This is a genomic window from Parasphingorhabdus halotolerans (assembly GCF_012516475.1).
GTDB classification, from domain to species: Bacteria; Pseudomonadota; Alphaproteobacteria; order Sphingomonadales; family Sphingomonadaceae; genus Parasphingorhabdus; species Parasphingorhabdus halotolerans.
In genome coordinates this window covers 2,686,791-2,744,461 of the sequence record NZ_CP051217.1, presented here as the reverse complement: position 1 = coordinate 2,744,461, position 57,671 = coordinate 2,686,791, and the positions used below count along the sequence as shown (strand labels likewise).

The window sequence follows — 57,671 nt, the reverse complement described above, 5'->3', positions numbered from 1 at the left end:
TCGCGCTGCGGGAATGGGATGGTGATATCATATTTCGCCAGTGCTGTTTCAATTTCCCAGCAATAGGTCGCATGGACCTTGGCTGGTCTCTTGGTCGCCTCGTCGGTTAGCCAAACGACCAGTTCAAAATCGAGACTGCTATCGCCGAAATTCACCAACCAGACATCGGGTTTGCGGTTTTTGAAGCCTTTTAGCGTGAACTCCACATTGTCCGCCGCCTCCAATATCGCCTTTTTGACAAGATCCTTGTCCGTTCCATAGGCGACTCCGACCGGCACATGGATGCGCCGCTTGGCTTCGCGCAACGTCCAGTTAATTACGCGCTTGTTGATAAACTCCGAATTCGGAATCAGCATATCAATATTGTCATTGGTTGTGATCAGTGTGCTGCGGACGTTGATTTCACGTACTTCTCCGGTGATGCCGCCCTCCAGATCAATAAAATCACCAACCTTGAGCGTCTTTTCGAGAATGATGATAATGCCAGCGACGAAGTTTGAGAAAATCGACTGGAGACCAAAGCCAATGCCAACGCCCAGAGCGCCAGTGAACACGGCAAAGGCGGTCAGGTCGATGCCGACCATGCTTAGAGCGAAGAAAATCGCAACACCAATCATCAATATCCGGATCAGCTGGCTGAACAGCCCGCGTACCGAAGGCGTCATCCGCTCGGACTTGTTCAAGCGCGCTTCGATAATCCGCGAAAGAAACGACGCGCCCCAGACCAGGCCGATAGCAATCAACAATATCTTGCCTATGTCGAGCAGCGACAGATCCTCGCCCAGCGGTATGGCGAGACTATCGATGAACGACACGAGCGGCGCAAATAACCGCAAAACTACGAGCATTGCCATCATCGAAGTGATCGTAATGATGGTCCAGCGCCAGAACATATCCTTGCTGGTCAATGCAAAGGCGCGAATGATCACGTTGGCGACCAGTATAGCTCCGACAATGCGCATAAAGTCAACCGGAATACCCCGGCCGGCGAAACCGGAAATGATCAGCCACAATATGCTGCCCGCGACCGCCGGATAAACCAGGCTCCTCGCTACTGCCTCATAGCGCCCGCCACGAAAAGATTCCGCAATGGCAGAGAAAAACTGCCCGGTAGACGCCCGTAATATCCGGGTGATGATAAGCGCCAGAACGAGCGAAACAACGATGCCGCCTAGTTGCAGCCAGATCGTGTTCGATTGCAGTTCGGCGGTGAGGAGATTGAAGAAGGCATTGAAAAAACTGCCCCATTGCGTGAACAGGCCACCAATTTCACCGAGCGAAGGAATATCCTGGACATCGGGAAGGCTAGCCGCGGCATGGATGGCAAGATCAATCATATATTAAATCCATTTCAGCCGTTTTAGGATGAGTATTTCCAAGACAATAACCACCGACATTATTCCGCATACGAGCCAAAAAGCCAACCCGCTATCCACGCCCGGCATGCCTCCCACGTTGATCCCCAGCAGACCAGTTAAAAAGCTGACTGGCAGAAATATGGCCGCGACTATCGAAAGCGCGTACATCGTCTGATTCATTGATTCAGCCATTTTATTGGCGAGTTCGTCAAGAACCACGACAGCCCGATCTCGAGCCGCATCGAGGTCTTCCAGATAGCGCATTGTCCGGTCTGCGGTTTCCCGAATTCCCATTTTATGGGTAGCGGTCAGCCAGTCCGGTGCATCATATTGCAAGTTTGCCAGTGCCTCGCGTTGTGGCGAAAGATAGCGGCGCAGCGCAACTGTATCCTGCCGCGATTCCGCCAATTGGGAGCGTAATTTTGTCGGCTGCTCGGTTTCAACCTGTTCTTCCAGCGCACCGAGCTTATCCTCCAGCTGAATGATTACATCATTGATTTTCAGCGAGAGTTTTTCGGACAATGACACAAACAAATCCGGCGCGGTGTGCGGCCCATGTCCACTGTCAATCAAATCGCCGAGTACATCACGCGGGGTCAGCAGTTTTTCATAGCGAACGGTGATGATACGATTGGGCTCAACCCACATCCGGATCGCGACCATGTCTTCGGGTTCAGCCCCTTCGTTGAGATTGACTCCGCGCAATATGACCAACAGCCCGTCTTCAACCCGCAGGCTGCGTGGACGCGATTCCTTGGCCAATAATGCGCTGACCACTGACGCGGGGATATTCGATTTTTCATTGAGCCAGGTTATCGCGCGCTCTGAAACGTTATCAAGATGCATCCACAACGGAGCGTCACCTGTGCTCCCGTCTTCAATCTCTTTCCACCCAACCAGCCCCGCGCCACCCTCGCCATCAAGCGCACAACCAAATAGCAGTCCATCCTCGGCTTCAACCTTATGGGCGGAAGGCTTTGGGTTAACTGCACTGGCCATTTGCTAGACTCCTTTGACTACTGAAATCACCTATTTACCATCGGGCGGTGGCTGATCGCTCATTTCTCCGGCTGCAATCGCGGTCGCATGATGCTGGCGCCAGCTTTGCGCTTCAATAAAAATCCGTCTCACTTGTGGAAACTGCTCTTTGATGGTTGTCTCAAAATCAGTGATACATTGTTCGACCTTGTCAGCAGTCAACTTATCGTCAAAATCCACGCTCGCGGCGAGCAATATATCGTCGGGGCCCATATGCATGGTGAGCACCTCATTAAGACCAGAGATCCGGGGATCTTCAGACACAATATTATGGATGCCCTTTATGACTGCTGGCGAAGCGGCCTCTCCAATCAGTAGACCTTTCGCCTCAAAGGCAAGCAGAACGGCAACAAAAGCCAGAACAACGCCGATGCAAATAGACGCAATGCCATCGAGGATCGGCATGTCGAAATATTGCGCACAGAATATCCCGATAAAGGCGATCATCAGGCCCATCATGGCGGCGCTGTCTTCGAACAAAATGGTAAAGACTGTTGGGTCCTTGGAATTACGAACAGCAGCATACCAGGACTGGTCGCCCTTGGTTCGCCGAAATTCCTTGAACGCAACCCACCAAGCCGCGCCTTCGAACACCATCGCCAGTGACAATACGCCGTAGCTCCATTCGGGCGATTTTACCGGCTGAGGGTCACTGATGCTGTGTAGACCTTCATAAATGGAAATGCCCGCACCCACTGCAAAAATCAGGATCGCCACAACGAATGTATAGAAATATAACTCCATCCCGTAACCAAAAGGATGTTTCTCATCAGGCTTGCGCGTCGCCCGGCTCATTCCAAATAGAAGTAACAACTGGTTTCCGCTATCGACGACCGAATGAACGCCTTCGCTGAACATTGCTGAACTGCCAGTGATGGAAGCAACTATAAATTTTGAGACAGCGATCAGGCTGTTTCCAGCAAGCGCTGCATAAACGACAGTTTTGGATCCTGATGCCATAAAAAAAGCGACCCCCTTGTCGCTCTCGAACACCATTCACGACAATGTCCATCGGGTCAAGGGACCGCCAATGGACTGATCTTTTCCAATGGTGGAATCTTGGAAACTCTGACGCTCCATTTCGACGTTGATTCCTGCATCGGGAATTTACAGAAGATATCTCAGGAGTCCTTACATATCTACAGTCATTATAACACTGAGACCGAAATTGAACCTTCAGATTGCGGTACTCCCTTTCACAGCGAGTCTCTAGTAACCTTACGCGCTCGCCGGTCTGCTTTTCGCCTCTGCTTTTTGAGCAAGATTGTTTTGCTTGCTTGATCAAGCATCAAATTGTCCGCCACATAAGCGCCGCGCTCGCCGATTGGGCGATCTTTGCCGATGGTGGAATCTTGAAAGGTCTGGCGTTCCATCTCGGCATTGATTTCTGCGCCAATCAACACGGCATAAGCCGATAGAAACAACCACATCAGAAAAATGACTACTGCTGCAAGTGATCCGTAAGTCGCGTTATAATCGCTGACGTTGGAGGCATAATAGCCAAATCCGATAGTGATCAGCAGCCACAGCAATGTTGATACCGCCGAACCGATTGTCAGCCAACGCCATTTGGCAGGTCGGCGATCGGGGCCGTATCGAAAGAATAAACCAAAAGCGACGCTGACCAGAAAACCAGCGGTCAGCCACGTAGCGAATTTTATCAGAGTGACTGTGATGTTTCCCAGGTAGTCTTGCAAAAATATGCTGACGTAGCTGAACACTGAAATGGATCCCAGACCGACAATAGCAACAAGCGCCATCCCCAATGTGATTTTCAGTGCCGTGAAGGTCGTGACCAGTATGTTGCGCGATTCCGGTTCCTCGTAGATGATATTAAGTGCCTTTATCATCGCGGTTGCAGCGCGCATCGCTCCGTAAGTGGACACAAGCAGCGCAAAGGCCAGGCCAAGTCCTTGCGCCGCCTTGCTCGTGGTCACGATATCTAACATTTGGTCACGCAATATTGTGAGCACAGCTTCGGGCAAGAATCCGTCGGCATTCTCAATGACATTGCCAACATTTGTGGGGTCAGCGATGAGCCCGTATAGCAGAACGACAACCGCGATGAGCGGAACAAAGGCCAGAAAGCCGAAAAATGCAACGCCCGCCGACAGCAGCGGCAGATTGTGGAAATCGTTCATCACATAAACGCGTTTGATGATCGCCCACCACGCTTTAGCAGGAAAATGCAATGGAGTGCGTGCTGTCGCACCTAGCGTTATGGCCTCATCGGGTAACGCCTCGATGAGCTCTTCTACATCAGCTGGATCTTGCTCTGGCCGCAGTTCACTCATTGAGCGGGTTGCTTCGACCGCTCGGCCTGCTTGCCTGCTTTTTCGGCCTCTCGCCCGGCGGCAAGCTGGTCATCAGCTTGTGCCTTGATTTCATCGGCTTCACTTTTCAGCTGTTCCAGATTTTCATCAAATTTCTCGTCAAACTTCTTTTCACAAGCAGACAGACCGAGAGCAGAGATCGCGACAAACACAGTGAGAGCGATCCGCATCAATAATCCTTCCGGTAGCGCACATTAACGTTCGAACCACCAAAGCTGCCCACGCTGCTGAGCACAGAGAGCGCCGGGGTCAAACTAATCTCCAGCTGCGTCGCCGTATAGCCGCGCGCATCGGTGACAATTTCAACATAGACATCATTCGATATATACTGACCCGCCGCGAGCGAAGTTCCGCGCCCGCTATCTTCGTCAGCGCCCAATATCCGCAGGCGGTCGATACCCACCGAGGACTGCAAGACACCGAGTGGATTGAGGCCGCCGCTGCCACCACGCAGGCTGTTAAGGGAAGTCGCCAATTGCACCGCCTGAATAGGCGACAATTCGCCCACCGAGTTGCCAAACAAAATACGCGCCATAATCTCGTCTTGCGGCAGGCTTGGCGTTGAGGAAAATGCTATCTGCGGATCTTCGGCGCTGCCGGTAATATTGACGTTTATGGCCACATCATCTGCTTCACCGTTGGCCACCAGACGCAATGTCGGATTAAAGGCTGAGCCGCCATTAAAGCGCAGGCGCCCTTCGGTGAGCTCGAACGACCGTCCGGCAAAACCCAGATTGCCCCGAACAAGATCAATGCCGCCAGTCAACACGGGGTTACCCGTTGTACCCCGTATTTTAATGTCAGCGGACCATTCAGATTCCAGCCCCATGCCGGTCACATAAATTTTGTTGTCGGCTACAAGGTCGATATCCAGTTTCCAGTTACCCGGTACACCACTAATAGGATCAGCGTCTCCGGTGATCTTTTTGCGGGCCAGTGCAGGTTTCCGGCGAACACCGGTTAAGGTGGCGACTTTGGTCGAGCCTTCACGGACAATCTTGTATCGCGTTTCGGGCAGGCGGATGCGGCCACTGATCGTCGCAGGTTGCGATGCGTTGTTCACTACCTGAATCTGCCCCGTGGCGGATGCCGCAAGATCGCTGCCTTTGGCAAGCTGTGCATTATTCAGATCAAGCGCGAGCTGGATCGGAAAACCCTTGTCGGAGCTAAGCGATACAAAACCATTTCCGCTAATTGTGCCTTCGCCAGCGTTGGCAGTCAGTTCGGTGACTTGCATGCGGTCATTGGTAAATTCGCCGCGAATTTTCATGTTAGTCAATCTGGTGCCATAAGCATTATTCTCGTAAACCAGATTATTAGCCCGTACGACGCCGGTCAGAACGGGTGTTTGCACCCGGCCAGAGAAGTCCGCCGCGACGCCTATAGCGCCCTTCAGATCCTGATCGGGCAGCGCAGCCAGTGAGAACAAAGTGCTCGCCGGGCCATTATATCGCAGCCCGCCAGATAAAGGCGCGGCCAGAACACGCGTAGTCCACGGACCAGCGCCGGGCGGCAGCGGCGTCAGGTTGACATGCATCCTCCCGATGGCTGCGCCACGCCGCCGGAAGATCGCGCGACCGTTGCCACCATTTGCCAGCAAGCGTCCAACAAAATGCAGATCAACTGGCTGCGATACCGAAGCCAAGCTGGTACGGGTGAAGTTATCGATCCGCAGTCTTGCATCTGCTCGCGGAAATGCATCGGTTGATGTTTGGGCGAAATCGAGACTACCAGTCGCCGTGCCGCCAAGCCCTAATCCGGGCATCATCGGGTTAACCAACGCCAGATTTACGTTCTTCAGGCGGCTCTGGATATTGAGGCCAGCACCGTAATCACCGGCCAGCTGAATGCTGCCTTGAGACAAATCAATGGTGGTTGACAGCAATGTATATTTGCTGCGTTCCGGAACGATGCGCGCCGGCTTGACCGTTTTGAAATTAACACCGTTGGCACGGCCATCTAGCGCAACCCGCCAAAGTTTGGGGTCAAGAATAGCGTTGGCAGCAAAGCGGAATGGCACGACATTGCGGCCCTCCGCCATGACCATTGCCGTGCCCTGACCGCCGCGATAGTCGATTTTTGCGCGGGCAGCGGCGATATCGAGTTCCTGCATTTGCAGCCCCGCCAATTGCACATCGGCAACAACCTGCGGCTGGTCATAAAGAATGATATCGGCATCAATAATAGCGCGCCGGATCGCCAACTGCGCTGGTCCGGGCAGAACAGAATTTTGCGCAGTAGCGTCGATGATGGCGCGTTGTTTTCCGCTGAATGCGCTGAGCATAACATTACCGTTTATCCCCGATCCATTGGCGGCCAATTGCCCGGCAAACGGCCCCGCCCCGGTTTGGCGGATGCGACCGGCAAATCCGACACCGGCGAAACTTGTTCCCCGATTGATATCGATCGTCAGCGGGCCACTGCTCGCCAATATATCTACATTGGCGTCAAATGGTCCGTAGTCGCTATTGCCGTCTGCCAGCACGGCATAGCCTTTGCGGCTGCCGCGTATCGTCGCCACAACATTGCTCAGTCCAACACCTAGACCCGGTCTAGCCGCCGCGATACGCGCAACCGGATTGGTCACCGTACCCGATACATTGACGCCTAGCGGGCCGTATTGGTCGGACATGCCCTTCGCAGCAAAATTAATCCCCCCGGAGGGTGTGTAACTGCCGCTGCCTTGTGTTAGCCGGAAAGACGGCGCCGCGACATTCAAACTGCGCACTCTTGCAATGCCGTCGGTGCCGTACGCAACATTGGCAACGATCAGCGAGTTCCCGCCAAGAAATTCACGCGCGCCATCGTTGAAAATCTGGCTCGAACGGGCGCGGATTGTACCGGTCAGCGCAAACTGTCCATCATTGCCGCTTTTCAGATTGATATCGCTATCGAGGTTGAAAATCCCGACGCTTTCTACGCGATAGCCGTTGATTTTGCCTTTCAAGCCGCCAGTATAGAGGCCTTCGTTCAGATCAGCGACAACCACGGCCGTCGCATCAATCCGGTCGGAGCGGATTTTCAAATTATCCGACAGCAGCCGGGCATTGGCATATGCAAAATCGCCGTCCAGCCTGACATTGGTCAGCAATTCTCCGGCCGCCGCGTTAAGACCTGCTATCCGCTGCGCCCTAGCATTCAGCGGAATACGCCACTGATCTTTGTTCAGTTCTGCACTGCCGCTGGCACGCAATCCGATGACGGTCGTTTCAGCAAAACCGATCCGCGCCGCATTGAGCGCGTAGCTGACATTGGGCGTCGCGAAATCGCCATTGAGAACAAGCGATCCCGTAATCCCGGCGCCGTTCAAGTTCTCGGCAATAACCGATGGCTTGAGCAAGCGGAATTCGACGTTGAGATCGCGCATACTGTTATTGCCAAGGTCAACCAGACCATCAGTAGCAAGCGTGAAATTATCGCTGCCAATCTGACCCTTGATATCAAACGCACGATCTTCGCCGCTGGCGGTGAAATCGATATTGGTGACCGGCTCAAGCATATCGCGGCTTGGCCCCGACAGGAAAAGTCCGGGCCGGGCATCGCCCGCTATTTTGAACGTTCCATCGCGAGCGTTCAGCGCAACAACAGCAAGCATCTCTGCGCCGCTTTTACCTTTCAGCGTCCCGTTCCAATTTTTCCAGTCGCCTTTACCCTTCAGTTCCAGCGCCATTGGCAACCCGGTCCCGGACAGTCCCGCGACAACGCCATTGGCAGGCGCATCGAGGTTGAACGCAATATCCAGTTCATTATCATCAGGAACAGCGTTGAGTTTGAACGCAAATTTGTCGCCACCCGCAACGCCGGGAGCAATCTTCGCACTTCCGGTGCCGTTAACGATAGCACGCCGATCCGCAATTTTTACATCAGCCAACAGAGTGACGAGATGACGCTCACCAGTAACAGCGGCAGCGATATCCAGTGCGCCAATTTCCAACTTGCCGATGTCGATATCCAGATCGGGCAGCAGCGGATCGTCGGTTTCCGGTACGTCTTTAAACTCGGGAAGGCGCAACAATTTCGCTTTTGGAATGATGAGGGAACGGATATCAACATGGCTGCTAATGAACGCGAACGGACGCCAGTCCATCGCTACTTTTTCGGAAGAAACGAAAACACCTTTGGGATCGCTAATCGTCAGATCGACAACTTGCATCTCGTCATAGATTGATCCTTCGATTTTGCCGATGCCGATCTGCATACCGTTTTCAAGTTCAAGCGCCTCGACTTGCTTTTCGATAAACCGGTGGCCGCTGTTTGTATCCAGCCAGATATAACCGCCTACGACAATCAACACGATCAACGCGAGCAAACCGCCCAAACCCATAAAGATTTTGCGCGGCCAACTGCTGCGCGTTCCGCTATCGGCCGTGGTTTCCGTATCGCTCATCAGAATGCCTGCCCGATAGAGATATAGACCGACACTCGCGACTCACCAGGCTGGCGGTTGATCGGTGTGGCGACATCCAGCCTTAGCGGACCAAAATTGGTGTAAAACCGCCCGCCGATGCCAACGCCAAATCGCATATTATCAAAACCTGGCGTCGAACTGGTATAGACCTGTCCGGCATCAACAAAGCCAACCACGCCATAATCGCCAAACCGGTAGCGCACTTCGGCTGCGGCCTCAACCAGGCTGCGGCCACCAATCGGACGGGGCAGAGTCGGGGAATCCGTTTCATCCGGGTCTGTCGGGTCGAATTTCGGATTTGGCTCCTGCACTTTCGGCCCTAGCTCCTGATAGCCGAAACCGCGCACCGAGCCGCCGCCTCCCGCATAAAACCGGCGTGATGGCGCAATTCGTTCGCGATTAGCGCCCGCAATCGAACCGACCCGTAGCCGTCCGGCAAGAACGATATTCTCGCCCGCACCATAATAGGCGGTTCCCTCAACTTGGCCACGACCATAAATTTGCGCGCCGCTGCCCAGAGACGCTTCGGGTGATAGCTTGGTGGACAGTCGGAACCCTTCGGTCGGATCAAGCAGGCTGTCGGTTGTGTCGAAAGTCACCTGACCGGGCAGTGCAGCGAGATAATAAGTTGTGCGGTCCCGCGTTCTAGTGAGTAGATTGAAATCCTGTTCATTAGTGCCCAGCACTTCAAAGCCAAAGCTATAGGTGAACCGCTTCTGCCAGATCGGGGTACTATCATAAGAAATCCGCCCGCCGATCCGCCCAGTAAACGCTTCATAAGCATCAAAATCGCTATGCAAGGCAGATAAGCCAAACTCCACCGTGCGATCGCGTCGGCCCGCGTTACTGCGACGAAAGGATAGCGATGCACCTTGTTCTTGCGTTCCGGCAACGGCGCTGGCAATCAAAGCCCCTTCGGGTGGGAAGAGATTGCGATGCGTCCAGCTGCCTTCCAAGCGAAAACCCTGCCCGGTTCCGTAGCCTGCGCTGCCCGCTAGCGTTCTTGCCGGCCCAGCCTCTTGCTCGACGTTGATCGTCGCATATTCGGTTCCATCTGGCCCCGCTTCATCGCTCTTCGTCGGTTTGACGGAGACAATGGAGAATAGACCGGTCGCAACCAGCGCCTTGCGTAGGTCATCGACTTTGCGGCTGTCATAAAGTTCACCTTTATCAAAGCGTGAAATTACATTGATATGTTCCGCATCGAAAGCGGTGGTTCCGGTCGTCACAATATCGCCAAAACTACTGCGTGGCCCAATATCGATCGGAAGTGTATAGTCGCCCGCCCCGGTTTCCGGATCGAGCAATATATCGCGCTGACCGATCTCGACAAAAGGATAGCCTTGCTCGGGCAACACCACAGCTAGGTTGGCTTCTGCCGCCAGCACCCGTTCAGCAACAATCGGTTCACCAATTTTGGGGACAAAATTCTTCGTGACCAGATCTTCTGGCACAACTGGCTCCGCCTCAAACATGATTGTTCCAAGACCATAGCGCTTTCCGGGCGTGACTTGCAAAACAACCGTCAGCCGCTCGCCGTCTGCAGAAGGAAGCTCTACATTGCCATTGACGCTGACATCAAAATAACCTTGCCCCGACAAAATATCGACCAACAACTGTTGATCTTCGCGCATCCGGGCGGAGACCATCGCGCCATTTGTGGCTTTGCCATCGCCATCTTCCAGCGCAGACAATTCCGCGAAACGACCCTTTATGTCATTGGCACTGATCGGACGGATATCGCTCTGGTCATCCAGGTTTTCCAAGCCGTCAATCCGATAGGAATAACGTAATCCGGCACCTTGCTCGCTGTCATCGGCCTCCGTAAATCGGCTCTCGTCGAACGGTTCGACGTCAAAAGTTTCCAGCGGCTCCAATGGATTATCGATCTCAGGATCATCGACCGGGGCATCAGCGATTAACTCAATCGGATCGCCGTCTTGCACCGCAGGAATTCCCGCAACACCGTTTTTGACATCCTTGGCCTGCGTCTCTGCTTCCAGGCGCTGTTGTTCATCTTTCCAATCCTGGACGGTGCCAAGCAACGCGTCGGGGTCTTCGTCAATAGGTGGGATAGTCTCATCAAACTCATTATCTGTGATAATTGGTTCGCGCGGGTCTGTGGGTTGAGATTCGTAGTCCGCGCCTTGCGCGTAGACTGGCGCCATTGCCGCGCTCGCGAAACAAGACGTTATTATAAACGCACAAAAGAACAATCGATTACTCATACTGCGGCGCGTGCTTAGCCTTTCTCCATTTCGATAGATGAAAATTTGTTCTGATCGAAAGAACATCCCAAATTGGTGGTTTCAAAATTATCGAAATCCACGAACAAACGCACCAAAAGTGACTTGGTTGCATCTCGCTAGCCTCAATGGGCCACTTTTCCCATATAATTCTCGATAAGGTAGGGTCTAACACCGAGCAACCGATCGAAAACTGCCATCATTTCATTTTTTACGATATACTGTTGGAGTATACATAATCATTTTGCTCACTGTTTTACCGGGTTATCAGGTACAAACTTGATCGGTTCATCAATCAAGGGGTGGACCGTTATCACGTTAAGCGTCTCTATGATCCTAATCGGTTGCCCTACTCCAATGGATGATACAACAGCATTTGGAGGGAGAGTTCTCTGATGCCGCTCGATGCCTTCGGTTTATCGGATGCAATGCTTTCATGCGACGCTAGAACAAAGGCGATGCCGCTTGCGGCAATCGGTATTGATCACAAAAATAATCAAGGACAGTAGATCAGAGACAGTTGTTCGGATTTTCTCGCAAAATGCCACACGTCCGTTCCGCTTCACTTGTAAAAACTCAGTTTCGATTACGAGTTATCCAGTATCGGACGAACGGCCAAGCCGACCTTAAATATTCCAAAGGTCAAGCAGCAACCTCAATTGACACTTTGTGTATTATATATATAATACAGTGGCTGATTTTTTTGGAGGCAATTATCGTCAGAAGATCCATCCTCATCCTGATATCTAGCCTGATGGTTTCAGCATGTGTTTCGCAAAAACGCACTAAAAACTATGGATTTTGAGGCCAACATTCAATCATGACCCGCCATGTCCGAACTGAGGCCGGAGAATGGTTGCCCGGTCACGCAGTTGGTCGAGATAGTCGGACCAATGCTGCATCATCTTGACGCGTTCATCCCAATATTGGCCGCGAGCATAGGCACGGCGCACTGAATTGCTTTCAGCATGTGCGAGTTGTCGTTCGATAGCGTGGGGATTCCAGATACCCATCTCGTTGAGAAGCGTTGCTGCCATTGCATAAAAACCATGTGCGGTCATTTCGTCCTTTCCATAACCCCAACGGCGCAACGCTGCGTTCAATGTGTTATCGGACATTGGCCGTCCCATAGAGCGCAGTGACGGGAAAAGATATGTTCTGAGACTGTCGTCATGCTCCAGCTCCCGAATTATCGAGAGAGCTTGCTTTGACAGCGGAACAACATGGGGACGCCGCATTTTCATCTTGTGGTCCGGAATTGTCCATACAGCTTTGCCAAAATCGAATTCCTTCCATTCTGAAAAGCGAAGCTCGCCCGGTCGAACAAATAAATGCGGGATCAGCCGCGGTGCGATACTGGTGAGCTTGTTTCCATCATATTCCATGATTGACCGCAGGAGTGCGCCCGCTACTTTCGCGGTGGTGATTGCTGCCCGGTGTTGAACTTTTGGAGAGATCAACGCACCACGTAAATCAGCACAAATATCTCGTTCAGCGCGAGCGGTTGCAATCGCGTAACGAAAAACCTGACTGCAAGCGCTGCTAATTCGGGATGCAGTGTCGTTGCGTTTACTTTTTTCGACCTTACTTTAAGACCAGTAATATTTCTTGAGCAGAAATCTTGGTGATGGGACGCCGCCCGATTGCCGGATAAGTGATTTCCAAAAGCCATTGTTTTCTGCTTTCCATGAAACCGGTAGTTTATGCGCCAGAAGCGTTTGTCGTTCGGTTGAACAAGCAGATACAGCCCGTCCCGGTCAGAACTTATAGGGTTTGTTTTTCGTCTTTGCGCGTTTTACCGATGCGGTAGTAAGACCGGATTTCTGCCCAGTTACAGTTGACATGATGGTATCACCTCCAATGGGGCTTTGGAGATACCATCAAATATACCATCAAAAGAATGGGCTTGGGATAGATGTCTCCGAATTGACCGGGACGGCATAACAGATTTTTATCAAGAAAAACAGATGCTTGATAGACGTTCTGGGATGTATTGGGAACAGGTTCTGGAGGCCCGAGCCGGAATCGAACCGGCGTGGACGGTTTTGCAAACCGCTGCGTGACCACTCCGCCATCGGGCCTAACCTATGGAAGATTGTGTGGAGAGGCCGCGAATTGCTAGTGTTTGCGGCTTTTGTCAAGCAAGAGTTCGCAACTATTTTGGTGCGCTCGCGATTATCGGTAATCGCTTGTTGTATCTGAACGGAATTTGAAACCCGGCAAGAGCACCCTCTCCGCAAAGGAAGAGGGCGCTTTGTGGTTTAGAACTGCACGCGCTTGGTAAAGCCGCCATCAATCACCAAATGCGCGCCGGTAGTATAGCTGGATGCTGGGCTGGCGAGGAAAACTACGCTACGTGCGACATCATCGGCATCTCCAAAATCGCCCAGCGCAAAACCCGCTTTGGTCATATTGTAAAAGTCCGGCATGCCTGCTTCGATCTGTGACCAGTTGCCGCCGGGGAATTTAATCGGGCCGGGTGAGACCATGTTGACGCGAATACCTTTGGGTCCAAGTGCTTGGCTAAGCTGGCTTCCATAAGTAATCAGCGCAGCCTTCATGGCATTGAACGCCTGCGGTGCGACGAATGTTTCAAAGGCGGCGGTGGATGACATGAAAATAACGCTGCCATCGTCGGATTTTTCCAGATGCGGCTCGAGCACGGCCATTGCATTAACTGCGCCCATAATATCGGTGTGGAATGTCATGTCCCAATCGCCAGTTCCGCCCGCGCCCGACGAGCTTACGTTGTGGATGAATATGTCACACCCGCCCAGTTCGCCTGCCGCTTTCTCAAGCCATTTGGGGTAGCCTTCAGCATCCGTCATATCAAAGGCTTCCGCAAATACCTTGCCGCCATGGGCTTCCAGTTCGCTTTTGGCCGCAGCTACTTGTTCAGCATTACGCGAGAAAAACGCGACATCAGCGCCTTCTTTGGCAAAATGCTCCAGCGCCGCACGGCCCAAGCCGCGACTCCCGCCGGTAAGAATGACTTTCTTGCCCTTTAATCCTAAATCCATTTTCTTCTCCTTTTATAGCTTTTTTTGAGGGGGTTAAAATTTCGCAATGGCGGGTTGGCAGACCCATTTGATGCCGCGCCGTAGCAGGTCGTAAATGATCGGCTGCTGCCAGCCGGAGCGGTCTACTTCCGGCCACCAGTCTAGTACCGGATCCATATCATAATGGCCCCGGCAATGGCCCATGGTCAGGTACAGCACCGCGCCTTTGCCCATTTTGCGGATATAAAAAACCGGATGCCGGCTTTTTTCGATATCGCTGTGCACAAAGCCGCTAATATCGTCCGTGCCATTATATTCAGTATCAAGCAGCACATCGAGCTCTGCGCGGGTTTCGACCAGATATTGCTCGTCCACGGTTTCAAAACTTTCTATGCCATTAACCAGTGGATGGTCGGGCTGCGCATTATCGACAGTGAACGGGATGATCGGCGGGTGAGAGAGAAAGCGACTACCCAAGGTATCAACAAATGTCGGCATATCATCGGGCGCATCAACCCGGCCGTCTTCCAGAAATTTGAGCACGCTGTTGGTGCCGTGCAACGCAAAATACTGGCCGCCGCCCTTGACCCAATCCTGAATATTGTTCTGCGCGGCTTCGCTGGGCATTAGGTCGCAGGTATAGCTTATCAGGATGTCCGCGTTTTTGATCGCTTCAAGATTCTCGTAATTCTCGTATATGCGTGTGCGAATGCGGTCATCTTCGGCGAGCAGCTTCAATATTTCCAGCCGGGCAAAATCAATGTCATGATATTTGCCAGCTGCGACCAGCACACATTTGATTGGTTTTTGGTCTGGTTGGCGTTCTGGAGCTTCGCTCATCTAATCTCTTCCAATCACAGGGTTAGTTTTTCCATCCCAATCGAGATGCATCTGACGCATCGCCGCAAAGCCATCAATCCCGGCTTGCGGGATTTGCAGATATTCGATGATCGTGCCGGGGCCGCCGCCATAGTCGGCGTAAAAAGCGCCGCCGACACCGCCGGGCAGGCTGACTTCCTGAATGACTTCGCCGCCAGCTTCTTCGGTCAAGGTGCGGGCATGGGCGAGATCATTGACGATCAGGCATAAATGTTGAACGCCTTGCATTCCTTTTTCGCGCCAGTCCCTGAACATCGATGGCGCGTCATTGTTTGGCCGGATCAGTTCCACCTGAACATCGCCCCAATAACCAATGGCCATGGAAAACTGGATATCGGATGTCTCGCCGCGATATTTGACATTTTCCACCGCGACCTTCTCGGTGTGGAAAAATGGGCCTGCGCCCATCTTCGTAGTCCAATACTCTAGCGCCGCGTCATAATCGTCGGGGACATAGCTGATCTGCATGATCGAGCCGAGCTTGGCCAGAGTGGCGGGTGTGTCGCTCATTCTTCGCCACGCCAGATTTCAGCGGACGGCCGCTCTTCCATCATCGCCGCAAAGCGCGCCAGATTATCGGTTCCTGCAGGCAACGACCAGCCAACTGTGCCGCCAAATTTAATGAAACAAAAGGCCACCAGGTCTGCCAGTGTCAACTTGCCGTTGCAGATATGGTCCTTGCTACCCAATTGCCCGTCCAACCATATCCAGTGCTTGTCTGACATGGAGGAAAGCTCCGCTGCGGCTTCGGTGCTCACAACATTCATGCGCGGTTCGAACATCGGCCGGCCCGCGCCGCCGCGAAAGCCCAGCGTCATTGGAACGGCAATCTCCTGATCGATCCGCCGCGCCCAGCGCCGTGTCTCCGCGCGTTCTTCCGGCGTTGACCCGATAAGAACCGGACCAGGTTTTATCTCCTCGAGATACTCACAAATGACCGTAGATTCGCTCAGCAGTGTCCCGTTATCAAGCTCCAGCGCAGGAGTGGTTTGCATGACATTTTTCTTTGCGTAATCGTCACTGCGGTTCTCACCTGTAATAATGTCAAAATGGATTCGCTCCACCTCAATGTCTTTTTCGACGAGGAACATGCGTACGAGACGCGGGTTTGGGCCGAGACTGGAATAGAGTTTCAAGGCTTTGCTCTCCTAAATTGGGCAGATTCGATGCCGCTTGATTTTTTTCAAAGATACACGGGTAGCAATGCGAACCAACCCTCTCAAAACCACTAGGCACGGCGCGTCCGTTTGCTGCCAGATTCATTAGTGGCATCAATGCTGTTTCTCGCTATTTTGGCCAAAATAGAACTCGCGTAGTTTTTCAGGAGAAGACAATGGTTGAAACGTTAACCGGACATAATCGGTCGAACGGTATTTCCTACAACGAGATATTGGAGAGCGACACTGTTCCTCCGCCAGCTATATTTCTTGAAGACTCGCCTATGGAACCGGGTGTTACAACCGTTGAAACACATAGATACTGGACAAAGGAAGAGCATGACCGCGAGGTTGAGCGACTTTGGAAACGGGTCTGGCAAATGGCCTGTCACAAGGACGATATTCCCAATGTCGGTGACACTCATGTTTATGACATCGCCGAACTTTCGTTCCTGATTGTTCGTGTTTCGGAAACCGAGATCAAGGCCTTTCCCAATAGCTGCATGCACCGCGGTCGCGCGATTTGCGACAATCATAAGCAGGGGCAAAAAGCGCTGCGCTGCCCGTTCCACGGCTGGTCATGGGAACTCGATGGCACGCTGAAGGAAGTGCCTTGCCAGTGGGACTTTCCCTCAGTCAGCAAGAAAACGCATTCGCTGCAGGATGTGCGTGTGGGTGAATGGGGAGGCTTTGTTTTCATCAACCCGGACCCGAACTGCGAGCCGCTCGAAGATTTTCTCGGTGATCTTGATCGCCATTTCCAAATCCCTTTTGAACGCCGCTTTGTTGCAGCACATCTCGTAAAACGTCTGCCGTGCAACTGGAAGATTGCGCAGGAAGCCTTTATGGAATCCTATCACGTGGTTGGCACGCACCCTGTCCTGATGCCTGCCTTTGGCGATGCGAATAGCAAATATGATGTGTGGCACAATGTATCACGGGCGATGTCTCCCGATGGTCCGCCCAGCCCGCACACAGACTTTGAAAACCCCAATCCGGAATCCTTTCCTGATGGCAAAGCATTCCAGAGTTTCATCCACCCGATCAGCAAACACACGTTCCGCCGCCTCGAAGAAAACCGGGTCGAGGTTTCCATGCCCAATGGGAAAAGCGGTATTTTTGATATGTATGCCAACTATATCGAAGGCGATCTGAAATCCGCTGACTTGCATATGTGCAACTGGGTTGGTGGCAAGATTGCGCCCGGCGAAGAAGATACACCAATAGCGTATAATGATGAACCGATGCGCGTGTTCCGCGACCGCGCGGCGAAGGCGCGCCGAGAAGAAATGCGGCCCGCCTGGGGGATATGGTTGATAATATCAGCGATGCTGATTTGAACGACGCGATTTTCTACAGTGTGTTTCCGAACATCAGCCCTTGGGCCGATTTCAATCCGATTTTTTACCGTTTCATGCCGGACGGCAATAATCCGGAACAATGTTTTCATGAAGTGCGGTTCATGGTTGCCTTGCCAGAGGGAGCTGAACGCCCCGCGCCTGCCAAATGCACGTTTCTCGATCTGGAAGACGATTATACGGAGGCCACGGAATTTGGCAGCTATCTGACCAAGATATTCAATCAGGATTATCTCAATCACAAAGCGATGCAAAAGGGAGCCAAAAGCCAGCCTAATGGTATTGCGACATTTGCTCAGTATCAGGAAAGCAAGTTGCGTCATTTCCATGAGACGCTGAACAAGTGGCTGGATAGCGAAGAGCCGCCGAAAAGCCCTAAGCGGAAAAAAGCCAAACTAGCGGCTTAAACGTTGGAAAATATTCCGGACGACTTTGAACGCGCGAGATTTTCCAGCCCGTTTCTCGATATGGCTGGCCCTTATTATGTCCGGCAGGATGATGATTGCATCGTTGTTGGCGCTCGGATTCATGAAGGGCAGATCAATCATATCAAAGTCGCGCATGGCGGGGTTCTGGGTACTCTGGCCGATGTCGCGTTAAGTTTGCAAGTGCACGAGGCGGAGCGGCCGCGTTTGCCGGTGGCGACGATGAGCCTCAACACCAACTATCTGGCGGCGGCTAAACTATATGATTGGGTTGAGGCCTATACGACAATCGACAGGATGAGCAAACGCACCGCCTATTGCAGCGGACGGATACTATGTGGTGAAAAAGTGCTGATGACGATGAGCGCGGTGTTCGCGATATTGCGGAAATAATTAGTCGGTCGCGCCCAAATATCCCAGTTGCCCTGCCTTGAAAATCGTCTGACCACGATTGACGCTGTTCAGCTTGGTCCCGGCCCGATTAACGTGATAGCGGATCGTCGCATGGCTGAGCGACAGAATCATGCTGATTTCTTTGTCGGTCTTGCCAATCGCCGCCCAGTGCAAACATTCCGCTTCCCGTTTGGAGAGAATGCAATTGGCAGGCATCCGATGCTTTTCGCGCATCGCAAGCACATAGCCGGTGATAAATCGAGCAGTCACGATACCGAGAAAATCGGAATAAAGCCGATAGGGTTCGCTCAAATCGGTGACACTATAATCTATCGGAGAGAAACTGACCGCCGCTATTTGCCCAAACGGCAGGTGCACCGGAATTAAAATGCCACAGAGCGCGCCGGTCGTCTGGTTGTAATATTCCTTGAGGTCAATCTCATCGAGATATTCGTTTTTCCAATGTCCGTGAAATCCCTCCGTATTGCACCACATCGGTTCGCTTTCGTAACGACAGGCACGGGGTAGCGGAGAGCTTAATGCAAGGCGGGTATCTTCCCACCAACGCTCGCCTTCTGCGACCCAGCCGAAGACTTCCTTGTTCAAAATCTCGCCATCCGCATCAACCATATGGGCTTTTGACGAGATGTCAGCGCTGGCGGCTATGCGCAGATTGTAAGATTGCGCGATCTCATGAATAGCTTCAGCAGCGGGACGAATTTCCGCAGGGCTGGTAATCGTAACACTGTCCAAGTTTTTCCGAAAACGCTCACGCCCGACACGCGGAATATTATCGACAAAATTTTCAGCCATCCGACAGCAATCCTCGCGCGACCTGTTATTCTTATAGGCTGCTTGTTGCGCTGTTTGGTTTTGCAGTCAACCAAACATTGCTAACAATAGTGATAGGCTCAAAGGGTGTCGTGCCGGTAGATTATTCGATCGTACCAATGAGTTCTCCAACCGGATATTCCTCACCGTCAGCGGCGATTATGATCTTGAGTTTGCCGGTTGCTGGCGATTCAACCTCCTGGGTCGATTTCTCGTTCTCCAGGGCGTAAATTTCCTGACCAGCCGTAACATCGGCACCATCCTCAACCAGCCATTCGGCGAGGATGCCAGCCTCCATGCTGAAACCCAGTTTCGGTATACGAATCTCAGTAGCCATATGTTTTCTTCTATCCTAAAATCTTGTGCACTTCGCGCTCGACATCATCCTGACTGAACATCCAGGCCTTCTCGATTGTTGGAGAGAATGGCACCGGCGCATAGCCTGATCCGACGCGGCCAACAGGTGCTTTGAGGTCGGAGAAAAGCTCTTCATGGATGCGCGAAGAGATTTCCGCGCCAACGCCGAAGTTTCTTACCGCTTCATGGACCACGACTGCGGCCTTGGTTTTCGCGACGCTTTTCAACACGGTTTCCTCGTCAAATGGCGCGATGGTGCGCAAATCCACAATCTCACAGGAAATACCGTCTTCCGCCAATTTATCTGCCGCTCCATGGCATCTGCTGATACTGCTACCATAGCCAATCAGGGTGATATCAGTTCCTTCGCGAGGGACAGATGCCTTCCCGAGAGGAACCGAATGATCCGGCGCTGGGGCCGGGCCTTTGACAAAATAACCCGGCGTATTCTCGATAAAGATCACCGGGTTGGGATCCATGATCGAAGAATATAGCAGGCCATAAGCATCTGCCGGATTGGATGCGGCAACGACCTTCAGACCGGGCACATGCGCGAGCCATGCCTCGAGCATGTCACTATGTTGGCCACCAAGGCCGGTGCCCGCACCGGTCGTCGTGCGGATTGTCAACGGAACTGTTGTTTGACCGCCGGACATGAACCTCAGCTTGGCCGCGTGGTTGACAATTTGGTCCATGGCCACGGTGATGAAATTCATCAGCATGATTTCGGCAACCGGTTTATAGCCAACCATGGCGGATCCAACCGCCGCCCCGACAATGGCTTGCTCGGAAATTGGCGTCGAGCGTACACGGTCGGTACCGAATCTTTCCGAAAGACCTAATGTCACTTTAAATACACCGCCGCCCTGCTCGTCAGCGATATCCTCACCCATGATGATGACCTTGGGGTCATCTTCCATGGCTTTGGCCATGGCCATGTTACAGGCCTGTGCAAACATAATTTCTGCGGGTTTCTTATCGTCGCTCATGCTGCAATCTCCACATCCAGAACATCGATGCGATATTCCTCACCGGGAGGATAGGGGGCATCAAGTGCGAACTGCGATGCTTCTTCGATGATCCCTGCGTTTTTGGCTTCAATCGCTGCGATATCGGCTTCGCTAACCTGTAGGTCGAGCAATTGCTGGCGCAGGATTGGCATGGGATCGTCCTTCTTAGCCTGCTCCATTTCTTCTTTAGGAATATAGTGGCTGGTGTCGCCGAGCAGATGGCCGTGGAAGCGGAAGGTCATCGCCTCGATCAGGGTCGGGCCGTGGCCGGCGCGGGCATGTTCGACCGCTTCTTTGGCCGCGGCGTACATTGCGCTGGCATCATTTCCGTTTACTTGCACTGAGCGCATTCCGAGGCCGTCTCCGCGCTGCTTGATCGAGTCAGAACTAGTCGCGAAGGCCATAGGTGTATGTTCGGAATAAAGATTATTCTGGCACAGGAATATGACTGGCAATTTCCAGACTTGCGCCATGTTCAGTCCTTCATGAAAGGCACCAATATTGGAAGCCCCATCGCCAAAGCAGCAGACGGTGACCTTCCCATCCTTATCGAGCTGGCTGCCTAGTGCAAGGCCATTGGCAATCGGGATGCCGGAACCCACGATACCGGTTGTTACCATCACGCCGGTTTCTGGGTGGGTGATATGCATCGGCCCACCCTTGCCTTTGCAGGTTCCCGCCATCTTGCCGGCAAATTCTGCCCAAAGGTCTTTGGACGGAATACCCTTGGCCAGCTGGTCATGGAGACCGCGGTAGATTGTCACCAGATAATCATCCTGATTAACCGCTGCCATCATCGCCGAGGACACAACTTCCTGTCCGCGAACAGGATAATAGACGATCTGCAATTGCCCGGCACCAATCATCTGACGGAATTTAATATCCGACTGCATGATAAGATCTGCGCGGGTGAAAATATCGATCAGGACGTCTTTGTCTGCCATCTGTGTATTTGCCAAAGCTTCGCTCCTTTATGTGATCATCCTCTATGGGATGTTAGCTGTCCAAACTTCATAGCGCAGCCAAGGCCACTCGCCACTATTGTTATAGGGAGTGAGCGATCATTGGACTGCTCTCAAATCCAGTTCTTTCGCCTGCGGGACGGTCTCCCAGAAATCGGGATCATGGCCGTAGAAGATTTTGGCCCCTGCCCGCCTGAGCGCGGAGAGTTTTTGCAATGAACCCCGGTAATGATCAGCGTTGTACACCGCTTCTGGCAACCGCATTTCATCGAGCGAGCGGCGGAAATTGCAACAGTCGCCTGCCAGCACGGCCTCCCCCGTTGCTGTGCGCACACGCGCCGACTGGTGGCCCGGTGTATGCCCGGGCGTGGGGAACAGGATAACGCTGCCATCACCAAATAGATCATGCTCTCCGATGATCCGCTTGACTGGCTGACCGGTATCAAAATCCTCTTTGGCATAGGCGCCATCTTCGCCCGAGAAGCCAAAGTCCCATTCCTCGCTTTGTACAATCACCGTCGCGTTGGGGAGCATATGATTGCCGCCTGCATGATCAAGATGGAGGTGGGAATTGATGATCCAGTCGATTTTATCCGGATCAACATCAAGCGCGCGCAGACGTTGGGCAATGGAATGTTCGTCAGGCATTTCGACAATCTTGCCGAGCCCTTTTTCCATCCCGATGAAACGATCGCTAAAACCCGTATCAAAAAGCGCGAGGCCTCTAGGATGATCGATCAGAAAAACGCAGGCTGGCACTCTGGTCTTGCCTTCTTCCCCGCTGATAAAATAGCTGGTCGGCAGGGTTATATAGCCGCACGTAAGGGCATAGATCAGCGGCCCGCCGGTTTGACTATTCTGCACCCTCCGCCTCCCTTGTTTTTTCTATTTTCTGGCCTTCCATTTTCTAGTCGCTTATTTTTTGGCCGTTTACTTTCTGGATCGTCGCCGTCACCGAATAGATCGTTTGTAGCCCTGCTCGCGCGCCGCCACCGATTGCATAGACGTCACCATCGGCTCCAAAATCGGCAATCGCAAAACCATGGCGGGGGAATTTAAGCGGTGCGCCGGAAGACCATTGCTGGGATTGCAGGTCCAGTATTTCATGGCTGGCGATCAAACCGTTACCGCTAATCGACTCGCCGCCAATAATGTGAAGCTTGCCATTGCGAACAAACGAGCTGTGCCCGCCGCGGCCGGTTTTCATTTTTGGCAACACCCTCCATTGGTCGCTCGCAAAATCATAAGCCTCGATGATATCAATCTCGGTGCCGAGCGCTTTGCTTCGACCGCCGCTGACATAGAGAATATTGTCGGCGACTGCGATAGCGTGGGAATGACGGGCCGTTGGCATGAGCGCTTTCTCTGCCCATTGGCCGGTACCAATATCATAGGACCATAAGGTGGAAAGGTCGGTTGTGCCTCTCTGGCCACCAACAAGGTATAGCTTTTCATCCCGATAGACCATGGCATGTTGTCCAATCGGATGCGGTAGTTTTGCAATGGCTTCCCATTCAGCCGATCCGTCTTCCAGCGCAAAGAGAGTACCATTCGGATCTTGCTCAAAAGGCAAAGCGATATAGCCGCCTGAGGCGAAAACCGTCTTTCCGTCCGACGCCATGGCGACATGATGCAGCGGCCTGGGAAGGTCCGGACAACTATGCAATTCGCCATCGGAAATATCATAATATTCGCAACTATCGAGCACGCGAAACAGGCCGATGCCCCCTGCGACGAACGCTTTGTTACCCGCTGTAGTTCCGTGGATTTCGGATCTCGGATAGTCCATACCATCGTCCCACCCCATAAGGGCGCGACCCAGAAAGAGGCCGCCCACGGCAAGCACCAATATCCCGATGATGGTCGCAAACAACCTTTTCATATTCCGACTATGACACGGACCGGCAATGTTTGCATCCCCCCACAAGCTATCAAAGCTGGCAGTACGTCCTGCAACCCAAAACGGTCTAACACCCCTGCAATCATTCCAAGGGAGCAAATTTATGACTGACAACCGGCAGTGGCTGATTAACGGGCGCCCAAGAGGACGCGGACTTGTAGACGATGATTTCAAGAAAGTTGTGACGCAGGTGCCGGAATGTGCTGATGGGCATGTGCTGGTAAAAAACGAGTTTCTCGGGTTTGATCCTGCCCTCAAGGGTTGGATGGAAAATATCGGTGGCTATGTCGCACCAACTGAAATCGGCGAGATCATGCGCGGGAGCGGTATCGGCGAAGTTATCGAGTCGCGCCATGAAGGCTTTGCCAAAGGCGACAAGGTGATGGGCATGCTGCGCTGGCAGGATTATGCGCATATACATGGTCGTGAAATTGAAAAAATTGAGAATGACGACATGCTGACCGCCAATTTGAGCGCGCTTGGCACCACAGGTGTCACCGCCTATTTCGGCCTGCTTAAACATGGTCGCCCGCAGCCGGGCGATACGCTGGTCGTCTCCGGCGCGGCTGGGGCGACCGGTTCGATGGTCGGGCAAATCGGAAAGATCGCCGGATGCCGGACTATTGGCATCGCGGGCGGCAAGGAAAAATGCGAGTGGCTAGTCAACGAAGTCGGCTATGATCATGCAATTGACTATAAAAACGAAGATGTTCGCGCGGGTTTGAAAGAGCTTTGCGATCAGTCGATCAATGTATTTTTCGATAATGTCGGCGGCAAGATATTGAACGATGCGCTGGCCCATATTGCGATGAATGCCCGGATCGCGATTTGCGGCGGTATCTCGCGTTACGAAACAGGCAATCTGCCCGCTGGTCCTGAAAACTATTTCAACCTGATTTTCAAGCGCGCTTCAATGTCGGGCTTCATTGTCAGCGACTATGCCAGTGAGTTTCCCGAAGCTCGCAAGCGCCTTCGTCAATGGATCAGCGAAGGAAAAATAACCTACAAAGAGGATATTCAGCAAGGTTTTGACAATATTCCAAATACACTCAAACGCCTGTTTAGCGGACAAAACTTCGGTAAACAAATGTTGAAACTCGACTAGGCTGCCATCCGGCGGGCTAACAAAACGCGCTAACTAATTGCGCAGTGCCAGCCGCCGCCCGTCTGCAATATGACGGTCTAATTACGAGAGGTAGCCAATGAGCGATCTGGAACAATTTCGCAGTGAAGCAAGGGCGTGGATGGAAGAAAACTGTCCGCCGGAAATGCGCGACGGCGACATGACAGCGGAGAAACAATGCTGGGGTGGCCGCAAGTGGCAGTTCCAGTCCGATGCGCAAAAGCTTTGGTTTGAGCGCGCTTTGGCAAAAGGCTATACGGTGCCAACATGGCCCAAAGAATATGGCGGCGCTGGCCTGTCGACTGACGAAGCTAAAATCCTGGAAGAAGAGCGCCAGCGAATTAATGCGCGCAAGCCGCTCAGCAATTTCGGTATCTCGATGCTTGGCCCTGCGTTATTGGCGTATGGCACCCATGAACAGAAGGACATGCATCTCAACCGCATAGCCAATGGCGAAATCCGCTGGTGTCAGGGCTATTCCGAACCCGGTGCCGGTTCCGATCTCGCCTCGCTCAAATCCAAATGTGAAGAAGTCGTCATCGATGGGGTTGATCATTGGCTGCTCAATGGTCAGAAGATCTGGACGTCGAACGCGGATATATCCGACTGGATTTTCTGCCTTTTCCGCACGGATTTTGACGCGCCCAAGCATAAAGGCATAACCTTCATTCTGCTGGATATGGCGAGCGAAGGTATCACGGTTAAACCGATCATCCTGATCTCAGGTCATTCCCCGTTTTGCGAGACTTTTTTTGATAATGTCAAAGTGCCGAAAGAATATGGCCCGGGCAATCCGGCGGTAGTCGGCGAAGTCAATCGCGGCTGGGATGTGGCGAAGGCACTGCTGGTCCATGAACGCGGGATGCTTGGAACTGCCTCGCCTCTGCGCGGCACGACAGGCCCCGATAATCTTGGTGAATTTGCAGCTGGTGAAATTGGTTTGGATGAGGCGGGACGACTTGCCGACCCGTCTCTTCGTGAGCGTATCGTGCGGGCCGAGATTGACGATTGGGCCTATACGCTGACGGTCGAACGGATGAACGATGAGGCCAATGCGGGTAACGGTCTGGGCGCGAAATCATCAATGCTCAAATATGCTGCGTCCGAGCTCACCAAAAAGGGCACCGAGCTCAGAATGGATATTGGTGGTACCAAAGCGGCAACCGTCGGGAAGGACGGCATCGAATATGGCAGCCTTGCCAACATGTGGCTGTACAACCGCGCCTATTCGATATTGGGGGGCACAACCGAAGTGCAATTGAACATTATTTCCAAGCGGGTCTTGGAACTGCCTGACGCTTGACGGCTCGTCGCGAAGAAAGCTGAATATGTCGCTGATACTCACCGAAGAACAGAAAATGTTGCAGGATGCCGCCGCCGGGTTCCTTAGCGAAAACGCGCCTGTATCCGCTTTCCGCAAGGTGCGCGACAGTAAAACGCCGGATGGTTTCTGCCGTGAGCTCTGGGCGGACATGGCAGAAATGGGCTGGGCCGGGATCATTGTCGAGGAAGAATTTGGCGGTAGTGAATTTGGCTATGTTGGCGCCGGGGTTTTGGCCGAACAAATGGGCCGCCATTTGACAGCTTCGCCGTTTTTCTCAACATCTGTTTTAGGGGCAACGGCGATTCAGAAATATGGAACATTAGCGCAGAAAGAAAAAAACCTTGGTACAATTTGTAATGGCAGCAAACTGTTCGCGCTCGCGGTCGATGAAGGGCCGCGTCACAATCCCAATCATATAGAATTTACGGCCAGAACATCAGGAAACGGTTATGTTCTCTCCGGCTCCAAAACATTTGTTGCAGACGGCCATGTTGCAGACAAGCTGATCATTGCTGCGCGGACATCGGGTGATGCGGATGACATAGCGGGCATCACTTTGTTTCTGGTAGATGCCAATGCTGCGGAAATTTCCCGCGAACATACGCCAATGGTAGACAGTCGCAACGCTGCCAATATCACGGTCGATGGCCTCGAAGTTACCGGAGATGATATCATGGGCGAAGTTGGTGGCGGCTTTGAAGCTCTGGAAGGCATATTGCGCGCAGGCCGCGCTGTCTTGGGCGCGGAAATATCTGGTAGCTCCCAACAGGTTTTTGAGATGACGACAGACTATCTGAAAGAGCGCGAACAATTTGGCCGGAAAATCGGCTCGTTTCAGGGACTGCAGCACCGCGCGGCGCATCTGGCAACCGAAATTGAAATGACGAAATCGGCTGTGCTGAAGTCGTTGCAATTGCTTGATGACGATTTTGAAAGTGCGGGGGCTACTTGCTCAATGGCCAAAGCGAAGTCGGGTATGACCGGGCAACTCGCGACGAAGGAAGCCATCCAGATGCACGGCGGGATTGGCGTCACCGATGAATATGATGTCGGACTCTACTTCAAGCGCGTCCATATGGCGCAGCAGATGTTTGGTGATGCAGGATTTCATGCTGACCGCTTGGCAAAACGGTCCGGCTATTGAAAACAGCCTAGCTGTCGGTAACGGTCATATTGGCTGGCCCGAAATGCGCTGTCATCTTTCGCACCTTGCCCGCTTGGTCGAATTCAAAAATATCGATAACGTGAAGCCGCGTCACCGGCCCCTCGACCGACTTGATTTCGGCTTTGAACGGGAAAGCCGCAGTCGCCGTACTAAGGCATATTTCGCCGGTCAGTTCAACCTTCGCGCCGCCAGCAAAAGCGTTGGTATAAAATTCAAGAATCTGGTCCGCTCTCTTTGGCTCAGTGCCAGCCGGATCTTCCACCTCGGCATCATCGGCGTAAAGATCGAGCACAGCCTGCATGTCCCCGCGTTGATCGCGGCAAGATAATGGCGCACCGCACCGGCCATATGTTCAGGGGTTGGCATGACATCACCTCATTCGTTCAAGCGACAAGAATAGGGCACAACTGAGCAAAAGAGCGTCTGGCACAATTGATAGGATAAGGGAGCACAATAATGACAGGGCGATTGGAAGGAAAAACCGCGATCATCACCGGCGGGGCATCTGGCATAGGTGCTGCAATGGTAAAACGTTTTATCGAAGAAGGTGCCCAGGTGTTGTCAACCGATATCCAGCAAGAGCTTGGGGAGAAAGTCGCAGCCGAAGCGGGCGCGCTTTTTCTGAAACAGGATGTCTCCGATGAAACAGGTTGGAAGAAGGTCATGGCCCGCGCGAAATCGCAATTCGGGCGGCTCGATGTGCTCATCAACAACGCCGGGATTGTCATCGGGAAAAATATCGAGGATGTCGATCTCACAAGCTGGCAACATCTGCTGGGCATCAACCTCACCGGCGTGATGCTGGGTTGCCAAAACGCTATAAAAATAATGAAGGAAAATCCCGGTGGTTCATCGGGGTCCATCATCAATATTGCATCAACGTCCGCCTTCACCGCGCTACCCAGCGATGTCACTTACACGACATCCAAAAGTGGTGTGCGCCTGTTGACCCGCTCGGTTGCCGTGCATTGCGCGCATGCCGGATATAATATCCGCTGCAATAACATTGTGCCGGGTGCAACGCAAACCGCAATAATCGACGCGGCTGCAGAGATTGTGCCCAATATGGTGGAAATGGCCGCCGCCATGTCGCCGATGAACAGGATCGGCCAAGGCTCGGAAATGGCCGGTGCGGCAGTCTATCTGGCCAGCGATGATGCAGGGTTTGTTACGGGCATCGATCTACTGGTTGATGGCGGGATGCTGGCCGTTCATCCGGGATATTGAACCAGACAGCCTAGCCGTTTTGGCAGTTATTCGGCTGCCGGTTTGTGCCTAATGATATCGCTGGAAAAGGGAGAGATGGTGTGAGTCCACAGCCAATAGCCGAAAACCTGTTTACTGAAGACATGAGCGCGCTGATCGGTGCGCGCAACACAGATACCGGACAGATATTTTTCCCGCTTCCGCTCAATCAGGCCGATAATATTGAACCCTTCCCTCTGGCGTCGCGCGGGACGGTCTGGACCTATACCGTCCAACGCTTTCCACCTAAATCGCCTTATTTGGGGCCGACGGATATCGAAACATTCAAACCTTATATTGTCGCTTATGTCGAATTGCCCGGGCAGACGATGGTGGAATCGCGGCTAACCGGCGTTGAACCGGAAGATGTCAAAATCGGCATGGAAGTAGAGCTAGCCGTTATACCGCTTGATCCCGATGCCCCGGTTGCCGAGCAAAAACTTATTCACGCATTCAAGCCCGTTTAGGAGAAAACCATGTCAGACGTATGCATCGTAGGAGCGGGCATCCATCCCTTTGGCCGGACAGAAGGCCGGGATGGCATGGCGCAGGGTGTCTTTGCGGTAAAACAGGCTTTGGCCGACACTGGCATAAAATGGGAAGATGTCGAATTTGCCTTTGGCGGTTCTGCGGCTTCGGGCGCGGCTGATAATATGGTCTCGCACCTGGGCCTGACGGGTATCCAGTTTATCAATGTTTCCAATGGCTGCGCAACTGGCGGTTCCGCGCTCAATGCAGCAGCGAGTGCGATCAAGTCAGGCGAATATGAGCTTGGCATGGCAGTTGGTTTCGACAAGCATCCCCGCGGCGCGTTCAATGCTGACCCTGCAAGCTACGGCCTGCCCCACTGGTATGGAGAGGCCGGCTATATGCTCACCACACAGTTCTTCGGTGCGAAGATCATGCGCTACTTGCACGAACATGGTTTGAGCCGCGAAACGCTGGGCCGGGTATCGGAAAAGGCATTTCGCAATGGCGCGAAAACCGACCATGCTTGGCGGCGCAGCGAGGTTGATCTCGAAACAATCATGGCCGCGCCAATGATATCTGATCCACTCAATAAATATATGTTCTGCTCGCCCGCCGAGGGCGCGGTGGCACTTATTTTGGCGAGCGAGAAAAAGGCGAAGGAACTCGGCGGGCCGATGATCCGCCTTAAAACATCGGTTATGCGCACCCGGCCCCCAGGATCGTTTGAAGTTTTTGCCGCTTCCATTGATGTTGAACGCGGTGGCACGCCAACTGAAATTGCCGCCAAGGCTGCTTTCGAGCAAGCCGGTGTTGGTCCGGAAGATATTGATGTGGCGCAACTGCAAGATACCGAGTCAGGTGCGGAAATCATGCATATGGCCGAGAATGGCTTTTGTCCGCCGGGCGATCAGGAAAAGTGGCTGATCGAAGGCCGCACCGAAATTCACGGCGAGCTGCCGGTAAATACGGATGGCGGTTGCCTGGCTTGCGGAGAACCGATCGGCGCATCAGGACTGCGGCAGGTTTACGAGAATGTCGTGCAACTGCGAGGAACCGCTGGCGAGCGTCAGGTGCCCGGCGATCCGAAGACAGCCTATACGCAGGTTTACGGCGCGCCCGGTGTGGCGGCGGTGACGATATTGCAGCGGTGATAGCAAGACATTCTCGTCATCCTGACCTTGTTTCAGCATTCCTAAAGTGCTTACAGGGCTATTGAATATCCTGAAACACATTCAGGATGACGAACAAGTTTTTAGGAACACATTTTGAACAACCAAGTCACACCCGAAGCGATTGCTATGGCCGATAAAGTGGAAAGCTTCGTCCGCAGTAAAATTTTTACTTACGAAAAAGACCCGCGTTGCGAGGACCACGGGCCAACCGATGATCTCGTTCAGGAAATGCGTGCGCTCGCTAGAGAAGCTGGTGTTCTGACACCGCATATCAAGGATGATAGCAGCCACTTCTCGCATTTGGATACGGCGCTCATCCTGCGCAAGTCCGGCCTTTCTCCACTTGGGCCATTAGCGGTCAACACATTCGCGCCGGATGAGGGCAATATGTATCTGCTCGGCAAGTGCGCCTCACCCGAACAGAAAAAGCGTTTCCTCGATCAACTCGTCGAAGGGACATCGCGGTCTGCTTTTTTTATGACCGAACCGGCAGATGAAAATGGCGCGGGCAGCGATCCGTCCATGATGCTGACCACCGCAAAACCGGATGGTAATCATTGGGTCATCAATGGCCGAAAAACTTTCATCACTGGTGCAAAGGGCGCCAAGGTCGGCATAATCATGGCCAAATCTGATGACGGCGCGACTATGTTTCTGGTTGATCTCCCCGATCCGGCGATAAAAATCGAGCGGGTACTTGATACCATCGATAGCTCGATGCCGGGCAGTCATTCCGTGGTGAATATAGATAACCTGCGCGTGCCAGCAGACCAGATGCTGGGCGAGAGCGGTGAAGGCTTTAAATACGCCCAGGTGCGGTTGGCACCGGCCCGGCTCACCCACTGCATGCGCTGGCTCGGCTGCTGTGATCGCGCCCAGGAAATCGCAAGCGACTATGCCTGCAAGCGTCAGGCTTTTGGCAAGCCGCTGGTCGACCATGAAGGCGTCGGTTTCATGCTGGCGGAAAACCAGATTGACCTCAAGCAGGCCGAAATGATGATCGACTGGTGCGCCAGCGTTCTTGATACCGGCGATCTGGGCACAACTGAAAGCTCCATGGCGAAGGTCGCTGTGTCCGAAGCATTGTTCCGGATCGCCGATAATTGTGTGCAGGTCATGGGCGGAACCGGCCTCAGCAAAGATACAGTTGTAGAACAGGTCTTCCGCGAGGTGCGCGCGTTCCGAGTTTATGACGGACCCACCGAGGTGCATAAATGGTCACTGGCGAAAAAGATCAAGAAGGCCCACAAGATTGCAAATGAAGGATAGATCATGACCACCAACCGCAAATTCACCCTCGCCAAACGTCCCGATGGCGAGCCCAAACCGGATGATTTCAAGTTGGTCGAAGAAACCTTACCCGAATTGCAGGACGGCCAGTTTCTTGTCCGCAATCATTATATCTCCCTCGACCCGGCACAGCGCGGATGGATGGATGACCGGCCAAGTTATATGCCGCCCATCCCATTGGGCGATGCTGTTCGCGCAAGCGCGATGGGGCGCGTTCAGGCTTCCAAAAATCCAGATTTCCCGGAAGGCCAATGGGTGATGGGGCTGGGCGCGATAGAAGAATATTCCGTCGGACAGTCAGGCGGGTTTACCTTCCCCGTCGATGTCTCCGTTGCGCCATCGCCAACCAATTTCCTGTCGGTCTTGGGAGCGGTTGGCATGACGGCCTATTTTGGCTTGCTTGACGATGGCAAGCCCCAAGAAGGGGAGACCGTGCTGGTGTCCGGAGCAGCCGGTGCAGTAGGCTCGCTCGTCGGGCAAATCGCCAAGATCAAGGGATGCCGGACGGTTGGTATCGCGGGCGGCGCAGACAAATGCGCCCGGCTTGTCAGCGATTATGGCTATGACGCAGCCATTGACTATCGCGGCAAAGACGTAGCGGCTTTGGAAGCTGCCGTCCGCGAAGCAGCGCCAAACGGTGTTGATATTATCTTTGAAAATGTCGGCGGAAATATTCTTGACGCGGGGCTCAACAATCTCAACGAAAAGGCACGTATCATCATCTGCGGCCTGATTAGCGAATATAACAGCAAAGAGCCGGTTGGCGCGCGCAATATCTGGCAATTGATTGTCAAACAAGCGACGATGAAGGGGTTCCTTGTCCGCGATTATCCACCCCGCTTTGCCGAAGGCGCTGCGGCGATGGGCCAATGGGTCGCGGAAGGAAAAATCAAGTTTGACGAGGATATCGATGTGGGGATTGAAAATGCCTATGATGCCTTCATGAAACTCTTCTCGGGCAGCAATCAGGGCAAGATGATTTTGGATGTATCACCCGCTGACTAGGACATCACGACAAGGGAGGTTTTGATATGTCAGGTACCAATGAAAAGCTTGTTCTGGATTTCATCGATGCTTGGAACCGGCTGGATTATGATGCGATCTATGGCGCGATGTCAGAGGATATTTTCTATCATAATATCCCGATGGAACCGTGCAACGGAATGGCCGAGGTCAAAGCTTTTTTTGATCAAGGTGGTTTCAATTTTGACGGTGCGCAATGGGACGTCCATCATATCGCAGCGACCGGCCATGTGGTGTTAACCGAACGCACCGACAAATTCCGTATCGGCGAAAAATGGATAGCCATCCGCGTGATGGGCACGTTTGAAATTGAAAATGGCAAGATCACCAAATGGCGTGACTATTTCGATCTGGCCGAGTTTCAGGGGCAAATGGCAGAGGTTATGGGAGCCAGTGCAGCTTAGCTACATCTGCGGCTGATAGAGAGTGCCGTTATCCACAGGATATTCGCCTGCGGTCATAAACCGGCTTTCATCGCTCGCTAGATAGACACAGAGATTGGCGACATCATCGGGATGGCCCAATCCGCCGAGCGGGATCATCCCTGTTTCCGGCGTTTCATCACCCCCCGCGCCCACTGCTTCTTGCCGCACCATCGGCGTGTCGATGCCGGCAGGATGCAGACTGTTGCAGCGGATTGGGTAATTCTGCTCCTTGCAGTGCATCGCGACTGATTTGGTCATGGAGCGCACACCGCCCTTGGCAGCTGCATAAGCAACAAAGGGTGAATAGCCTTGCAGCGCTGCCATTGAGCTCAAATTAATAATCGAACAGAGCTGGTCGCTTGATTTCATCGACCTGACCGCTTCCCGGCACCCCAGAAACACACCCTCCAGCATCACACTATTTTGTCTCCGGAACTGTTCCAGCGTACAATCTTCTATGGTCGCGGGCAAAACCAGACCAGCGTTATTGATCAAAATATGCGGGCGTCCGAAATGGCTTTCAGTTTCCGCAAAAACGGCTTTCCAGCGCGCTTCTTCTACAACGTCTTGCACAAGGCCGACGGCATTTTCACCAATCATCCCAGCGGTCACCGTAGCGGTTTCACCATCAAGATCGGTCGCGACAACCCGCGCGCCTTCCTGGGCAAATGCGATGCTGATCGCCCTCCCCAACCCGGATCCTGCGCCCGTTACAATCGCGATTTTCCCGTTTAACCTACCCATAGCCCATCTCCCTTTGCCCGATACTAGGCAGGCTTTTTCTCGAAGAAAACAACGCTTAATATCGTTAGGCCCAAGTCCAATAAGTTTAGGTCCAGCACCCTTCAACCGAACCTTATCACAATCGTTAGGCGGGCGATTTCTCGTCACTACGATGGCAGATTTCCGACGTTTTCCGTAACGGAAACCTGCATTTGTTGCGCGAATATCACAGTTTTGGGAAGTTGCTATCAATTTGGCTAGCTGAGCATAGCCGAAACGCTGCTTAGTGTGAGATCAACAGAACGGGCAAGAAACCGTCAGATTTTTTAGGATAAACGCCGGACCATCAAGCCGGTGTGATTTGGGAGAGAGCAATGACCACAGAAACACAAAACCACAAATCCGTATTCGGCAAAGAGGCTGTTCGCGGATTGATGATGGGCTCCGCCGCAACATTGGCATTTGCCGGTTTTTCGGCCCCCGCAATGGCGCAGGAGGCTGATGAAGAAGCCAATAGCACTATCATCACCGTGATTGCTCGCAAACAGACCGAGTCATTGCAGGAAGTGCCTGTTACCGTGACGGCGATTGCCGGCGACACGCTGGACAAATTTCAGGTTGATCAGATTGCCGATGTGGTGAGCCGTGTGCCTTCTCTCAATGTGCAGGTTGGCGGTTCCGGGTCTGGTGGCCAGATCAGCCTTCGTGGCGTAGGATCTTCCAATATTTCAGCCGCTTTCGACTCTGCTGTCGCCTTTGATTTTGACGGTGTGCAAGTGAGCACCATGCGTATTGTGCAAGCCGGCTTTTTTGACGTTGCCCAGATTGATGTTCTCAAGGGTCCGCAATCACTCTTCTTCGGAAAAAGTGCTTCGGCAGGCGTGGTTGCCATTCGTTCAGCCAATCCAACTTCCACTTGGGAAGTCGGCGGCAAGGCATCATATGAGTTTGAGGAAAAAGGCTACAATATCGGTGGTTATATCTCCGGTCCCATCAGTGATACGCTCGGGATTCGTGTGGCTGCACAATATACGGATATTAGCGAATTTGCCAAAATCCAGCCGGGCATCCCGGCGCTTATTAGAAATCGGGGCACAAAGGACTTTGTCGGTCGCGTCACCCTGCAATGGGATCCGTCGGACCGGTTCAATGCCAACCTGAAATTGAATTATGTCCGCAACGAGAATGATGGGGCTATAGGACAAGCGGACCTGAATTGCGGTCCGAACGGCAGAGCCGACGAGATAGTTTTGCTCGGCGGAGCAATCGCGATTCCGTCAGGAGCAAATTGTAACGACAAAGACCAGTTATATCCTACTTCCGATCCATCTCCGACCGCAGTTGTAAAATTCCCCGATGGCAGTGCCGGCGCAAACGGGCGCTATCCTGGGCATCCGTTTGGTGAAACTGAAATCATATTTGGTCGATTGAAATGGGACCTTGATCTGTCAGACAGCCTGACGCTCAGTTCTGTATCTGGATATCTCAACCTCGACGCAGTAGATTTTGACAGCTACAGCTATCAGGGCGTCGGTCCGGCATTTAATCCTGGCGGTGTACCTGTTGGGCTGATCGCTCCGGCGCTTGCTGCAGTGAATGGCGTTGGTTCGCCGCAAGGTTTTGGGTCAAGTGATCCGCGCAACCGTACCGAGCAGTTCACGCAGGAACTTCGTATTGCTAGTGATTATGAAGGGATGTTCAATTTCATGCTCGGTGCATTCTACGAATCGCGCGAAATTGATTTCGATACTTCCCAGCAGGCAGTCAACATCTCGATTATCGCACCTGATCCGATAACGGGCAATACCTATGACTACTTCAAAAAGCACAATACCAAGACCGAAGCGCTGTCCTTCTTCGGTAGCGTAACGCTGGACTTGACCGAACAGCTTGAATTGTCTGGTGGCTTGCGCTGGACCGACGAAACCAAGGTCAATACGATTACGGTGCCCTATGTCCACGCTTTCTTGGGCCCTGGACCAGCATTTATCGGCAGTGGCTTTTTCTCCGGTCCGATCAATTTTTCGGATTCTAACTTCTCGCCAGAAGTCTCACTGAGATATCAGGCAACGGATGACATCAATGTTTATGCTGCTTTCAAAACAGGCTTTAAATCGGGTGGCATTGACAATAGTGCATTGCCATCCAATTCCTTGAGCGCTGCGGCTCTCAGCGGAGATTTTGGTTCGCTGATATTTAAATCCGAATCTAGCAAGGGCGGTGAAATCGGAATAAAATCGCAATTTGCTGATCGTAGCGTGACGCTTAATGGTTCTGTGTTCTACTATCTATTTGACGATCTGCAGGTGCAGAATTTCAACGCGACAACCATTCAGTTTGTGACTTTGAATGCCGGCCAATTGGAAAGTAAGGGATTTGATATAGATTGGGCATGGAGCACCCCTATCGAAGGCCTCAATTTCTCGGGCGCGTTGGCTTATACCGACACTAAATATAGCAAGGCGTTTATCACCGGCCCCGGTCCCGACGGGATTGCCGGTAATGCAGATGATGTGGATTTGAACGGCCGTCAGGCAGCTCGTGCTCCGAAATTTGCAACGAATGTCGCTTTTGACTGGGCTATCCCAATGGGCGATGCCCTTGAATTCGGACTCAATGGCAACCTCCAATACAGCGGTTCGTATTTCACCAATGACGATACGCTCACGGATTTGCGTCAGGACAGCTATGTCACCATTGACGGTGCGATTTCCGTTGGCCATCCGGATGGCAAATGGAAGCTGTCCCTGATTGGTACCAACCTGACCGATAAAATCATTACCAGCACCAGCGGCGGACGTCCGTTCCTTGCAGGACCAGGACTTGGTCTCCCAGTTGGTGACGATTTGATTGTTACGCAAAACCGTGGCCGGCAGGTGTTCGTCGAAGCCAAATTCAAGTTCTGATCAACCCTCCCGTTGATCTAGGTGAGGCCGGACAGCTGGGGCTGCTCCGGCCTTTTCTTGGCCGGCTTCTGATAGCCATAATGACAGTGGCGGACGCTGGTTCTGTTTCACTAAAGTGGCACCAATAATCTAATAAAGGAGCAGGCAAAATGGGACGTCTTGAAGGTAAAAAATCAGTCATATTGGGCGCCGCCGGGCAGGGAAATATGGGGCAGGTTATCGCCAAACGTTTCCGCGATGAGGGTGCTGATGTTCTGGTTGCCGGACGCAAAGAAGATGAGCTGAAGCGTTTCGCCACAGAAATCAGTGGCCATTATGCGCTCTGTGATCTGACGGTGGAAGCAGATATCCAAGCGCTGGCGGAAAGTGCAAAGAGCCAGATGGGCGGCGTTGATATTGCGATCAATGCAACCGGTGTGGGCTTTCTGAAACCGTTTCTGGAAAACACCCGTGAAGAGTTGGAAATGATGGCGGCATTGCAACTCACCGGGCCGTTCCAGTTCTATCAGGCCATGATCAAGGCGATGAGTGACAACAAACCCAGTGGCGGCTCTTTGATCCAGATCAGCTCTGCCACCGCGACAATCATGCTCAACGACCATGCCGCCTATATGGGTACAAAGGCAGCCACAGATCATATCATCCGCTGCGTGGCCCATGAATTTGGCGAGCACGGTATACGTGCAAACAGCATATCGCCAGGCCTCACCAGGACGCCAATGACTGCCGGTGTCGATCAGGTGCCGGGATTGGTCGAATCCTTTGAAGCGCGCTATCCGCTGGGGCGGATTGGCACGAGCGAGGATATTGCCGCTGCGGCCGTATTCCTTGCCAGCGACGAATGCTATATGACTGGCGAAAACCTGCAAGTGAATGGCGGACTATGCCTGCGCGGCAACCCGACCCGCAAGGATCAGGAGCTGATGATGGGGGCGATTGCCGCTGCGTCCTAAATGCCGGTTGGCCTTGGTTGAAATTTGCGCCATGAAGATGTGAGTTTATTCCAAGGACAGGACAGCACTTGCTCGATATCTTAAGCCAGTTTCAGGGCCTGATCGGCATAATCTTCATCTTGGCTTGCGCTTGGTTGCTCTCTGAAAACCGCAGAGATCTGCCAAGCTGGAAATGGATTGCGGGCGCAATTGCAGCTCAATTCATTCTGGCTTTGGTCATTGTCCGCGTGCCATTTATCTGGGATATTATTGGCCTTGCTAACAATGGTGTACAGGCGATTGAACGGGCAACACTCGCCGGATCAAGCTATATGTTCGGTTATCTCGGCGGCGCGGATTTGCCGTTTGCGGTGAAAGAGAGTGCGCAACCGCCGCTGATTATCGCCTTTCAGATTTTGCCGTTGGTGATCGTTTTTTCTGCGTTGGCGGCGCTGCTTTGGCACTGGCGTGTGTTGCAAATGATTGTCAAAGGCCTCTCATGGGCCTTGCAAAAGACACTGGGTGTCAGCGGTGTTGTCGGACTGAGCGGCGGTGCAAATATCTTTCTTGGCGTGGTCGAGTCGCCGCTGGTGGTGCGTGCCTATTTCGAGCGGATGAGTCGGGCAGAGCTGTTCGCTATCATGGTGCTGGCAATGTCGACGATATCGGGCGCGATACTGGTGCTTTATGCAACGACGCTGGAAAAGACCGTGCCCAATGCCGTCGGCCATATGATCTCCGCCTCGCTGATTTCGCTGCCCGCCGCGATATTGATTGCGCGGCTTATGGTTCCGGGTCTGTCCGACACAAAAACTGATCAAGATGAGCCAGGGCTAAAATATGAAGGCAGTTTCGACGCGATTATCAAAGGCACGATGGACGGCGTGCAATTGTTCCTCGCTGTGATTGCGGTGATTATCGTAATCTTTGCCCTAGTCGCGCTGGTCGATCAGATACTGGCTGCGCTGCCGTTGGTTGCCGGAGACGAACTAACACTTAAACGCCTATTCGGCTGGATATTCGCGCCGCTGATGTGGATGATCGGGGTGCCGTGGGAAGAAGCGGGAGCGGCCGGTTCCTTGATGGGCACGAAGGCGATCCTCAACGAATATGTCGCCTATCTGGAGCTTGTGGCACTTCCCGCTGATACGTTTGGCACCAAGGGGCAGCTGATTGTAACCTATGCGCTGTGCGGTTTTGCCAATCTGGCGAGCGTCGGCTTGATCATTTCCACCATTGGAACCCTATCGCCCGACCGCCGAGCGGAAGTCGCCGGTCTCGGGATGAAGAGCTGGTTTGCCGGAAATTGCGCGACGATGATGACCGGTGCGGTGATCGGGGTCGTGACATGGGTGTAAGGCCGCTCCGCCATGTTTGATGCCAAGCTGCGTCCCTATATCGACCCACCACTCAATGCTGCGGGCAGAATTCTGTCGCGCATGGGATTTTCAGCCAATGGCGTAACGTTACTGGGCCTAGGATTTGGCTTGTTGACGGCTTATTTCGTTAGCAATCAGTCATACGGATGGGCACTGGCATTTATCGCTCTCAGCCGGATATTCGATGGCCTCGATGGTGCTGTGGCCCGCGCCACGCAGAAAACCGCTTTTGGCGGCTATCTCGACATAGTTTGCGATTTCATCTTCTATGTCTCGATCCCCCTTGCCTTTGGCCTTGCCGATCCAGCCAACTTGCTCGCTGCACTTGTCCTTGTTGCTGCGTTCACCATCACCGGGATCAGCTTTCTCGCTTTTGCCGTCACGGCAGCGGAGCAAGGCGCGCAAACCAGAGCGCATGGGGAGAAGAGTTTCTTTTACAGCACCGGAATTGCCGAGGGCGCGGAGACGATCGGATTCTTCCTGATCATATGCCTTTTCCCCGCGCATTTCATCACGCTGGCCTATATCTTTGCAGTGCTATGCGGGATCACTGTTCTCCAGCGCAGCCTGCTCGCGTGGAAAAGCTTTAAGACCTAACTTCGCGCCCAGCGGAAATAGCGCTCGAGCAGTTTCAGCGCCCATTCCGGCTTGTGCTTCTTGCGCCAATCCCCCGCAGCAAATTTATTCGCTTCAGCCATGGTGGGATAGGTGTGGATCGTGCCCATGATTTTGCCAAGGCCAAGCCCGTGTTTCATTGCCAGCGTAAACTCCGTCAGCAATTCTCCGGCATTTTGACCGACGATTGTCACACCCAAAATCTTGTCCTTGCCAGGCGGCGTGAGCACTTTAACGAAACCCTGCGTCGCGCTTTCGGCAATTGCACGGTCCAGATCATCAAGATGATATTTGGTCACTTCATAGGTCACGCCCTCATTCCGGGCTTGTTGTTCGTTGAGACCGACATGGGCGATTTCCGGATCGAGAAAAGTCGTCCATGGCAAAAACTCGTAACTCGGCTTGAACTTTTTGAAGCGGCCGAACAGCGCGTTGACGGTTGCAAACCATGCTTGATGCGACGCATTGTGAGTCAGTTGATAAGGCCCCGCGACATCGCCCGCCGCATAGATATGCGGGAAGGTCGCTTGCAGATGCTTGTCGGTTTCCAACGTGCGGCCAAATTTAATGCCCAGTTCTTCCAGGCCGAAGCCTTCCAGTCGCGCGGCACGCCCGACCGCGATCAGCAGGTCATCAAATGGCAGGCTGACCTCCTTGCCATCTTGCTCCACGATCAGCATTTTCGTGCCGCTTTGCATTTCAGTGCGTAGCGCTTTGTGATTGCAGCGCAAATCAACACCAGAGTTTGTCAGCGATTGTGCTGCGACCTCTGATACGTCCGTATCTTCGATATTCATAACACGGTCGACCATTTCGACCAATGTGACTTGGCTACCGAGACGCGCGAAACTTTGCGACAGTTCACAGCCAATAGGGCCGCCGCCCAATACGATGAGCTTTTCGGGCACCGCATCGCGCTTGGCCATCTCCTCCCACAGTGTATCGCTGGTCAGATAACCGGTTTCCTCCAGCCCGGGCAAAGGCGGAACAAAGGGGCGCGCGCCGGTGGCAAGTACGATCGCCTTGCCCGTTAGCGTCTGCGTCTCGCCATCATTGCGCGCAATCTCCACCGTCCATGGATCCCTAAGCCGCGCATAACCCTGCATGACATCGACGCCCAGCCCTTCAAACCGTTCCACGCTGTCGTGCGGCTCAATAGTTTTGATGATGTCCTCAATCCGCTTGATGACCGCTTTGAAATCAAATTGCGGTGTGACCGGAGTCAAGCCGTAGCGGTCAGCATGCTGCATTTGCTCAGCAATCTTGGCGCTTTTGATCAGCGCTTTGGAAGGCACACAGCCATAATTCAGACAATCCCCGCCCATCTTCCCTGCTTCGATCAATGTCACTTTCGCGTTGATCGTTGCGCCGATCAGTGATGATACCAGTCCTGCTGATCCAGCCCCGATCACGATCAGATTGCGGTCGAATTTTTTCGGCTTTTGCCAGCGCTTAGTCATTACTCGCAACCTTCCCGTCTTTCTTAAACAGTTTGAGCGCGGCTTTGGCAATCCAGGGGAATAGCGCCAATAGCAGGAAAGATCCGAGTACCGGCAAGGTGAACACACCGCCAACCGACTCAACCTTGGATAATTGTGTGCCCGCGTTCACAAAAACAATTGTGCCAGCCAACATGCCGATCTGGCTAGCAACGAAATAGACCAGCACTCTTATTTTGGTCAGACCCATCAGCATATTGACAAGGAAAAACGGAAAAGCTGGCACCAGACGCAGGGAAATCAGATAAAATGCCCCGTCTCGTTCGATGCCCTCGTTAATCTTTGTGAGCCGCTGCCCAAACTTGCCCTCGACCCAGTCACGCAGCAGATAGCGGCTGGTAAGAAAGGCGATAGTTGCGCCAATGGTGGAAGCGAAGGACACAATGATCGTGCCAACCAAAAGGCCAAAGAGGGCCCCTGCCGCCAGCGTCATGATCGCCGCACCAGGGATGGAAAGCGCCGTTACGACCACATAGAAAAGGAAAAACAACGCGATAATCAGAAACGGTTCCGCCTGATAGCGCGCATCAAATGCCGCTTGCTGGGCCTTCAGGTTTTCGATTGTCAGCTGATCGTTCAAATCAAAGTAGAAAAAAGCAAAAAAGGCAGCGGCGATCAAGGCCACAATGACAAGTTTTTTCATATATTCCCGTCCCGTTACATGAATTTCATACTATTACACTGTTCGCGAGGGAGCGATAGTCGGTTAAAGGTTTGCGTGACTCTGTCGCACCGTCATCACGATATGGGTCATCACAGAATCGAATGCCGGATAGAAACTTCGAATAAAATCTGCCAAGACATAGATATTGTATCGGAAGAGAAAAATGACGGACCATTCCCCAGACAATAAAACTATCCGCATTGGTGGAGCCAGCGGATATTGGGGTGAAAGCGCGATGGCGACGCCCCAACTTCTGGGTGCCGATGTCGACTATCTGGTTTATGATTATCTGGCAGAAATCACCATGTCGATCATGGCGCGGGCGCATGCAAAAAACCCGGAAGCCGGTTACGCAACGGATTTTATCAGCGCGGTATTGCAGCCTCATGCCAAGGACATTGCTGCCAAAGGGGTGAAGCTGATCGCGAACGCAGGTGGGGTCAATCCGGTCTCTTGCGGCGCGGCGGCGCGAGCCATTATCAAGGAGCAAGGGCTTGACCTCAAAGTCGCAGTCATAACGGGTGACAATCTGCTTCCCGAGATAGATCGGATCGCCAGCCAAGCACCAACCGAAATGTTTACTGGTGCGCTCTTCCCGGAGAAAGACAAGATCGCCAGCATTAACGCCTATTTAGGGGCGTATCCGATTGCCAAAGCGCTTAGCGAAGGCGCGGATATCGTGATCACCGGCCGCGTCGTGGACAGCGCAGTGACACTGGGTGCCTGCATCCATGAGTTTGGCTGGGGAACCGGCGAGTTTGATCTCCTCGCCAGCGGCAGTCTTGCAGGGCATATCCTGGAGTGCGGACCACAGGCGACAGGCGGTAACTTTACCGACTGGGAAGACGCAGGCGACATTTCCAATATTGGCTACCCGATAGGAGAGGTTTCCGCAGACGGTTCGGTTGTTGTTACCAAACCAGCAGGGACCGGCGGCGTTGTAAACGTCGGCACCGTTTCCGAGCAGATGCTCTATGAGATTGGCGATCCGCAAGCCTATATGCTACCCGATGTTGTCTGCGATTTTTCCGGCGTGCAGATCACCCAGCTGGACGCGGACAAGGTCCAAGTATCACCGGCGAAAGGCTCTCCCGCGCCGGATAGCTACAAAACCTGCCTGACCTTTTCGGACGGATTTCGGGGCGGCACCTATTTGAGTTTTTACGGGTTCGAAGCCGACCGAAAAGCGCAAAAATATAGCGATGCGGCTTTCGAACGGGCCAACGCGGTTCTGCGGCGACATAATCTTGGCGAATATACAGAAACCAGCGTCGAACTGATGGGCGGGGAAAGCCAATATGGTGATTTTGCGTCCGATCATGAGCCTCGCGAGGTGGTCTGCAAAATTGCAGCAAAACATCCTGAGGCAGCGGCGCTCGAAATATTGCTCAAGGAACTCACCGGGCTGGGACTTGCGACCCCGCCGGGACTGAGCGGGTTTTCCGGTGCGCGTGCGAAACCTTCGCCGGTGGTGCGGTTATTCTCGTATCTGACACCCAAAGGCAGTTTGTCCGCAACAATCGATGTCGATGGTAAAATCCTTAGATATGATGATGCGCCGGGAGTCCTGTTTGATTCTTCAAGTCTAACGCGTCCGAGCGTTCCGGAAGCGCCAATAACATCTGATGAAATGGTCGAAGTCCCTTTGATTAAACTGGCGTGGGCGCGCTCGGGTGATAAAGGCAATAAGGCGAATATCGGTGTTATCGCACGGCATTCCGATTATCTCCCCTATATTTGGGCCTCGCTCAGCGAGAAATCCGTCGCTGCAAGATTTAGCCACTTTATCGAGGGTGAGACGAGCCAAGCGCGCATCGAAAAATACTATCTGTCCGGTTCCCATGCGGTGAATTTTCTGATCGATGCGGTGCTTGGCGGTGGCGGCGTCGCGAGCATCAGAAATGATGCGCAAGGCAAGGGATATGGGCAAATATTGCTGGCCCATCCAGTAGCCATTCCGAAAAACGTAGCCGAGACTTTGATTTGAGAGGAAAGATTAAGCATGCAAGAAGCGACAGATTTTAGAGACGAGAGTGATACGATAGCCCAGCTATTGGCCTCCGCAGATGAGCCCCTGTTTGCGACCGTTACACAATTCAAGAAATGGACGATTGAAGATGTCATTGGCCATCTGTATGTCTGGAATGTTGCGGCTTTGACAACACTGGAAAACCCGGATGGTTTCAAGACATTCATTCGGGATTTCATGGGCCAGTTTCAAAAAGGGCTTGGCCATATTGAGGCACAGCGCATCTGGCTGGACGAGAATGCAGATGGCGTGCGGGGCAAAGCTCTGTTTGATACCTATTGTGAATATTATCCCAAACTGGCTTCCGCCTATGACGCCGCCGACCCGGAAGCGCGTGTCGCATGGGCAGGCCCTGATATGAGCACACAGTCCAAGATCATCGCGCGGCAAATGGAAACATGGTCCCACGGTCAGGAGATTTTCGACATATTGGGTCAGGATCGCGAAGAGGGCGACCGGGTGCGCAATATCGCCCATCTGGGCGTGACCACTTATGGTTGGACTTTTCGCAATCGCAAGGAAGAGCCGCCGGCTCCCAAGCCTTTTGTTCAACTCACTGCGCCGTCCGGCACAACCTGGGAATGGAATGATCCCAGGATGATAATGTAGTCAAAGGCAGTGCTGTGGAGTTTTCCCAGATTGTAACGCAGACGCGCAATGTCAAAGATACCGCTATCCAAACGATAGGAGATACCGCCAGGCGCTGGATGGACATTGCGCAATGTTTCGCAGGCGGGCCTGAAACGCCGCCAGCCGCTGGCGTTCGCCGCAAGCTTTCATCGACTTCAGTCTAGCACATCAGTTAACCGCCCGGTCCTTGCCCTCCCAATAGGGTGCGCGCAAATCCTTGCGGAGGATTTTACCTGACGGATTGCGCGGCAATGCGTCTATAAAGTCGACCGATTTCGGGCATTTATAGCCCGCAATATGATCACGCGCATGGGCGATAACCTCCGCTTCGGTCAGCTGCTGCCCGGCCTTGACTACCACGCAGGCCTTCACCGCCTCGCCCCATTTCTCATCGGGTATGCCGACCACGGCAACATCGGCGACTTTGGGATTGGTGTAGATCGCGTTCTCAACCTCGGCCGGATAGATATTCTCGCCGCCGGAAATGATCATATCCTTCAACCGATCATGAATATAGAGATAGCCGTCTTCATCAAGATAACCGGCGTCTCCCGTCCGTAACCAGCCGTCAGCATCGATTGTCTCGGCAGTTGCATCGGGCCGATTCCAATAGCCTTTCATATTTTTTGCAGATCGCGTGGCGATTTCACCAACTGAATGTGGCGGCAATTCTTCCAGACTATCCGGATCAATGATTTTGATTTCAACACCGGGCAACGGCGTGCCGACCGAGCGCATTTTCTCGTTGCCATTTACGTCGTGATCTTCAGGATTGAGAGTCGTAATTGTGCCACTGGTTTCGGTCATCCCGTACATCTGGACAAAGCCGCAACCAAGCACATCCATCGCCTGCTTCATCAGTTCGAGCGGGATTGGCGATGCGCCATAGGTAATATACTTGAGTTTGGAAAAATCCACCTCGCTGGCGCGGGGATGGTTCAGCATAATCTGGATCGCGGCAGGCACCATGAATATCTTCGAGATATTATATTGCTCGATCAGTTCCAGCGCCTGGGTTGGATCATATTCCGGCAACACAATCGCGCTGCCGCCGGTATATAATACAACGAGCCCGGTGCCAGTGCCACTAATATGGAAGCACGGCATGGCGAGCAATGTGATCTCACCTTCCACCGGTTTTTGCCAATCCATAAGATCCTCTTCCGCAATGCCAGCGGAGCGCGAGGAAAAGATTGATCCGTTGGTCATGATCGCGCCTTTGGGGTGACCGGTCGTCCCCGAGGTATAAAGTTGCAGCGCGTCATCATCGGCGGCGCATTCCACCATCGGATCAATCGGTTCAAAACCATCCCGCCAAGCAGGATAAGAGGCGAAATCACCCTCCGCTTTCTCCGCGCCAAAGATCATCTCGACATGTTGCAACGCAGGCTTTATTTTACGGACAAGTTCATCAAAACCCGGCCCGATAAACATGATTTTCGCGCCGCAGTCGTTGAGAATATAGGCCACTTCCGGCGGGGCCAGCCGCCAGTTGACCGGCACCATCACCGCGCCCAGCTTGGCTGCTCCAACCAATATTTCAAAATAGAGATGCGAGTTTTTCCCCATATAGGAAATCCGGTCACCCTTGCCAACGCCTTTGGAGGCCAGCGCTTGCGCCGCGCGGTTGCTGTCCCGGTCCAACCGAGCATAGGTCATCTCGTCACCTTCGAACGTGAAGACCACGGCATCGGGTTGTTCCTGTGCTTGAAACCGCACAACATCACTTATGGAAATAATATCCTCTTCTCGCATTCTGATTCCTTTTTTCCCGGACTTGCTTCCTTGCGCCGGTTTGTTTCTCCGATGTGCAGTCTAGAGCCGCCGCTGATCAACGCGACCTAGCATATTCATTAGCTTTCAGTCCGCTTCTGCTCCAATTGCATAGGTGAAATACGAGCGCAGCCTTGTAAACAAAAGCGATGCGCGAATTGGCACTTCACCAGATTACGATGATGGACGGCGGCCCCGAAGGACTGGTGCGCTTTGCAGCTGAGATGAGATTGCGCCGTGTGTGTCTGTTTACCGCATCTCCGCGACATGCAGGCGGATCGAACATGTTTCCAGTCGTCGACGCCGATAATGCAGGTTCTTTCAAAAAATTTCTGCGGGACCACCACGTCTCGATCATCAATGCCGAATATTTCCCGATCATGCCGGATTGCGATGTCTCTGAATATACTGGTGCGCTGGAACTGGCTGCGGATTTGGGAGCGACGCGTGCGGTCACCCATATTCATGAAACCAGCATCATTCGGGCGGAAGACCAGCTCGCCAAGCTATGCGCCCTCGCGACTTCGCTTGGAATGGAAGTCGGCCTGGAGTTTACCGGCTTTGCCAAAGGGTGCGATAGCCTCATCGCCGCGAAGGCCTGGCACGACCGCATGGGCCAAGCTAATCTGAAAATCGCGATTGATGCGCTGCATCTGTTTCGCACCGGCGGTGCCTTGGAACAGATGGAGGCTTTGGACCCTGAAATGATTGGCTATGCCCAAATCTGCGATGGCCCTGACTTTCGGCTATCTGACGACTATATTGCAGAAGCCATGAACCGGCAAATTCCCGGAGATGGAATCTTTCCGTTAAAAGAATTTGTCACCTTGCTCGGCGACCATGTCGATATTGATATTGAGGTGCCGCACACTGGCGGGATTAGCCCGAAAGCCTGGGCGACCCGCGCCGTTCATGCCAGCCAAAGTTTATTGCAATGAGGGAGATATCATGACCCACGAAGAGCTAGTCGACCGGACGAAAATTACCAACCATGTGCTGAACTATTCCACCGGCATAGATCAGCACAAGTGGGAATTATACCGCTCGATCTTTACCGACGAAATCACCATGGATTTTTCCAGCTGGTCCGGCGATCCTGCGGTGACGATGGCTGCTGATGACTGGGTGACAGGCGTCCGCGCTGCGCTCGAGCCGTTTGATGCAACCCAGCATGTACTCACGAATTTCGCCGTTGCAGTGAACGGCGATAATGCGACCTGCACTTGCTATGTATCCGCGCATCATCATCTTGTGACTGGTGATTTGCGGGAGATGCACTCTATAGGCGGATATTATGTCCACCAACTGGCGCGCAATGGGACCGGCTGGCTGATCCACGAAACTCAGCTGAACGTTACTTGGGAGATGGGTGACCGGGGGCTGTTTGCGCTAGCGGTTGCACGGCGCTGATCACATTTGCTTTCAGGAAGGTAACGCTGTCTGTCAGGACCGTCGCCTTATCGCGAAACGGGATCGACAGGGCCATCACCACATCTTCGTGATCCAACCCTTTATAGTTGATCATCTCCACCTTAGCTCCGGCCCCTTCCAGCTTGGACGTTAGGTTGACGGCATTATAAGGCCGCACCGTTGTGTCTTCACTGCTGGTTAGCAGCAGCATCGCCGGCGCATCTGCCCTTGCAAAATTTACCGGCTGGGTCCGCTCGGGTTTCTTATATTTGCTCATAGCGTCAATCGAACGTTTTTTATCGAATGGATAGAAATCATAGGGGCCACTCATCCCAACCACAGCACGCACCGAGGAAATTTTCACGCCGGCGGCCGCAAGCCAGCTCGGGTCGAGCGCCAGCAGCACAGCCGTATGCGCGCCCGCACTATGCCCTGAAAACGCAAGCCGCTCAGGATCCCCGCCATATTTCGCGATATTATCCTGCACCCAGCGCACAGCCTGCGCGCCATCTTCAATAAATGCGGGGAAATGCACCTGTGGTACCTTGCGGTAATCGGGAACGACAACGATAAACCCCGCTTTCGCAAAGGCCTTGGCGGCGAAAGCATAATCCTGGCGGGATCCTTTAACCCATCCGCCGCCATGCCAGAATATCAATACCGGTTTTTTGGAATCAGCCACCATGTCGTTAGCGCCCCACACATCAAGCATCTGGCCATGGTCACCAAAAGCTATGTCTTGACCAACCAGTTTGGTGCCCGAGCCACCACCCATCACCGCATCGTATTTGCTCAGCAATCCCGGAGGGGAAGCCGAATAGAGATAAAGGCCAACGGCAGCGACCAGCGCCAATATGGTCAAGATAATCATCTTCATGCGGTTACGGCCCCTGGCTCAAAATATCAACTGGAAACATCATATATTCTGCCAACAATAAGGCAACATGGTGCAGAATCTAAACTCTGGTGATCACTGGCTCATAGTTCCCGTCTCAACCGGTGGCGGATCGGGAAGCGGAATGTCGCTCGTGTCCAGCCAATTGCTGGTCTCGCGACGATAATAGCTGTCGAGCGCAGCAAAGGGAATGCGAAACGGAATACCCCACCCGCTATTCCACATCGCGACCACGCCCGTGCGTGTCACCGGATCGAAAATCATCGTGGCGCGAAACCCGTCTACCGCTCCTGAATGACCAATCAGCCGATGTCCTGCATAAGTGACGCTGCGCCAGCCCAGCCCATAAGCGGCGTTAGAAAGCGCGCGCGCAAGGTCACCACTGTAGAGCCGGGGCGTTTTGGTAAGTGGGGCATGGGCCAGCATCAGAGCTTCGCTCGGGAGAACATCACTGTTTTCACCCATCTGCGCCTGCATCCACCGCGCCATATCCAGGATATTGCTGTTGACTCCGGCTGCGGCGGGCAAGCGCCAATATGATTCCACCGGCACGCGCACCTCATATCCACGATGCGGGTGCGCCCAGCTTTTAGCGCCGGTCAGGCCTGCCATGCCAAATTTGGCGCTGGTCATGCCGAGCGGTTTAAACAAATTGTCCTCAACCGCTTGCGGATAAGGTTCGCCGGCAGCGGCTCCCAATATCTCGCTTGACGCATCGAACGCGATATTCTGGTAAGTGTGGCACTCACCTGGAACGCATTGCAACGGTGCCGTGGCGAGCTGGTTGCGGAGCAGTCCGGGGCTGTCTCCATCCTCAAGTTTGCGGTCAAACGCATTTTTGGTGAGCCCGCTGCGATGCGACATGAGCTGGGCGAGCGTCACATAGTCATTCGCGCCGCCTGGCAGACGCAGTGTACTGTTCCATCTGGCGAGCGGCTGATCGATATCAAGCTTGCCTTCGGTCACCAGTCTGGCGGCCAATGTTCCTGCGACAGTCTTTGAAACCGAAGCCCAGCGGAACACGGTTTCCGGCGTTACCGGCTCGCGCGACCGTTTGTCGGTTACGCCATAGGTGCTGACAAAGCGAAGCTCGCCATCTTCAACAATGGCCACCGCAAGACCAGCCATTTCGGGTCGTAGCGAGAGCGCGACCAGCTGCCGGTCCAGCGCGCGATAATCGATCCGGCCATCCCATTCTTCGGGAGTGTCAGGTAGTGTATCCTTCGGACCCGCTATTCCTGCCGCCATGACCGGAAAATCCACCTGCTGTCCGGTAAACGCCCGATAACTGTACCAGACAACGAGCGAGATCGCAGCCAGCGCGAATAATAGAACTAGCAGTTTTTTCATTGTGCGCTGCTAGACAGCAACCCCATATTGTGCGGTGGTCTTGGCCGCGACGTCCTCCGCGTTCACATTCGGTGCCAGCTCGATCAGCCGGAACTGGCTATCATGGTCTGTCCGTTGGAACACACAAAGGTCAGTGATAATCATATCCACCACATTGGTGCCGGTCAGCGGCAGTGTGCAATTGGGAATAAATTTGGGCGATCCATCCTTGGCACAGTGATCCATCACCACAATGATCTTCTTGACGCCTGCAACCAGATCCATCGCACCGCCCATGCCCTTGATCATTTTCCCGGGGATCATCCAGTTGGCGATATCACCATTTTCAGCCACTTCCATCGCGCCCAATACGGTCAGATCTATATGACCGCCACGGATCATCGCGAAACTGTCGGAACTGCCAAAATAGCTCGTTGAAGGCAGCTCGCTGATCGTTTGCTTGCCCGCGTTAATCAGATCGGGATCTTCTTCGCCTTCATAAGGGAACGGCCCGATGCCAAGCATTCCGTTTTCAGATTGCAGTGTTACTTCCACACCATCCGGAATATGGTTTGCAACCAGCGTCGGGATACCAATACCAAGGTTGACATAATAGCCGTCGTGCAGCTCCTTGGCAGCCCGCGCCGCCATCTGGTTTCTGTCCCAAGGCATTTGTTATCCTTCTTCTTCGAGTTCGACGGCATCATCTCCGGCGCTGGTGACCAGCGGTGGCGGTGCGATAAACCAGCCATTACCAAACATATGCTCCAAAGTTATCGCGCCATCAGGGTCACGCAGATAATCGTATAGTTCATCAAAATCCGAGCGGCTGTCCCCGGCCATAGCCACAATGCAGTAGTTGTTGGCCGCGTCCCAGCGGCGTTCCTGCTTGCGGTCTTCACCGCCCCGGTCGAGAAACAGGAAATCATCAGCGCCACTCGCTGACAGCTCGGCATCCTTCAATATCGCGCTGATCCGGTCGGATAAGACACTGGGTTCGTCCGACAACCAGATCACACTAATTTTGGCAGCTCGCAACTCGCCAAGCGCCTCTACCAGACCGTTTTGACGGTAAAGTGTTTCCGAGCGGGACCAGCCGCTGTTCGACTTGTCGTCCATATCGATGAGTACGGCCAGAGGCTTGCCTTCACAGCGCACTGTTTTTGGCTTGAAGATGTCGACACGCGGCACGAGAACTGCCGACTTGACCCCCTCGCCGGCTTCCAATTTGACCGCCTGGCCCAAGGCATAACGCGCGAAATCATCATATGGTCGCGGTTGTAGCACGTCCAGAGGCCTGAAAAACCGGGAAAGATATTGTCGGCTCTCATCGCTCAAGGCCGTGTCAGGCTCATCGATTGCGCCACCCTGCCCGGTGAAGTCGGTTCGAGAATCGGATGTTTCAGCGGCCAATACCGTATCGACATTTGTCGGAAGAAAAACCTCCACCGCACCGCTCGCTACAAATTCCCTCTTCGCCTTTACCCGGTCTATCTCGGTCTTGCCCATCATACCGGCAGCCGCGATTGGCAATAGCGCGGCGACACAACCGGAAAGCAGAGGCACTACAGAGATTGCCAACAAGGATAGATGCCTGGGCTGCATCAAGCAGTTTCCCGTTCACGCGTCATCAGGAACTCGATTTTCTTGTCATAGGGCGCACCGCAGATCAGGCGCTTTACATAAATGCTCGGCAGATGAATGGCATCAGGGTCCAGCGCGCCAACTTCGACGATCTCTTCCACCTCCGCGACGCAGATTTTCCCAGCCGTGGCCATCGGCGCGTTGAAGTTGCGGGCGGTCTTGCGGAAGATAAGATTGCCCGCCATGTCCGCTTTCCAGCCTTTTATCAGGCAGACGTCAGCAAATATGCCGCGCTCAAGTATATAATCTTCGCCGTCAAATTCTTTCACTTCCTTGCCCTCGGCGACCTGCGTGCCAACGCCTGTTTTGGTATAAAAGCCAGGAATCCCTGCTCCGCCTGCACGGCAGCGCTCCGCCAAAGTCCCTTGCGGACAAAATTCCACTTCGAGTTCGCCAGACAGAAATTGTCGCTCGAATTCCTTGTTTTCACCGACATAAGACGAGATCATTTTTTTTACCTGCCTAGATCGCAGCAGCTTGCCCAGTCCTTCATTATCAATACCGGCATTGTTGGAAGCGATAGTGAGGTCTTTGACGCCAGCATCTCGCAGCGCGTCAATCAGCCGTTCGGGAATACCACAAAGGCCAAATCCGCCGACACAAAGATGCATGCCATCAAATAGCAAACCTTCGAGCGCAGCGGCCGCATCAGGGTATATTTTCTTCATAGTCGGGCGTCCTACATGTTCTGGCCGCCGTTTAGCTTATCTTTCACGCCAGCGTCCAGAATAGAATATATTTCCAGCGGTTAATCGGTTAGGAGACGCGGTGTGACCCGATTGTTCGCCTGCCTTTCTCTGCTCTTTTTTCTGGTTCCTGTAACTTATGTTCACGGGCCAACGCCGCCGAAAAACAACAGCCAGTATATCAACCTGGAACCAATCCGCTTCAGTTCTGATAACCCTCTGCGAACAAGCGTTGGCCGACTGGAATTTTTGGCAGGCTGGAGAATGACCAGCGGCAATGGTGATTTCGGTGGCATTTCATCAATGCTTGCACTTGCTGATAACCGCTTTTTCTTTTTGAGCGACGCGGGTGTGTTGATTGGCTTCACTCTGGATGAACAAAACAACAAGGCCGTACGCCCGTTTATTGCGCCGTTGCCCGATGGGCCGGCCAAAATGAACGAATTTGCGAAAGAAAAATGGGATGCAGAATCGCTGGTATATGATCCGCGCACTGGGCAATATTGGGTAGGCTATGAGCATCACCACGAGCTCTGGCGCTATGGTCCTTCCTTTGCGCGTAAGGAGGCGTCGCAAAAGGTTCCGAAAATGCAGAAATGGCCGCAAAATGGTGGAGCAGAAGCCATGCTTCGCCTTGTCGATCAAAAAACCGGCGAAAATCGGTTTCTGGTCTTTTCCGAGAAGGCTCCTTTCTCAAAAGGCGGTTATCAGGCGCTTATATTTGACGGCGATCCCGCCGAACCCGACACCAAATCAGTACGTTTTGGATATCAACCGCCGGATGGCTATAATCTGACCGATGCGGTTCTTTTTGGGAATGATCAGGCTTTGTTGCTGCACCGTCGTTTTACGCCACTCGACGGCGTGTCAGCGATCCTGTCGGTCGCCAAGCCTTCGGAGATAAAACCGGATCGTGTCTGGACGTCCACTAAAATTGCGACGCTCAAACCGCCGATGCGGGTGGACAATATGGAAGCCTTGGCTGTGACTGAAGAAGGCGGCGAAAAAATCATCTGGATCGCATCGGATGATAATTTCAACGCCGTGCAGGAGACGATATTACTGAAATTCCGTCTGCTTAAAGGCAAACAGAAACGCAAGGGACCGCCTGCAATCCCAGGCAAAGAAAAAGCCGGAGCGGACCCCGGCTTTTCATCGCTCGGCCAATAGCCAAGCCAGATATGCGATTCGCTTAAGCGGCAGCAGGCTGCTTTTTGACGATTTCCTTTTTCAGACGGCGCGCCTTGAGGCTCAGCTTGTCGTCCGATGTTTTCAACAACCAGTTGTCAAGACCACCGACATGCTCAACCGACCGTATGCCATGGGTTGAAACACGCAGTTTGACACCTTTTTGCAGAGCATCGGACAGCAAGGTCACATTTTGCAGGTTGGGCAAAAAGGTTTTCTTGGTCCGGTTTTTCGCGTGGGAAACATTATTACCCACCATCCGAGTTTTACCTGTCAGTTCGCAAATCCGCGACATCGCATAAGTCCAATTTTTTTGTTGTTGAGTGATTCCCATGCGGGAAAGAGTGGGCACCTAACCACAATCTGCCGGTTCGTCAAGCATTGCGGGGAGATAATTGCTTCCTGTTCTGGCCAATGCGCGGCTTTCGCGCTAGTCGCCTCATCATGGCTCAAGATCCGTTCACCTCTTTCATGCCTGAAGCGCTTGCCTTGGCTCGGACGGCGCAACAACGCGGAGAAGTACCGGTCGGCGCTGTCGTGGTTCACAACGGCGCGATTATCGGACGCGGATATAATCTCTCGCGCACCAATGCAGATCCCAGCGCCCATGCAGAAATAGTAGCCATGCGCGAGGCGGCGGTGCACCTACAGAATGACCGGCTTGATAACTGCGATCTGTGGGTGACGCTGGAACCCTGCACCATGTGCGCAGGCATGATCTCCCATGCCAGAATTAGGCGCTTATATTATAGTGTACCGGATCCCAAAGGGGGTGCCGTAGAGAGTGGCGTGAGGTTTTTCGACCAAGAAACCTGTCATCATGCGCCGGACGTTTATAGCGGATTCGAGGCCGATGCTGCGGCGCTATTGCTCAAAGAATTTTTCGCGATGCGCCGCCCCGAACCTAATGGACAAACCGCGCGACGACATCGCGGTAGCTGCGTGATACTTTCACCTGCGCGCCTGAACCGAGTACCAGAAAACACTCACCGTTGGTGTGCGGCTTCACTTCACGCACCTGGCTGAGGTTAACGATTGTAGAACGGTGGACGCGCTGGAAGTTGCGCGGATCGAGGCGCTTTTCCAGGTCTTTCATTGTCTCGCGCAAAATCAGGGAATTATCTGCTGTATAAATACACATGTAGTCACCCGCTGCATCTATCCGCTCAATCGTATCCACATCGACCCGGAAAATCTGGCCACGGTCTTTGACGTTGATCAGTTTTTCATATCGGTTAGCGGCGGCTGGTTCGTCATTATGTTCCATATCCGCAATCGCATTGGGCGCGACTTCGTTCAGTACATTTTTGAGCTTTTCAATCTCCTCTGCGCCGCGTTTTTCGGTGAGTCTTTTGCGGACCCGGTCGAGCGCATCGGCCAGTCGGTCTTCCTCGACAGGCTTGACCAGATAATCAATCGCGGACGCTTCGAAAGCGCGCACCGCATGGTCGGCATAAGCGGTCACGAAAATAAACAATGGCGGTTCGATTTCCATGACGCCCTGTACCACAGAGAAACCGTCAAATCCCGGCATCTGGATATCCAGAAACACCAGATCAGGCTTAAGCGTCTTAATCTTGCGGATCGCCTCACGTCCATTGCTGCAAGTATCAACAATCTCGATATCTTCAAATTTCTCCAAGCGGATTTGCAGACCCTGAATTGCGAGCTTCTCATCGTCCACCAAAATTGTCTTGATTGTCATGCCTATATTTCCTTGTGCTGCAATGTCGCCACTGCTGGAGACGTTGCTGGTTTTGCGCCTGACCCGGTGTCATTTCCTGAATTTGGCTCTGGATTAGATCCTGCATTCAGTTGATCCACCGGTTGTGGCAATATCTCCCCGTTGGTTGCATGCTCCCCAAAAATAGCCTCGTTATACCCACCCCTGTTGGCGCTCGGGTCGGAAGATTGTGCATCTTCGATAGCTTTACGCTCTATTTGCTCCCGTGTTTCAAAGGGGAACGCGATCTTGACGGTAAAACCGCCGCCAGCCGAAGAAACTATCTCAAATCTATGTGCTTCTCCATAAGCTTGGTTTAATCGCTCCTGAATATTGCCAAGCCCGACACCAGTGGAGCTGGCATGCGTATTTACAGGACCGTTCTTTCCCGGACCAGTATCTGCTACCACGATTTCAACTGTATCGCCGTTCAACTTTGCCGAAACAGAAATATCGGCACCTTCTTCTTTTGGTGTCACGGCATATTTAATAGCGTTTTCAACCAGCGGCTGGAGGAGCAGAGATGGCAACAGCGCATCGCGCACGGCAGGATCTATGTCAAAACTGGGTCTCAGCCGTTCCTCAAATCGCATTTTCTCGATATCGAGATAGAGGTGCAAGGTTTCCACTTCCTGCTCAAGCGTAACCCGGCTGTGCACCTCGTTCACGAGTGTATGGCGCAAGAATGACGACAATCTGGAGATCATTGCGTTGGCAGGCTCAGTCTGTCTTAGCAAAACCAGAGTCGAAATGCTGTTCAGCGTGTTAAACAGAAAATGCGGGTTCAACTGATAGCGCAACATCGCCAGCTGCGCCCTGGTCGCCTGCGTTTCCAGCTGCATGAGCTGGTCATTTTGCTCTTCTACCCGCAGAAAATAGTTGATCGCGTAATAGAGCGCCGACCAAGCCCCGAGCATGGTGATATCGACATAGAGATTGGCTAAAAACAAGCTGCCGAAACCGACTTCAGTGGCGGGGTTTAATATCATGAACACCCAGCCATCAATAAATGCGAACAACGCTGCTGCGATTGCCAGCATGAAAGCAGTTGTGCCCCACATCACCAGCGGCTTGCGGTGAATCAGGTTTTTGTAAACCACGGAAAGTAACAAGGAGATAGAATAGCCAGTTATGGTTGAAATAATAACCGGAACCAGAAAATCGAGCGGCACCTGATTGGCGATACCCGATATTGCGCGCAGCACCAGCGCCCCAGCCCAACCGGCCGATTGAAGGTTCCAGAAGGCACGGTTTTTGTTATTAAAAAACGGTTGGGGACGGATTTGCATTGCGGCCATGGCCCTATCTATAGCGCGGCATTGCCGTTTGGGAAAGAATCGCCTATCATTTGGCGAAATAAGATATCCAAGACAATTGTTTTCATGCAAATGCAAAGATGTTTGCTTTCTTACGGAATCAAATGTGTCAATGTTTTGGAAAGTCGTGAATGCGACGCAGGATGCGGGCCAAAAATAACGGCCTCAAAATTAGGAGAGAGAAATGGGCGGCCCAAACGAAACCAGAGCGAAATTCCCTTCCATGGAAGAAGGCACGCAGGAAGACTGGAAGATCATCTCCGGCCATTTCATGCCTTTTGCCGGCAAGGTGGCCGACCGGGTGCTTGACCATTTGCGCTTGCTCGACGGCGACTTCGGCGGCTTTCCCATCGACCGCCTGCAACATAGCCTGCAAACAGCAACACGGGCGCACCGCGACGGCCGGGATGATGACTACGTCGTGATGGCGTTGCTGCATGATATCGGTGATACGCTTTGCACCTACAACCATCCCGATGTGGCAGCGGCCATCCTCAAGCCATTTGTCAGCGATAAGCTCCATTGGATCACCGAGAAACACGGTATTTTCCAAGGCTATTATTTCTTCCACCATCTCGGGCAAGATCGAGATATGCGCGAGAATTTCCGTGGACATGAACATTTCGAGGATTGTGCCGAATTTTGCGAAAAATATGACCAGTCCGCATTTGACGCCAATTATGACAGCGCGCCGCTGGAGTTTTTCGAGCCTATGGTTCGCAAGGTCATGGAACGGCCGATTAACAGCATTTATGTGAAAGAATAGGCGTTAATGCCTGACGAAGACGTTTGTCGGGGCGGGGCCTAAGCGGCTGAAGGCTCGTTGATTTCCCTCAGATGGCGCACATTAATATCCGCGCGATCCGTGGAATTATTCGACGCATGATCGCGCAATTCCGCTTCATCGATCCAGCAAAGGTCTTCCAGACCCAGTTCTCGCCCGTCATGGGATTGAATGACGATTTTCGCAATCGGTTGGCGATCCCGCGCGTCGGCCAAAACCGGGTTTGAAACCACACCAGTTTCCCATTTTTCGCCCCATTGCCGCATCGCCACAATGGTTGTCAGCAAATCCGCACCTTTTTCCGTGAGCTGATATTCGACCTTGCGTTTGTCATGATCGCACGGCCTGCGGGTCATTATACCTGCGTCGACCATCCGCGTGAGACGGTTCGCCAATATGTTGCGGGCTATACCGATTTCAGACAGAAAATCCTCAAAATGGCGTACGCCGCTGAAGCCGGATCGCAAAATCATGAAGCACCAGCGTTCGCCAATAACTTCCAGCGATACGGGTAAACTGCACTCCGATGATAGGTTTTGCAGATCGCGTGCGAGTCCCTGTCTGTTCAAATCATCCATCTGCCGGTCCTAACCCAATTTCGGAGAATGCCAAAAATAAATTTAAGTTTTTAGTTGCAACTTAAAACCTATTAAA

53 protein-coding genes, 1 tRNA gene and 2 pseudogenes (1 of these 56 only partly in view) are annotated in these 57,671 nt (G+C 53.1%); 23 read left to right on the top strand and 33 right to left on the bottom strand.

Annotation, left to right across the window (positions count from 1 at the left end; all coding sequences use genetic code 11):
• The 13 genes from HF685_RS13510 to HF685_RS13450 all read right to left on the bottom strand — a co-directional run.
• On the bottom strand, positions 1-1,337 hold the 5' portion of the coding sequence (locus tag HF685_RS13510) for a mechanosensitive ion channel family protein (RefSeq protein WP_211051197.1). 34 nt of this gene lie to the left of the window's left edge; 1,337 of the gene's 1,371 nt are visible here — the first part of the coding sequence; it begins with the start codon at positions 1,335-1,337; the stop codon falls past the left edge of the window.
• A 3-nt stretch (positions 1,338-1,340) separates the two neighbouring features.
• Positions 1,341-2,357: a zinc transporter ZntB gene (locus tag HF685_RS13505; protein WP_168820445.1), complete on the bottom strand. Its 1,017-nt coding sequence runs from the start codon at positions 2,355-2,357 to the stop codon at positions 1,341-1,343.
• Positions 2,358-2,387: 30 nt separating this feature from the next.
• The gene (locus HF685_RS13500) at positions 2,388-3,356 is read right to left on the bottom strand and encodes a cation diffusion facilitator family transporter (RefSeq protein ID WP_168820444.1); all 969 of its coding nucleotides are present in this window, start codon (positions 3,354-3,356) and stop codon (positions 2,388-2,390) included.
• 236 nt (positions 3,357-3,592) lie between these two features.
• On the bottom strand, positions 3,593-4,690 hold the full coding sequence (locus HF685_RS13495; protein ID WP_168820443.1) for a YihY/virulence factor BrkB family protein: 1,098 nt from the start codon (positions 4,688-4,690) through the stop codon (positions 3,593-3,595).
• On the bottom strand, positions 4,687-4,899 hold the full coding sequence (locus HF685_RS13490) for a hypothetical protein (protein WP_168820442.1): 213 nt from the start codon (positions 4,897-4,899) through the stop codon (positions 4,687-4,689). The genes HF685_RS13495 and HF685_RS13490 overlap by 4 nt, the downstream gene beginning before the upstream one ends.
• Positions 4,899-9,116: a translocation/assembly module TamB domain-containing protein gene (locus tag HF685_RS13485; protein WP_168820441.1), complete on the bottom strand. Its 4,218-nt coding sequence runs from the start codon at positions 9,114-9,116 to the stop codon at positions 4,899-4,901. Before HF685_RS13485 ends, HF685_RS13490 begins: the two co-directional genes overlap by 1 nt.
• Positions 9,116-11,305 carry an autotransporter assembly complex protein TamA gene (locus HF685_RS13480; RefSeq protein ID WP_168820440.1) on the bottom strand — a complete coding sequence of 730 codons (2,190 nt, stop codon included), beginning with the start codon at positions 11,303-11,305 and terminating at the stop codon, positions 9,116-9,118. Before HF685_RS13480 ends, HF685_RS13485 begins: the two co-directional genes overlap by 1 nt.
• A gap of 896 nt (positions 11,306-12,201) precedes the next feature.
• Entirely contained in the window at positions 12,202-12,843 is a 642-nt protein-coding gene (locus HF685_RS16440) for a tyrosine-type recombinase/integrase (RefSeq protein ID WP_246218621.1), read from the bottom strand.
• A 547-nt stretch (positions 12,844-13,390) separates the two neighbouring features.
• Positions 13,391-13,464, bottom strand: a tRNA-Cys gene (locus HF685_RS13470).
• Between the two features lie 180 nt (positions 13,465-13,644).
• Positions 13,645-14,403 carry an SDR family NAD(P)-dependent oxidoreductase gene (locus HF685_RS13465; protein ID WP_168820439.1) on the bottom strand — a complete coding sequence of 253 codons (759 nt, stop codon included), beginning with the start codon at positions 14,401-14,403 and terminating at the stop codon, positions 13,645-13,647.
• A gap of 33 nt (positions 14,404-14,436) precedes the next feature.
• The gene (locus HF685_RS13460; protein WP_168820438.1) at positions 14,437-15,222 is read right to left on the bottom strand and encodes a ThuA domain-containing protein; all 786 of its coding nucleotides are present in this window, start codon (positions 15,220-15,222) and stop codon (positions 14,437-14,439) included.
• A complete protein-coding gene (locus tag HF685_RS13455) occupies positions 15,223-15,771 on the bottom strand; it encodes a VOC family protein (RefSeq protein WP_168820437.1) in 549 nt (182 codons plus the stop codon).
• Positions 15,768-16,397, bottom strand: a complete 630-nt coding sequence (locus tag HF685_RS13450; RefSeq protein WP_168820436.1) for a glutathione S-transferase family protein — start codon at positions 16,395-16,397, stop codon at positions 15,768-15,770. The genes HF685_RS13455 and HF685_RS13450 overlap by 4 nt, the downstream gene beginning before the upstream one ends.
• Positions 16,398-16,594: 197 nt before the next feature.
• Here HF685_RS13450 and HF685_RS13445 point away from each other — a divergent pair, with 197 nt between their 5' ends.
• The 3 genes from HF685_RS13445 to HF685_RS13435 are packed head-to-tail and all read left to right on the top strand — an operon-like array spanning position 16,595 to position 18,594.
• On the top strand, positions 16,595-17,758 hold the full coding sequence (locus HF685_RS13445) for an aromatic ring-hydroxylating oxygenase subunit alpha (protein WP_168820435.1): 1,164 nt from the start codon (positions 16,595-16,597) through the stop codon (positions 17,756-17,758).
• Complete coding sequence (locus HF685_RS13440; protein ID WP_168820434.1) at positions 17,728-18,183, top strand: SRPBCC family protein; 456 nt, start codon at positions 17,728-17,730, stop codon at positions 18,181-18,183. Before HF685_RS13445 ends, HF685_RS13440 begins: the two co-directional genes overlap by 31 nt.
• Before the next feature lie 60 nt (positions 18,184-18,243).
• A complete protein-coding gene (locus tag HF685_RS13435; RefSeq protein ID WP_211051195.1) occupies positions 18,244-18,594 on the top strand; it encodes a PaaI family thioesterase in 351 nt (116 codons plus the stop codon).
• Here HF685_RS13435 and HF685_RS13430 read toward each other — a convergent pair whose 3' ends face one another.
• The 6 genes from HF685_RS13430 to HF685_RS13405 all read right to left on the bottom strand — a co-directional run bounded on the left by HF685_RS13430 (position 18,595) and on the right by HF685_RS13405 (position 23,636).
• Positions 18,595-19,407: a helix-turn-helix domain-containing protein gene (locus tag HF685_RS13430; RefSeq protein WP_168820432.1), complete on the bottom strand. Its 813-nt coding sequence runs from the start codon at positions 19,405-19,407 to the stop codon at positions 18,595-18,597.
• Positions 19,408-19,528: 121 nt separating this feature from the next.
• Positions 19,529-19,762 (bottom strand): biotin/lipoyl-containing protein, encoded by a 234-nt coding sequence (locus HF685_RS13425; RefSeq protein ID WP_168820431.1) that lies wholly within the window; start codon positions 19,760-19,762, stop codon positions 19,529-19,531.
• A gap of 10 nt (positions 19,763-19,772) precedes the next feature.
• Entirely contained in the window at positions 19,773-20,771 is a 999-nt protein-coding gene (locus tag HF685_RS13420; RefSeq protein WP_168820430.1) for an alpha-ketoacid dehydrogenase subunit beta, read from the bottom strand.
• On the bottom strand, positions 20,768-21,751 hold the full coding sequence (locus HF685_RS13415; protein ID WP_343040056.1) for a thiamine pyrophosphate-dependent dehydrogenase E1 component subunit alpha: 984 nt from the start codon (positions 21,749-21,751) through the stop codon (positions 20,768-20,770). The genes HF685_RS13420 and HF685_RS13415 overlap by 4 nt, the downstream gene beginning before the upstream one ends.
• A gap of 102 nt (positions 21,752-21,853) precedes the next feature.
• Complete coding sequence (locus tag HF685_RS13410) at positions 21,854-22,618, bottom strand: N-acyl homoserine lactonase family protein (RefSeq protein ID WP_168820429.1); 765 nt, start codon at positions 22,616-22,618, stop codon at positions 21,854-21,856.
• 43 nt (positions 22,619-22,661) lie between these two features.
• Positions 22,662-23,636, bottom strand: coding sequence for a Kelch repeat-containing protein (locus HF685_RS13405; protein ID WP_168820428.1), 975 nt, complete (start codon positions 23,634-23,636; stop codon positions 22,662-22,664).
• Positions 23,637-23,757: 121 nt separating this feature from the next.
• Here HF685_RS13405 and HF685_RS13400 point away from each other — a divergent pair, with 121 nt between their 5' ends.
• The 3 genes from HF685_RS13400 to HF685_RS13390 all read left to right on the top strand — a co-directional run bounded on the left by HF685_RS13400 (position 23,758) and on the right by HF685_RS13390 (position 27,245).
• Positions 23,758-24,759 (top strand): NADP-dependent oxidoreductase, encoded by a 1,002-nt coding sequence (locus HF685_RS13400; protein WP_168820427.1) that lies wholly within the window; start codon positions 23,758-23,760, stop codon positions 24,757-24,759.
• A gap of 97 nt (positions 24,760-24,856) precedes the next feature.
• Entirely contained in the window at positions 24,857-26,080 is a 1,224-nt protein-coding gene (locus HF685_RS13395) for an acyl-CoA dehydrogenase family protein (protein ID WP_168820426.1), read from the top strand.
• Between the two features lie 25 nt (positions 26,081-26,105).
• The gene (locus tag HF685_RS13390) at positions 26,106-27,245 is read left to right on the top strand and encodes an acyl-CoA dehydrogenase family protein (protein WP_168820425.1); all 1,140 of its coding nucleotides are present in this window, start codon (positions 26,106-26,108) and stop codon (positions 27,243-27,245) included.
• Between the two features lie 7 nt (positions 27,246-27,252).
• Here the strand turns inward: HF685_RS13390 and HF685_RS13385 are convergent, their stop codons facing one another.
• Positions 27,253-27,558, bottom strand: coding sequence for a nuclear transport factor 2 family protein (locus HF685_RS13385; RefSeq protein ID WP_168820424.1), 306 nt, complete (start codon positions 27,556-27,558; stop codon positions 27,253-27,255).
• A 164-nt stretch (positions 27,559-27,722) separates the two neighbouring features.
• Here HF685_RS13385 and HF685_RS13380 point away from each other — a divergent pair, with 164 nt between their 5' ends.
• The 6 genes from HF685_RS13380 (at position 27,723) to HF685_RS13355 (ending at position 32,871) form a co-directional block, all read left to right on the top strand.
• Positions 27,723-28,493 carry a glucose 1-dehydrogenase gene (locus HF685_RS13380; protein ID WP_168820423.1) on the top strand — a complete coding sequence of 257 codons (771 nt, stop codon included), beginning with the start codon at positions 27,723-27,725 and terminating at the stop codon, positions 28,491-28,493.
• A gap of 80 nt (positions 28,494-28,573) precedes the next feature.
• The gene (locus tag HF685_RS13375) at positions 28,574-28,978 is read left to right on the top strand and encodes a Zn-ribbon domain-containing OB-fold protein (protein WP_246218620.1); all 405 of its coding nucleotides are present in this window, start codon (positions 28,574-28,576) and stop codon (positions 28,976-28,978) included.
• Between the two features lie 9 nt (positions 28,979-28,987).
• Positions 28,988-30,133 (top strand): thiolase family protein, encoded by a 1,146-nt coding sequence (locus tag HF685_RS13370; RefSeq protein ID WP_168820422.1) that lies wholly within the window; start codon positions 28,988-28,990, stop codon positions 30,131-30,133.
• 147 nt (positions 30,134-30,280) lie between these two features.
• Positions 30,281-31,423 (top strand): acyl-CoA dehydrogenase family protein, encoded by a 1,143-nt coding sequence (locus tag HF685_RS13365; RefSeq protein WP_168821525.1) that lies wholly within the window; start codon positions 30,281-30,283, stop codon positions 31,421-31,423.
• Between the two features lie 3 nt (positions 31,424-31,426).
• On the top strand, positions 31,427-32,449 hold the full coding sequence (locus tag HF685_RS13360) for an NADP-dependent oxidoreductase (RefSeq protein WP_168820421.1): 1,023 nt from the start codon (positions 31,427-31,429) through the stop codon (positions 32,447-32,449).
• A 26-nt stretch (positions 32,450-32,475) separates the two neighbouring features.
• Entirely contained in the window at positions 32,476-32,871 is a 396-nt protein-coding gene (locus HF685_RS13355) for a limonene-1,2-epoxide hydrolase family protein (protein WP_168820420.1), read from the top strand.
• Here HF685_RS13355 and HF685_RS13350 read toward each other — a convergent pair whose 3' ends face one another.
• Positions 32,872-33,636 carry an SDR family oxidoreductase gene (locus HF685_RS13350; protein WP_168820419.1) on the bottom strand — a complete coding sequence of 255 codons (765 nt, stop codon included), beginning with the start codon at positions 33,634-33,636 and terminating at the stop codon, positions 32,872-32,874.
• Between the two features lie 353 nt (positions 33,637-33,989).
• Here HF685_RS13350 and HF685_RS13345 point away from each other — a divergent pair, with 353 nt between their 5' ends.
• The 4 genes from HF685_RS13345 to HF685_RS13330 all read left to right on the top strand — a co-directional run bounded on the left by HF685_RS13345 (position 33,990) and on the right by HF685_RS13330 (position 39,429).
• A complete protein-coding gene (locus HF685_RS13345) occupies positions 33,990-36,521 on the top strand; it encodes a TonB-dependent receptor (protein ID WP_168820418.1) in 2,532 nt (843 codons plus the stop codon).
• Positions 36,522-36,670: 149 nt separating this feature from the next.
• A complete protein-coding gene (locus tag HF685_RS13340; protein ID WP_168820417.1) occupies positions 36,671-37,474 on the top strand; it encodes an SDR family oxidoreductase in 804 nt (267 codons plus the stop codon).
• Positions 37,475-37,542: 68 nt separating this feature from the next.
• Positions 37,543-38,811 carry a NupC/NupG family nucleoside CNT transporter gene (locus tag HF685_RS13335; protein WP_168820416.1) on the top strand — a complete coding sequence of 423 codons (1,269 nt, stop codon included), beginning with the start codon at positions 37,543-37,545 and terminating at the stop codon, positions 38,809-38,811.
• Positions 38,812-38,823: 12 nt separating this feature from the next.
• Positions 38,824-39,429, top strand: a complete 606-nt coding sequence (locus tag HF685_RS13330) for a CDP-alcohol phosphatidyltransferase family protein (RefSeq protein WP_168820415.1) — start codon at positions 38,824-38,826, stop codon at positions 39,427-39,429.
• On the opposite strand, the gene HF685_RS13325 is transcribed toward HF685_RS13330, so the two are convergent.
• Both HF685_RS13325 and HF685_RS16435 read right to left on the bottom strand, forming a co-directional pair.
• Positions 39,426-40,907: a dihydrolipoyl dehydrogenase family protein gene (locus HF685_RS13325; RefSeq protein ID WP_168820414.1), complete on the bottom strand. Its 1,482-nt coding sequence runs from the start codon at positions 40,905-40,907 to the stop codon at positions 39,426-39,428. The two genes, HF685_RS13330 and HF685_RS13325, sit on opposite strands and share 4 nt — an antisense overlap.
• Positions 40,900-41,589, bottom strand: a complete 690-nt coding sequence (locus HF685_RS16435; RefSeq protein ID WP_168820413.1) for a TVP38/TMEM64 family protein — start codon at positions 41,587-41,589, stop codon at positions 40,900-40,902. Before HF685_RS16435 ends, HF685_RS13325 begins: the two co-directional genes overlap by 8 nt.
• Before the next feature lie 184 nt (positions 41,590-41,773).
• On the opposite strand from HF685_RS16435, the gene HF685_RS13315 reads away from it, so the two are divergent.
• Positions 41,774-43,597, top strand: a complete 1,824-nt coding sequence (locus HF685_RS13315) for an acyclic terpene utilization AtuA family protein (RefSeq protein ID WP_168820412.1) — start codon at positions 41,774-41,776, stop codon at positions 43,595-43,597.
• Positions 43,598-43,612: 15 nt separating this feature from the next.
• Positions 43,613-44,248 (top strand): maleylpyruvate isomerase family mycothiol-dependent enzyme, encoded by a 636-nt coding sequence (locus tag HF685_RS13310; RefSeq protein WP_211051193.1) that lies wholly within the window; start codon positions 43,613-43,615, stop codon positions 44,246-44,248.
• Between the two features lie 189 nt (positions 44,249-44,437).
• Here HF685_RS13310 and HF685_RS13305 read toward each other — a convergent pair whose 3' ends face one another.
• Positions 44,438-46,024: a fatty acid--CoA ligase gene (locus HF685_RS13305; RefSeq protein ID WP_168820411.1), complete on the bottom strand. Its 1,587-nt coding sequence runs from the start codon at positions 46,022-46,024 to the stop codon at positions 44,438-44,440.
• Between the two features lie 167 nt (positions 46,025-46,191).
• Between HF685_RS13305 and HF685_RS13300 the strand changes: the two genes are divergently transcribed.
• Complete coding sequence (locus HF685_RS13300) at positions 46,192-46,980, top strand: sugar phosphate isomerase/epimerase family protein (RefSeq protein ID WP_168820410.1); 789 nt, start codon at positions 46,192-46,194, stop codon at positions 46,978-46,980.
• Positions 46,981-46,990: 10 nt separating this feature from the next.
• Positions 46,991-47,452 carry a nuclear transport factor 2 family protein gene (locus HF685_RS13295; RefSeq protein ID WP_168820409.1) on the top strand — a complete coding sequence of 154 codons (462 nt, stop codon included), beginning with the start codon at positions 46,991-46,993 and terminating at the stop codon, positions 47,450-47,452.
• Here HF685_RS13295 and HF685_RS13290 read toward each other — a convergent pair.
• The 5 genes from HF685_RS13290 to HF685_RS13270 form a co-directional block, all read right to left on the bottom strand.
• Positions 47,397-48,329, bottom strand: coding sequence for an alpha/beta hydrolase (locus tag HF685_RS13290; RefSeq protein ID WP_168820408.1), 933 nt, complete (start codon positions 48,327-48,329; stop codon positions 47,397-47,399). The two genes, HF685_RS13295 and HF685_RS13290, sit on opposite strands and share 56 nt — an antisense overlap.
• A 93-nt stretch (positions 48,330-48,422) precedes the next feature.
• Positions 48,423-49,697, bottom strand: a complete 1,275-nt coding sequence (locus HF685_RS13285) for a serine hydrolase domain-containing protein (protein WP_168820407.1) — start codon at positions 49,695-49,697, stop codon at positions 48,423-48,425.
• 9 nt (positions 49,698-49,706) lie between these two features.
• Complete coding sequence (locus HF685_RS13280; protein WP_168820406.1) at positions 49,707-50,348, bottom strand: CoA transferase subunit B; 642 nt, start codon at positions 50,346-50,348, stop codon at positions 49,707-49,709.
• 3 nt (positions 50,349-50,351) lie between these two features.
• Positions 50,352-51,257 carry an HAD family hydrolase gene (locus tag HF685_RS13275; RefSeq protein ID WP_168820405.1) on the bottom strand — a complete coding sequence of 302 codons (906 nt, stop codon included), beginning with the start codon at positions 51,255-51,257 and terminating at the stop codon, positions 50,352-50,354.
• Positions 51,258-51,280: 23 nt separating this feature from the next.
• The gene (locus HF685_RS13270; protein ID WP_168820404.1) at positions 51,281-51,988 is read right to left on the bottom strand and encodes a CoA transferase subunit A; all 708 of its coding nucleotides are present in this window, start codon (positions 51,986-51,988) and stop codon (positions 51,281-51,283) included.
• Between the two features lie 102 nt (positions 51,989-52,090).
• On the opposite strand from HF685_RS13270, the gene HF685_RS13265 reads away from it, so the two are divergent.
• A complete protein-coding gene (locus HF685_RS13265) occupies positions 52,091-53,176 on the top strand; it encodes an esterase-like activity of phytase family protein (RefSeq protein ID WP_168820403.1) in 1,086 nt (361 codons plus the stop codon).
• Between the two features lie 22 nt (positions 53,177-53,198).
• On the opposite strand, the gene rpmB is transcribed toward HF685_RS13265, so the two are convergent.
• Complete coding sequence (gene rpmB, locus HF685_RS13260; protein WP_168820402.1) at positions 53,199-53,489, bottom strand: 50S ribosomal protein L28; 291 nt, start codon at positions 53,487-53,489, stop codon at positions 53,199-53,201.
• A gap of 149 nt (positions 53,490-53,638) precedes the next feature.
• Between rpmB and HF685_RS16430 the strand changes: the two are divergent.
• Positions 53,639-54,091 (top strand): annotated as a pseudogene (locus HF685_RS16430) (nucleoside deaminase); the annotation flags it as partial.
• Between the two features lie 7 nt (positions 54,092-54,098).
• Here the strand turns inward: HF685_RS16430 and HF685_RS13255 are convergent.
• Entirely contained in the window at positions 54,099-54,899 is an 801-nt protein-coding gene (locus HF685_RS13255) for a LytR/AlgR family response regulator transcription factor (RefSeq protein ID WP_168820401.1), read from the bottom strand.
• Positions 54,900-55,135: 236 nt separating this feature from the next.
• Positions 55,136-56,215, bottom strand: a pseudogene (locus HF685_RS13250) (sensor histidine kinase); the annotation flags it as partial.
• Positions 56,216-56,417: 202 nt separating this feature from the next.
• Here HF685_RS13250 and HF685_RS13245 point away from each other — a divergent pair.
• Positions 56,418-56,999, top strand: coding sequence for an HD domain-containing protein (locus tag HF685_RS13245; protein ID WP_168820399.1), 582 nt, complete (start codon positions 56,418-56,420; stop codon positions 56,997-56,999).
• Between the two features lie 38 nt (positions 57,000-57,037).
• On the opposite strand, the gene HF685_RS13240 is transcribed toward HF685_RS13245, so the two are convergent.
• Positions 57,038-57,595, bottom strand: coding sequence for a winged helix-turn-helix transcriptional regulator (locus HF685_RS13240; protein ID WP_168820398.1), 558 nt, complete (start codon positions 57,593-57,595; stop codon positions 57,038-57,040).
• Between the last annotated feature and the right edge of the window lie 76 nt (positions 57,596-57,671).

Bases quoted from the DNA above. Each gene is read 5' to 3' on its own strand.
- HF685_RS13505 (WP_168820445.1), bottom strand. From the start codon at position 2,357: ATGGCCAGTGCAGTTAACCCAAAGCCTTCCGCCCATAAGGTTGAAGCC.
- HF685_RS13500 (WP_168820444.1), bottom strand. From the start codon at position 3,356: ATGGCATCAGGATCCAAAACTGTCGTTTATGCAGCGCTTGCTGGAAAC.
- HF685_RS13495 (WP_168820443.1), bottom strand. From the start codon at position 4,690: ATGAGTGAACTGCGGCCAGAGCAAGATCCAGCTGATGTAGAAGAGCTC.
- HF685_RS13490 (WP_168820442.1), bottom strand. From the start codon at position 4,899: ATGCGGATCGCTCTCACTGTGTTTGTCGCGATCTCTGCTCTCGGTCTG.
- HF685_RS13485 (WP_168820441.1), bottom strand. From the start codon at position 9,116: ATGAGCGATACGGAAACCACGGCCGATAGCGGAACGCGCAGCAGTTGG.
- HF685_RS13480 (WP_168820440.1), bottom strand. From the start codon at position 11,305: ATGGCGCCAGTCTACGCGCAAGGCGCGGACTACGAATCTCAACCCACA.
- HF685_RS13465 (WP_168820439.1), bottom strand. From the start codon at position 14,403: ATGGATTTAGGATTAAAGGGCAAGAAAGTCATTCTTACCGGCGGGAGT.
- HF685_RS13460 (WP_168820438.1), bottom strand. From the start codon at position 15,222: ATGAGCGAAGCTCCAGAACGCCAACCAGACCAAAAACCAATCAAATGT.
- HF685_RS13455 (WP_168820437.1), bottom strand. From the start codon at position 15,771: ATGAGCGACACACCCGCCACTCTGGCCAAGCTCGGCTCGATCATGCAG.
- HF685_RS13445 (WP_168820435.1), top strand. From the start codon at position 16,595: ATGGTTGAAACGTTAACCGGACATAATCGGTCGAACGGTATTTCCTAC.
- HF685_RS13440 (WP_168820434.1), top strand. From the start codon at position 17,728: ATGGTTGATAATATCAGCGATGCTGATTTGAACGACGCGATTTTCTAC.
- HF685_RS13435 (WP_211051195.1), top strand. From the start codon at position 18,244: ATGGCTGGCCCTTATTATGTCCGGCAGGATGATGATTGCATCGTTGTT.
- HF685_RS13430 (WP_168820432.1), bottom strand. From the start codon at position 19,407: ATGGCTGAAAATTTTGTCGATAATATTCCGCGTGTCGGGCGTGAGCGT.
- HF685_RS13425 (WP_168820431.1), bottom strand. From the start codon at position 19,762: ATGGCTACTGAGATTCGTATACCGAAACTGGGTTTCAGCATGGAGGCT.
- HF685_RS13420 (WP_168820430.1), bottom strand. From the start codon at position 20,771: ATGAGCGACGATAAGAAACCCGCAGAAATTATGTTTGCACAGGCCTGT.
- HF685_RS13405 (WP_168820428.1), bottom strand. From the start codon at position 23,636: ATGAAAAGGTTGTTTGCGACCATCATCGGGATATTGGTGCTTGCCGTG.
- HF685_RS13400 (WP_168820427.1), top strand. From the start codon at position 23,758: ATGACTGACAACCGGCAGTGGCTGATTAACGGGCGCCCAAGAGGACGC.
- HF685_RS13395 (WP_168820426.1), top strand. From the start codon at position 24,857: ATGAGCGATCTGGAACAATTTCGCAGTGAAGCAAGGGCGTGGATGGAA.
- HF685_RS13390 (WP_168820425.1), top strand. From the start codon at position 26,106: ATGTCGCTGATACTCACCGAAGAACAGAAAATGTTGCAGGATGCCGCC.
- HF685_RS13380 (WP_168820423.1), top strand. From the start codon at position 27,723: ATGACAGGGCGATTGGAAGGAAAAACCGCGATCATCACCGGCGGGGCA.
- HF685_RS13370 (WP_168820422.1), top strand. From the start codon at position 28,988: ATGTCAGACGTATGCATCGTAGGAGCGGGCATCCATCCCTTTGGCCGG.
- HF685_RS13365 (WP_168821525.1), top strand. From the start codon at position 30,281: ATGGCCGATAAAGTGGAAAGCTTCGTCCGCAGTAAAATTTTTACTTAC.
- HF685_RS13360 (WP_168820421.1), top strand. From the start codon at position 31,427: ATGACCACCAACCGCAAATTCACCCTCGCCAAACGTCCCGATGGCGAG.
- HF685_RS13355 (WP_168820420.1), top strand. From the start codon at position 32,476: ATGTCAGGTACCAATGAAAAGCTTGTTCTGGATTTCATCGATGCTTGG.
- HF685_RS13350 (WP_168820419.1), bottom strand. From the start codon at position 33,636: ATGGGTAGGTTAAACGGGAAAATCGCGATTGTAACGGGCGCAGGATCC.
- HF685_RS13345 (WP_168820418.1), top strand. From the start codon at position 33,990: ATGACCACAGAAACACAAAACCACAAATCCGTATTCGGCAAAGAGGCT.
- HF685_RS13340 (WP_168820417.1), top strand. From the start codon at position 36,671: ATGGGACGTCTTGAAGGTAAAAAATCAGTCATATTGGGCGCCGCCGGG.
- HF685_RS13330 (WP_168820415.1), top strand. From the start codon at position 38,824: ATGTTTGATGCCAAGCTGCGTCCCTATATCGACCCACCACTCAATGCT.
- HF685_RS13325 (WP_168820414.1), bottom strand. From the start codon at position 40,907: ATGACTAAGCGCTGGCAAAAGCCGAAAAAATTCGACCGCAATCTGATC.
- HF685_RS16435 (WP_168820413.1), bottom strand. From the start codon at position 41,589: ATGAAAAAACTTGTCATTGTGGCCTTGATCGCCGCTGCCTTTTTTGCT.
- HF685_RS13315 (WP_168820412.1), top strand. From the start codon at position 41,774: ATGACGGACCATTCCCCAGACAATAAAACTATCCGCATTGGTGGAGCC.
- HF685_RS13310 (WP_211051193.1), top strand. From the start codon at position 43,613: ATGCAAGAAGCGACAGATTTTAGAGACGAGAGTGATACGATAGCCCAG.
- HF685_RS13305 (WP_168820411.1), bottom strand. From the start codon at position 46,024: ATGCGAGAAGAGGATATTATTTCCATAAGTGATGTTGTGCGGTTTCAA.
- HF685_RS13300 (WP_168820410.1), top strand. From the start codon at position 46,192: ATGCGCGAATTGGCACTTCACCAGATTACGATGATGGACGGCGGCCCC.
- HF685_RS13295 (WP_168820409.1), top strand. From the start codon at position 46,991: ATGACCCACGAAGAGCTAGTCGACCGGACGAAAATTACCAACCATGTG.
- HF685_RS13290 (WP_168820408.1), bottom strand. From the start codon at position 48,329: ATGAAGATGATTATCTTGACCATATTGGCGCTGGTCGCTGCCGTTGGC.
- HF685_RS13285 (WP_168820407.1), bottom strand. From the start codon at position 49,697: ATGAAAAAACTGCTAGTTCTATTATTCGCGCTGGCTGCGATCTCGCTC.
- HF685_RS13280 (WP_168820406.1), bottom strand. From the start codon at position 50,348: ATGCCTTGGGACAGAAACCAGATGGCGGCGCGGGCTGCCAAGGAGCTG.
- HF685_RS13270 (WP_168820404.1), bottom strand. From the start codon at position 51,988: ATGAAGAAAATATACCCTGATGCGGCCGCTGCGCTCGAAGGTTTGCTA.
- rpmB (WP_168820402.1), bottom strand. From the start codon at position 53,489: ATGTCGCGGATTTGCGAACTGACAGGTAAAACTCGGATGGTGGGTAAT.
- HF685_RS13255 (WP_168820401.1), bottom strand. From the start codon at position 54,899: ATGACAATCAAGACAATTTTGGTGGACGATGAGAAGCTCGCAATTCAG.
- HF685_RS13245 (WP_168820399.1), top strand. From the start codon at position 56,418: ATGGGCGGCCCAAACGAAACCAGAGCGAAATTCCCTTCCATGGAAGAA.
- HF685_RS13240 (WP_168820398.1), bottom strand. From the start codon at position 57,595: ATGGATGATTTGAACAGACAGGGACTCGCACGCGATCTGCAAAACCTA.